Source organism: Proteiniclasticum aestuarii, from assembly GCF_017368455.1.
Lineage (GTDB): Bacteria > Bacillota > Clostridia > Clostridiales > Clostridiaceae > Proteiniclasticum > Proteiniclasticum aestuarii.
In genome coordinates, this window is record NZ_JAFNJU010000003.1 from 1 (window position 1) to 57671 (window position 57671).

56 protein-coding genes, 4 tRNA genes, 1 rRNA gene, 1 pseudogene and 2 other annotated features (1 of these 64 running past the window's edge) are annotated in these 57671 nt (G+C 45.5%); of the genes and pseudogenes, 47 read left to right on the top strand and 15 right to left on the bottom strand.

The window, feature by feature from the left end:
- Positions 1 to 474, bottom strand: a 474-nt coding sequence (locus J3A84_RS04415) for a helix-turn-helix domain-containing protein (protein WP_207598810.1), incomplete at its 3' end; no start/stop codon positions are given.
- Between the two features lie 324 nt (positions 475 to 798).
- On the opposite strand from J3A84_RS04415, the gene rrf reads away from it, so the two are divergent.
- The 3 genes from rrf to J3A84_RS04430 all read left to right on the top strand — a co-directional run bounded on the left by rrf (position 799) and on the right by J3A84_RS04430 (position 1075).
- Positions 799 to 916, top strand: a 5S ribosomal RNA gene (rrf, locus tag J3A84_RS04420).
- Positions 917 to 919: 3 nt separating this feature from the next.
- A tRNA-Ile gene (locus tag J3A84_RS04425) sits at positions 920 to 996 on the top strand.
- Positions 997 to 999: 3 nt separating this feature from the next.
- Positions 1000 to 1075, top strand: a tRNA-Ala gene (locus tag J3A84_RS04430).
- A 98-nt stretch (positions 1076 to 1173) separates the two neighbouring features.
- Here the strand turns inward: J3A84_RS04430 and J3A84_RS04435 are convergent.
- Entirely contained in the window at positions 1174 to 1581 is a 408-nt protein-coding gene (locus J3A84_RS04435) for a secondary thiamine-phosphate synthase enzyme YjbQ (RefSeq protein WP_207598811.1), read from the bottom strand.
- Positions 1582 to 1766: 185 nt separating this feature from the next.
- On the opposite strand from J3A84_RS04435, the gene J3A84_RS04440 reads away from it, so the two are divergent.
- The 10 genes and pseudogenes from J3A84_RS04440 to J3A84_RS04485 all read left to right on the top strand — a co-directional run bounded on the left by J3A84_RS04440 (position 1767) and on the right by J3A84_RS04485 (position 12708).
- Entirely contained in the window at positions 1767 to 2285 is a 519-nt protein-coding gene (locus J3A84_RS04440) for an HD-GYP domain-containing protein (protein WP_207598812.1), read from the top strand.
- A gap of 36 nt (positions 2286 to 2321) precedes the next feature.
- Positions 2322 to 5066, top strand: a complete 2745-nt coding sequence (locus tag J3A84_RS04445; protein ID WP_207598813.1) for a UPF0182 family membrane protein — start codon at positions 2322 to 2324, stop codon at positions 5064 to 5066.
- A gap of 17 nt (positions 5067 to 5083) precedes the next feature.
- A complete protein-coding gene (locus J3A84_RS04450; protein WP_207598814.1) occupies positions 5084 to 6469 on the top strand; it encodes an FAD-dependent oxidoreductase in 1386 nt (461 codons plus the stop codon).
- A gap of 13 nt (positions 6470 to 6482) precedes the next feature.
- Positions 6483 to 6710, top strand: coding sequence for a DUF1667 domain-containing protein (locus J3A84_RS04455; RefSeq protein ID WP_207598815.1), 228 nt, complete (start codon positions 6483 to 6485; stop codon positions 6708 to 6710).
- Between the two features lie 32 nt (positions 6711 to 6742).
- Positions 6743 to 6940: a binding site (T-box leader), on the top strand.
- A gap of 51 nt (positions 6941 to 6991) precedes the next feature.
- Complete coding sequence (gene serS / locus J3A84_RS04460; protein WP_207598816.1) at positions 6992 to 8269, top strand: serine--tRNA ligase; 1278 nt, start codon at positions 6992 to 6994, stop codon at positions 8267 to 8269.
- 117 nt (positions 8270 to 8386) lie between these two features.
- A tRNA-Ser gene (locus J3A84_RS04465) sits at positions 8387 to 8477 on the top strand.
- Between the two features lie 264 nt (positions 8478 to 8741).
- Positions 8742 to 8846: pseudogene (locus tag J3A84_RS15500) on the top strand (hypothetical protein); the annotation flags it as partial.
- Positions 8847 to 8919: 73 nt separating this feature from the next.
- Positions 8920 to 10362 carry a LytS/YhcK type 5TM receptor domain-containing protein gene (locus J3A84_RS15395; RefSeq protein WP_207598817.1) on the top strand — a complete coding sequence of 481 codons (1443 nt, stop codon included), beginning with the start codon at positions 8920 to 8922 and terminating at the stop codon, positions 10360 to 10362.
- A gap of 24 nt (positions 10363 to 10386) precedes the next feature.
- Positions 10387 to 11109 (top strand): LytR/AlgR family response regulator transcription factor, encoded by a 723-nt coding sequence (locus J3A84_RS04480; protein ID WP_207598818.1) that lies wholly within the window; start codon positions 10387 to 10389, stop codon positions 11107 to 11109.
- A gap of 174 nt (positions 11110 to 11283) precedes the next feature.
- Positions 11284 to 12708, top strand: coding sequence for a carbon starvation CstA family protein (locus J3A84_RS04485; protein ID WP_207598819.1), 1425 nt, complete (start codon positions 11284 to 11286; stop codon positions 12706 to 12708).
- 90 nt (positions 12709 to 12798) lie between these two features.
- On the opposite strand, the gene adhE is transcribed toward J3A84_RS04485, so the two are convergent.
- Positions 12799 to 15465, bottom strand: a complete 2667-nt coding sequence (adhE, locus tag J3A84_RS04490) for a bifunctional acetaldehyde-CoA/alcohol dehydrogenase (RefSeq protein WP_281069614.1) — start codon at positions 15463 to 15465, stop codon at positions 12799 to 12801.
- 467 nt (positions 15466 to 15932) lie between these two features.
- On the opposite strand from adhE, the gene thiM (J3A84_RS04495) reads away from it, so the two are divergent.
- The 6 genes from thiM (J3A84_RS04495) (at position 15933) to J3A84_RS04520 (ending at position 20126) form a co-directional block, all read left to right on the top strand.
- Entirely contained in the window at positions 15933 to 16772 is an 840-nt protein-coding gene (gene thiM / locus J3A84_RS04495) for a hydroxyethylthiazole kinase (protein WP_207598821.1), read from the top strand.
- Positions 16773 to 16781: 9 nt separating this feature from the next.
- On the top strand, positions 16782 to 17600 hold the full coding sequence (gene thiM / locus J3A84_RS04500; RefSeq protein ID WP_207598822.1) for a hydroxyethylthiazole kinase: 819 nt from the start codon (positions 16782 to 16784) through the stop codon (positions 17598 to 17600).
- 134 nt (positions 17601 to 17734) lie between these two features.
- A tRNA-Thr gene (locus J3A84_RS04505) sits at positions 17735 to 17810 on the top strand.
- Positions 17811 to 18054: 244 nt separating this feature from the next.
- Positions 18055 to 18336, top strand: a complete 282-nt coding sequence (locus J3A84_RS04510; protein WP_207598823.1) for a hypothetical protein — start codon at positions 18055 to 18057, stop codon at positions 18334 to 18336.
- Positions 18337 to 18685: 349 nt separating this feature from the next.
- A complete protein-coding gene (locus tag J3A84_RS04515; protein WP_242693994.1) occupies positions 18686 to 19252 on the top strand; it encodes a sigma-70 family RNA polymerase sigma factor in 567 nt (188 codons plus the stop codon).
- A complete protein-coding gene (locus J3A84_RS04520) occupies positions 19245 to 20126 on the top strand; it encodes a hypothetical protein (protein WP_207598824.1) in 882 nt (293 codons plus the stop codon). The genes J3A84_RS04515 and J3A84_RS04520 overlap by 8 nt, the downstream gene beginning before the upstream one ends.
- 115 nt (positions 20127 to 20241) lie before the next feature.
- Here J3A84_RS04520 and J3A84_RS04525 read toward each other — a convergent pair whose 3' ends face one another.
- Positions 20242 to 21132 carry a LysR family transcriptional regulator gene (locus tag J3A84_RS04525; protein WP_207598825.1) on the bottom strand — a complete coding sequence of 297 codons (891 nt, stop codon included), beginning with the start codon at positions 21130 to 21132 and terminating at the stop codon, positions 20242 to 20244.
- 121 nt (positions 21133 to 21253) lie between these two features.
- On the opposite strand from J3A84_RS04525, the gene J3A84_RS04530 reads away from it, so the two are divergent.
- The 17 genes from J3A84_RS04530 (at position 21254) to J3A84_RS04610 (ending at position 38205) form a co-directional block, all read left to right on the top strand.
- Entirely contained in the window at positions 21254 to 22705 is a 1452-nt protein-coding gene (locus J3A84_RS04530) for an SLC13 family permease (protein ID WP_242693995.1), read from the top strand.
- A gap of 31 nt (positions 22706 to 22736) precedes the next feature.
- The gene (apgM, locus tag J3A84_RS04535; RefSeq protein WP_242694001.1) at positions 22737 to 23972 is read left to right on the top strand and encodes a 2,3-bisphosphoglycerate-independent phosphoglycerate mutase; all 1236 of its coding nucleotides are present in this window, start codon (positions 22737 to 22739) and stop codon (positions 23970 to 23972) included.
- A 362-nt stretch (positions 23973 to 24334) separates the two neighbouring features.
- A complete protein-coding gene (locus J3A84_RS04540) occupies positions 24335 to 24973 on the top strand; it encodes a GntR family transcriptional regulator (RefSeq protein ID WP_207598827.1) in 639 nt (212 codons plus the stop codon).
- Between the two features lie 230 nt (positions 24974 to 25203).
- Entirely contained in the window at positions 25204 to 25860 is a 657-nt protein-coding gene (locus J3A84_RS04545) for an FCD domain-containing protein (RefSeq protein WP_207598828.1), read from the top strand.
- A gap of 17 nt (positions 25861 to 25877) precedes the next feature.
- Positions 25878 to 26708 carry a sugar phosphate isomerase/epimerase family protein gene (locus tag J3A84_RS04550; RefSeq protein WP_207598829.1) on the top strand — a complete coding sequence of 277 codons (831 nt, stop codon included), beginning with the start codon at positions 25878 to 25880 and terminating at the stop codon, positions 26706 to 26708.
- A gap of 26 nt (positions 26709 to 26734) precedes the next feature.
- Positions 26735 to 27562, top strand: coding sequence for a transketolase (locus tag J3A84_RS04555; protein ID WP_207598830.1), 828 nt, complete (start codon positions 26735 to 26737; stop codon positions 27560 to 27562).
- The gene (locus tag J3A84_RS04560) at positions 27562 to 28503 is read left to right on the top strand and encodes a transketolase family protein (protein ID WP_207598831.1); all 942 of its coding nucleotides are present in this window, start codon (positions 27562 to 27564) and stop codon (positions 28501 to 28503) included. Before J3A84_RS04555 ends, J3A84_RS04560 begins: the two co-directional genes overlap by 1 nt.
- Before the next feature lie 48 nt (positions 28504 to 28551).
- The gene (locus J3A84_RS04565; protein ID WP_207598832.1) at positions 28552 to 29448 is read left to right on the top strand and encodes a sugar phosphate isomerase/epimerase family protein; all 897 of its coding nucleotides are present in this window, start codon (positions 28552 to 28554) and stop codon (positions 29446 to 29448) included.
- Between the two features lie 18 nt (positions 29449 to 29466).
- Positions 29467 to 30426: a D-2-hydroxyacid dehydrogenase gene (locus tag J3A84_RS04570; RefSeq protein ID WP_207598833.1), complete on the top strand. Its 960-nt coding sequence runs from the start codon at positions 29467 to 29469 to the stop codon at positions 30424 to 30426.
- Positions 30427 to 30449: 23 nt separating this feature from the next.
- A complete protein-coding gene (locus tag J3A84_RS04575) occupies positions 30450 to 31601 on the top strand; it encodes a glycerate kinase family protein (protein ID WP_242694003.1) in 1152 nt (383 codons plus the stop codon).
- Between the two features lie 23 nt (positions 31602 to 31624).
- Entirely contained in the window at positions 31625 to 32071 is a 447-nt protein-coding gene (locus tag J3A84_RS04580; protein ID WP_207598834.1) for a tripartite tricarboxylate transporter TctB family protein, read from the top strand.
- Positions 32072 to 32083: 12 nt separating this feature from the next.
- On the top strand, positions 32084 to 33625 hold the full coding sequence (locus tag J3A84_RS04585; RefSeq protein WP_207598835.1) for a tripartite tricarboxylate transporter permease: 1542 nt from the start codon (positions 32084 to 32086) through the stop codon (positions 33623 to 33625).
- Between the two features lie 33 nt (positions 33626 to 33658).
- Positions 33659 to 34642 (top strand): Bug family tripartite tricarboxylate transporter substrate binding protein, encoded by a 984-nt coding sequence (locus J3A84_RS04590; protein ID WP_207598836.1) that lies wholly within the window; start codon positions 33659 to 33661, stop codon positions 34640 to 34642.
- 90 nt (positions 34643 to 34732) lie between these two features.
- On the top strand, positions 34733 to 35734 hold the full coding sequence (locus tag J3A84_RS04595; protein ID WP_207598837.1) for a 4-hydroxythreonine-4-phosphate dehydrogenase PdxA: 1002 nt from the start codon (positions 34733 to 34735) through the stop codon (positions 35732 to 35734).
- Between the two features lie 125 nt (positions 35735 to 35859).
- The gene (locus J3A84_RS04600; RefSeq protein ID WP_207598838.1) at positions 35860 to 36774 is read left to right on the top strand and encodes a sugar phosphate isomerase/epimerase family protein; all 915 of its coding nucleotides are present in this window, start codon (positions 35860 to 35862) and stop codon (positions 36772 to 36774) included.
- 15 nt (positions 36775 to 36789) lie between these two features.
- Positions 36790 to 37446 carry an aspartate/glutamate racemase family protein gene (locus J3A84_RS04605; RefSeq protein WP_207598839.1) on the top strand — a complete coding sequence of 219 codons (657 nt, stop codon included), beginning with the start codon at positions 36790 to 36792 and terminating at the stop codon, positions 37444 to 37446.
- Positions 37447 to 37518: 72 nt separating this feature from the next.
- Positions 37519 to 38205 (top strand): transaldolase family protein, encoded by a 687-nt coding sequence (locus J3A84_RS04610; RefSeq protein ID WP_207598840.1) that lies wholly within the window; start codon positions 37519 to 37521, stop codon positions 38203 to 38205.
- A gap of 130 nt (positions 38206 to 38335) precedes the next feature.
- Here J3A84_RS04610 and J3A84_RS04615 read toward each other — a convergent pair whose 3' ends face one another.
- Positions 38336 to 39202: an aldo/keto reductase gene (locus tag J3A84_RS04615; protein WP_207598841.1), complete on the bottom strand. Its 867-nt coding sequence runs from the start codon at positions 39200 to 39202 to the stop codon at positions 38336 to 38338.
- Between the two features lie 417 nt (positions 39203 to 39619).
- On the opposite strand from J3A84_RS04615, the gene J3A84_RS04620 reads away from it, so the two are divergent.
- Positions 39620 to 41056, top strand: a complete 1437-nt coding sequence (locus tag J3A84_RS04620; protein ID WP_207598842.1) for a DEAD/DEAH box helicase — start codon at positions 39620 to 39622, stop codon at positions 41054 to 41056.
- Between the two features lie 168 nt (positions 41057 to 41224).
- Entirely contained in the window at positions 41225 to 41707 is a 483-nt protein-coding gene (locus J3A84_RS04625) for a hypothetical protein (RefSeq protein WP_207598843.1), read from the top strand.
- 73 nt (positions 41708 to 41780) lie between these two features.
- Here J3A84_RS04625 and ade read toward each other — a convergent pair whose 3' ends face one another.
- The 7 genes from ade to J3A84_RS04660 form a co-directional block, all read right to left on the bottom strand.
- A complete protein-coding gene (gene ade / locus J3A84_RS04630) occupies positions 41781 to 43514 on the bottom strand; it encodes an adenine deaminase (RefSeq protein ID WP_207598844.1) in 1734 nt (577 codons plus the stop codon).
- A gap of 247 nt (positions 43515 to 43761) precedes the next feature.
- Positions 43762 to 45762, bottom strand: a complete 2001-nt coding sequence (locus J3A84_RS04635; protein ID WP_242694005.1) for a S9 family peptidase — start codon at positions 45760 to 45762, stop codon at positions 43762 to 43764.
- A 189-nt stretch (positions 45763 to 45951) separates the two neighbouring features.
- On the bottom strand, positions 45952 to 46560 hold the full coding sequence (locus J3A84_RS04640) for a superoxide dismutase (RefSeq protein ID WP_207598845.1): 609 nt from the start codon (positions 46558 to 46560) through the stop codon (positions 45952 to 45954).
- A 279-nt stretch (positions 46561 to 46839) separates the two neighbouring features.
- Entirely contained in the window at positions 46840 to 47637 is a 798-nt protein-coding gene (locus J3A84_RS04645) for a putative ABC transporter permease (protein WP_207598846.1), read from the bottom strand.
- 73 nt (positions 47638 to 47710) lie between these two features.
- Positions 47711 to 48322 (bottom strand): ATP-binding cassette domain-containing protein, encoded by a 612-nt coding sequence (locus J3A84_RS04650; RefSeq protein ID WP_207598847.1) that lies wholly within the window; start codon positions 48320 to 48322, stop codon positions 47711 to 47713.
- Entirely contained in the window at positions 48322 to 48963 is a 642-nt protein-coding gene (locus tag J3A84_RS04655) for an amino acid ABC transporter permease (protein ID WP_207598848.1), read from the bottom strand. The genes J3A84_RS04650 and J3A84_RS04655 overlap by 1 nt, the downstream gene beginning before the upstream one ends.
- A complete protein-coding gene (locus J3A84_RS04660; RefSeq protein WP_207598849.1) occupies positions 48956 to 49741 on the bottom strand; it encodes an amino acid ABC transporter substrate-binding protein in 786 nt (261 codons plus the stop codon). The genes J3A84_RS04655 and J3A84_RS04660 overlap by 8 nt, the downstream gene beginning before the upstream one ends.
- Positions 49742 to 49807: 66 nt before the next feature.
- Positions 49808 to 50052 (bottom strand) — a binding site (T-box leader).
- 371 nt (positions 50053 to 50423) lie between these two features.
- On the opposite strand from J3A84_RS04660, the gene J3A84_RS04665 reads away from it, so the two are divergent.
- Positions 50424 to 51341 carry a ribokinase gene (locus J3A84_RS04665; protein WP_207598850.1) on the top strand — a complete coding sequence of 306 codons (918 nt, stop codon included), beginning with the start codon at positions 50424 to 50426 and terminating at the stop codon, positions 51339 to 51341.
- Positions 51342 to 51512: 171 nt separating this feature from the next.
- On the opposite strand, the gene J3A84_RS04670 is transcribed toward J3A84_RS04665, so the two are convergent.
- The 3 genes from J3A84_RS04670 to J3A84_RS04680 form a co-directional block, all read right to left on the bottom strand.
- A complete protein-coding gene (locus J3A84_RS04670; RefSeq protein ID WP_207598851.1) occupies positions 51513 to 51983 on the bottom strand; it encodes an NUDIX domain-containing protein in 471 nt (156 codons plus the stop codon).
- Positions 51984 to 52185: 202 nt separating this feature from the next.
- Positions 52186 to 53346, bottom strand: a complete 1161-nt coding sequence (locus tag J3A84_RS15450; RefSeq protein ID WP_207598852.1) for a tyrosine-type recombinase/integrase — start codon at positions 53344 to 53346, stop codon at positions 52186 to 52188.
- Positions 53347 to 53357: 11 nt separating this feature from the next.
- Positions 53358 to 53999 (bottom strand): LexA family protein, encoded by a 642-nt coding sequence (locus J3A84_RS04680; RefSeq protein ID WP_207598853.1) that lies wholly within the window; start codon positions 53997 to 53999, stop codon positions 53358 to 53360.
- 160 nt (positions 54000 to 54159) lie between these two features.
- Here J3A84_RS04680 and J3A84_RS04685 point away from each other — a divergent pair, with 160 nt between their 5' ends.
- The 8 genes from J3A84_RS04685 to J3A84_RS04720 form a co-directional block, all read left to right on the top strand.
- Entirely contained in the window at positions 54160 to 54360 is a 201-nt protein-coding gene (locus J3A84_RS04685; protein ID WP_207598854.1) for an XRE family transcriptional regulator, read from the top strand.
- 83 nt (positions 54361 to 54443) lie between these two features.
- Complete coding sequence (locus J3A84_RS04690) at positions 54444 to 54638, top strand: hypothetical protein (protein ID WP_207598855.1); 195 nt, start codon at positions 54444 to 54446, stop codon at positions 54636 to 54638.
- Positions 54639 to 54649: 11 nt separating this feature from the next.
- Positions 54650 to 54937: a hypothetical protein gene (locus J3A84_RS04695; protein ID WP_207598856.1), complete on the top strand. Its 288-nt coding sequence runs from the start codon at positions 54650 to 54652 to the stop codon at positions 54935 to 54937.
- Entirely contained in the window at positions 54915 to 55679 is a 765-nt protein-coding gene (locus J3A84_RS04700) for a BRO-N domain-containing protein (protein ID WP_207598857.1), read from the top strand. The genes J3A84_RS04695 and J3A84_RS04700 overlap by 23 nt, the downstream gene beginning before the upstream one ends.
- Before the next feature lie 101 nt (positions 55680 to 55780).
- Entirely contained in the window at positions 55781 to 55933 is a 153-nt protein-coding gene (locus J3A84_RS04705) for a hypothetical protein (protein ID WP_207598858.1), read from the top strand.
- A gap of 132 nt (positions 55934 to 56065) precedes the next feature.
- Positions 56066 to 56428: a hypothetical protein gene (locus J3A84_RS04710; protein ID WP_207598859.1), complete on the top strand. Its 363-nt coding sequence runs from the start codon at positions 56066 to 56068 to the stop codon at positions 56426 to 56428.
- An 80-nt stretch (positions 56429 to 56508) separates the two neighbouring features.
- The gene (locus J3A84_RS04715; RefSeq protein WP_207598860.1) at positions 56509 to 56754 is read left to right on the top strand and encodes a hypothetical protein; all 246 of its coding nucleotides are present in this window, start codon (positions 56509 to 56511) and stop codon (positions 56752 to 56754) included.
- A 2-nt stretch (positions 56755 to 56756) separates the two neighbouring features.
- A protein-coding gene (locus tag J3A84_RS04720) for an AAA family ATPase (protein WP_207598861.1) crosses the window boundary here: on the top strand, positions 56757 to 57671 show its 5' portion. Its footprint extends 1029 nt past the window's final position; only the first 915 of its 1944 coding nucleotides appear in the window; it begins with the start codon at positions 56757 to 56759; its stop codon lies beyond the right edge, outside the window.

The following is a 57671-nucleotide window of genomic DNA, read 5'->3' on the forward strand; positions in this document are numbered from 1 at the left end:
ATTGATGCCTTGCCTAGAGGAGACGAGCGTCTCCTTGTATCGTTTCTGGGCCGTCAGGGCCCGGTAATAGTATCTATCTGCCGGGCAGCGTCTCTTGTCCTTGCAACCATTGCAGACATAGGGTGCCCTCATGAGTTTCTTGCACTGGAACAGAACGAATTCAGGACAATGCCTGCTACAGTCGCAGTTTCTGCAAAGCTTCCTGCAGTTCTTCTTCTCGCAGATATTCTGTTTTCTACAAGTCTTTGCGGACTGGCAGTTATTCGGTATGTCATTAAAGATTACTGCTTTAAGGAATACTCTGCTTCTTCTGATTTCCTTGGATATGGTTCCAGGGTCCCGATGCAGGGCATAACCTATCTCCTTGAGCGATAGGCCCTGATTAAGTCCTACCTCGATTTCCTCCCGATCCTCTATCACCATGTGCTTATGTTTGCTTCCGGTTCTTGTGTTAAGTCTGATTTTATCAGACATTTAAGATATCCTCCTGATGTCCTGGGGTCGGATATCCTGTTCATCATAATGGCTTGTTTATTCTCTTTGCAACACTAAGTTCTGTTTCTCTCTTTTTTTCTTTTCTAAACGGAACTTACTATTACAATTAACACTCTGAAATAAAAGCCGAATTCAGCCAAATAAAGATGAAAATCTGTTGACAGTTATGGGTGCAGGACTTATAATAATTATTGTTCTGAAAATATATTCATGCATTTTTGGAAAACAATACGTGAAAACAATATTCTTGTTATGCGCGTTTTGTATAGTAAATTAACGATGTATATCGTAATTTACAAATTATCTGGTGTCTATATCTTTTAGGGCTACACCCGTTCCCATTCCGAACACGACGGTTAAGCCTAAAAGAGCCCATGATACTGCAGGGGAGGCCCTGTGGGAAAGTAGGTCGTCGCCAGTTATTGGATCTTTAGCTCAGTTGGTTAGAGCAACCGGCTCATAACCGGTCGGCCCGGGGTTCGAGTCCCTGAAGGTCCACCATATGGGGGTATAGCTCAGTTGGGAGAGCACCTGCCTTGCACGCAGGGGGCCAAGAGTTCGAGTCTCTTTATCTCCACCATAAGAAAAGTCCGGATCCTACTTTGCGGTAGGATCCGGACTTTTAACTTTGTCCAGAGAAAAACCGAAGGGATTTCCTTCGGTTTCATAATTATAATGCTATTCTCCCATCAGATGAACCGTGACGCTTCGATCACGTGGCCCATCGAATTCGCAGAAGAAAATGCCCTGCCAGATGCCGATGTCGATAAGACCATCACTTACAATGAGGCTCAGTGTATTTCCGAGGTTGATGGATTTCAGGTGCGCCTGTGAATTTCCTTCCATGTGCTTGAATTTGGGATCATCCGGAAAGGCTTTATCGAGGGCGTAAATCATATCTTCAATGACATCAGAATCTGCATTTTCATTGATGCAGAGCGCTCCGGTAGTATGCGGTGAGAAAACGGTCAGAATCCCTTCTTTGATACCGGATTCCCTGACAATCTTTCTGACTTCATCGGTAATTTCATAAAAATCCTGTGATTTGTGCGTCTTCACCTGCAGCTGGTTCTTGTGTATCTTCATTTAATCATCCCCCATGTCTTTTCTTCATTATACCGTAACAGGAGAAAATTTGTGGTTCAATTCTTCATATGTTCCATTAATATTCTCTAAACAAAGCAATTTATGCCCTATTTTAGATTATAATTATAGTATAGTAAGTAAGCATTGTAATCCTTTAATCTATGATGAAGGAAGAGTATGAGGTCATGATGGTCAAACGTATCAGACAATTTCTACAGAATATCCGTTATGGATATCAGGAGGTGGACCGAAAGTTCATCACAGGGTATCTGAATGAACAGGAGATCCATCTGTTTGAGAAGCTTCAGAAATCTGAGCAGATTCATGCGATTCTGGTGGCAAAAGGCGTCCGGCAGGAGATGGATTCCAGTGAAGACAGAAGCTTCATCAAAGCGGTGCTGCTTCATGACATCGGGAAAATCCAGAGGCCACTCAATATAGCGGAGAAAAGTCTTGCAGTGATCATCGATAAACTGTTTCAGAAAAGCTCTCCCTTTGAGAAGCGCAGTTTCATGAAGTCCTACAGACTCCATGGGCGAAGGGGAGAAGATCTGCTGCGTAAAAACCATGTATTCACCGAAGAACCCGTTTTCTATGAGGTGGTAGGCACCCATCATGAGAATGAAGATCAGATCGCTGAAAGGGAGAACGGGAGACTGGAGTTCTATCACAACCTGCTGAAGAAGCATGATGAGCGCTATTGATTCAGACAGCAATAAACAATCTGGAGGGAATATCCTATGAAAATCGACATCAATCCGAATTTTAAATTCAATATCAAATGGAATAAATTCTTTGGGGGCAAGAAGAATATTTATGTGATCCTTGGAGTCCTCTTGGGTCTTCTGATCCTGCTTTTCAATTCAACGCATATCATTGCCAATCTGCAATGGTTTGATGAGGTGGGCTATACTAGGACGTATCTGACCCGAGCACTGGCCATAGCAGGCTTGACACTTCCGATATTTCTTGTACTTTACGTCATTTCCATTCTTTACTATAAAAGCATAGCAAAAAAATATGACCTGATTTCCTATCCCAGGAAAACAGATACAGAGATCAGAAAGAGAAACCGTTATGTCTACGCCATTTCAGGGATCTTTTTCCTCATCGTATCTTATGGACTGGCTTCGGATTACTGGTATGTGATCCTCCAGTATTTTAATAGTGTGGACTTCAACCAGGTGGACCCCATCTTCAGCAAGGATATCTCTTTCTATGTATTCAGGCTGCCCATGTATCAGTTCCTGGTTTCCATGGCCATTTCTGTGGTGGTGCTTCTGGTTCTGCTCACGGTGCTGATTTATCTGTTCATTGCGGCAAAGAGTTCCTTCAACAGACTGAACTTCAGAAATGCAAGAGGAATTCTTCATGTGATCAAAAGCGGATTCATCCAGTTTGCAGGAAGAGCGCTGGCCATGCTGATTTCTCTGTTCATGGTCCTTCTGGCGCTGAAGTACTATATGGACTCCTACCTTGTGATGTTCAATGAATCCGGCGTTGTCTACGGTCCGGGATATACGGATATCAGGATCAATGTGCCTTTTCTCCGCATCATAGCGCTATTGTCGGCAGTTTCTGCTGTTGTTGTGGCATATGGAATCCTCAAGAAGAAAGTCAATCTCATAGCGTATCCTGTGGTTGGGATTTTCGCGCTGAGCCTCATAAGAGTTGTGGCCGTTTTCGCAGTGGAAGCTCTTGTGGTCAACCCCAATCAGCTGGAAACGGAAAGGCCCTATATTAACAACAACATCACCATGACGAGGCAGGCCTTCGGCATCAATGATGTGGAAATCAGGCAGTTTGAAGCGGATAAGGATATCACCGCTTCAGAAATCAATGCGAACAGAGATGTGGTGGACAGCATCAAGATCAATTCCTATCGTCACACATTGGATTTCATCAAGCAGGCTCAGGTCATCAGAGGATATTATGACTTCAATGATGTGGATGTGGACAGATATGTCATCAACGGAGAGAAGAAGCAGGTATTTCTTTCTGCCAGAGAAATAGACAGAAATCTCATCTCTCCCAGCACCTGGCAGAATATGCATCTGTTCTATACCCATGGTTATGGAGTGGTTATGTCGGATTCCAGTACGGCAACCTCACAGGGGCAGCCGGACTTCCTGATGAAGGATATCCCTACTACGAACAGAACGGATATCCCTCTGGAAAATCCGAGAATCTATTTCGGAGAACTGGTTTCAGATTACGTCATCGTCGGAACGGAATACGATGAATTTGACTATCCCAAAGGCGGAGAAAATGAGACCTACCGCTATAGCGGAGATGCGGGAATCAGACTCAGTTTCTTCAACAGGCTTCTCTATGCCATTGAAGAGAAAGAGCCTAAGATTCTCATTTCCTCACTGATCGATGAAAATTCAAGTATCATCAGAAAGAGAAATATCAGAGAAAGGGTCATCACCATTGCACCGTTTCTGACCTACGATTCAGATCCCTATCTGGTCGTGGCGGACAGCAAAGTGTACTGGATGATTGATGCCTATACCATATCGGACCAATACCCCAATGCAAGAACCTTCAACGGAATCAACTATGTTCGAAATTCCGTGAAAGTCACAGTGGATGCCTATACTGGTGATGTGGATTTCTATCTGGCTGATCCCAACGATCCCATCGCCATCAGCTACAACCGGATCTTCGGTGGTCTTTTCAAGGATCTTGAGGAAATGCCGGAGATGCTGAAGGAACATATCAAGTATCCGGAAGATCTTTTTGAAATGCAGACAACGGTTCTTGAACAGTATCATGTGACTGATGCGGGAATTTTCTATAACGGAGAAGATGTATGGGAAAAATCGAAAGTCACCACCACAAACGATCAGGAAAAAGTGGCTCAGGAACCGTACTCTCTCTTCACCTCCTTTGGGGATGAAGAAGGACTGGAACTGGTATTTACAGAATACTACACCATCAAGGGGAAAGAGAACATGGTGGCCATCGTCAATGTGAGAATGGAAGGGGACCATTACGGGCAGCTGGTGGAATACAAGTTCCCGCCACAGAAGACCGTTTCAAGTCCCTATCTTTTCAGAAACAAGCTGAACCAGGATCCGGAGATTTCCAAGGAACTTTCTCTGCTTGACAGTGGAGGGTCCGCGGTGGAGTTCGGGGATATGGTCATTGCCCCCATCGAGAACAGTCTTCTGTATGTGGTGCCCATCTATCTGGTGGCGGAAGGAGAAAACTCCATTCCTGAAATCAAGAGATATGTGCTGTCCAATGATGATAAAATCGTCATAGGAGACACCTTCATGAGCACCCTGGGACAGCTCTTCGACTTCACCGTAGGTGAGGAGCAGGAAGGTCCTGGAGGCGTTGTGGAAGAGAGACTGGCTAGAGAAGCCAATGATCTTTTCGACCAGGCTACTGCAGCACAGAGGGCTGGAGACTGGGCGGAATACGGAAGACTCATGGATGAACTGAAACGGGTTCTGGAGTCCATGTTCGATCAGTAGCAGAAGGAGGAAAAGCTATGGATTATGATGTGATCATTCTTGGAGGAGGCCTCATCGGCTGCTCCATGGCCTATGAGTTATGCAAGTACAATCTCAACATCGGGGTCATTGAGAAGAACTTTGATATTGCGGAAGATGTGGCACTGTTCAATTCTTCTCTGATACTGGATGGGAAGGATATTGAAGATGAACGGGTCTTTGAACTGATCCGGAGAAGCAATCAGAACCTGGACAGATTATCCGAAGAGCTGGATGTCTTCTATGAGAAAGTGCCATCCTTCACAGTATATCCCAGTGATCAGGAAGCGGAAAGAATCTATAAAAGAGCATTGGAAAGAAAAATCGAAGGGGTTTCCCTGCTGAAATCAGAAGAAGCCAATAAGATGAACCACAACATCAAGCCCCATGAAGGCTATGTGATCTATTCCATGAACACCGGAGTCATCTCCCCCTATGATTACGCCACAGCCATGGCTGAAATCGCCTATGATAATGGTGTAAGCTTCCGAGTGGAAGAAGAGGTCCTTGATATTCAGGACCTGCCCCGTGGCGGAATCAAGGTCACCACCAACAAGAACCGCTACACAGCAAGGGTTGTGGTGAGGACCACCTTCGGAGACAAATACACCATCAAGAAAGATTCTGAGGTGGTGGGAGAAGAAGGGATTGTGGAGAACATGCTGGTGGAGAAGGATTTCATGAATGAAGTGAAACACATCATCAAGGAATACAAGGACAATGGAGAAGTCATCACCCTTGTGCCCACCTCGACCAACAAGCTGCTGGCGACGCTTCAGACAGGCTCATCCAAGGAGTTTTCCCAGATGAAGAAGGAAGTGGAAAGTGTCATCGGACCCTTCCCTCCGGAAAGAGTGGATATCATCAATGAAAGCAGGTACTGGGCGGAGCCCATCCTGATTGATGAGGAATATGCAAAGGACGGGTACATCCACATTCAGGCAAAGAACTATGCGGTGGACAATGTGTTCTCCGCACTGACCACCGATGCGGTGGAGCTGGTTCTGAAGCAGTTCAAGGCTACGTCAAACAATGATTTCAAGGTGAAGAGGAGAGAATATTACCGCTTCAGGGAAATGAGTGATGAAGAAAGAAATGAGATCATCAGGATTGATCCGAAGTACGGGAAAATGGTCTGCCTCTGCTCCAATGTGACGGAAGGTGAAATCGTGGATTCCATAAGACGCCCCATGGGTGCAAGAACCGTGGAAGGCGTAAGAAGAAGAACAGGGACCATCTTCGGTAGATGTCAGGGTTCCTACTGCCTGACGAAGGTCATCGGCATTCTGGCCAGAGAGCTGCATAAGAGTCCCCTGGAGATCATGAACGACAAGAAGGACTCTCAGATCATCTTTGCAAGAATCAAGGAATTCGATAGCATTTAAAGGAGTAAAGGAAATGAAAAGCGAATATTATACCAGTGTCATAAGAATCAAGGGCTCCGAGAGTCACGCCATGGTTCCGGTGAAGAGCGACCAGCCCATAGACCGCAGTCACTTTATTGAGATCTCAAAGGTTTTATCCAGAATCTATGTGGGGGTGCCCTTGGACAGAGGAGACATCATCTGCAGCAATATCCTGAATACTGGTGTGAATATCATCGTGACGAAGACCATTGAGAGTTGACCTTTCTGGGACTTAAGGCTATAATAAATTGAAATAAACCGTTGACGAGACTAGTACTAGGATGAGAATCAGAAAGAGAGCAGATGGTCGGTGTGAATCTGCAGTTCGAATTTTAGGAATCCACCTCTGAGGGACTGTAAACGCAGTACGGAGAAGACCGTTATCTTTGTGAAGGATGGACCTTTTGTCCATCGAATTAGGGTGGCACCACGAGTTCTATCGTCCCTTCAGGATGATAGGACTCTTTTTTATAGTTATTTTTACGAGAAGGAGTGAAGGAAATGTTAGACATCAAAAGAATAAGAGAGAACACGGAAGAAATCAAAGCCCTCATGAGCGACAGAGGCGAAAGCATCGATCTATCCGATTTTGATAAAGTGGTTGCTCTGGATGAAGAGAGAAGACTGACCCTGGTGGAGGTTGAAACAGCCAAAGCAAGAAAGAATCAGGTATCCGCTGAGATTCCCAAGAAGAAGAAAGCCGGGGAAGATGTGTCGGAGATCATGGCTGAGATGAAGACCCTGGGGGAAACCATCAAGGAGCTGGATGGTAAGGTCAGAGATCTGGATGAAAAGATCGAGTACATCATGATGAGGCTGCCCAATATACCCAATGAGAATGTACCGGCGGGAAACACCGATGAAGACAATGTGGAAATCAGAAAATGGGGAGAGCCAAGAAAGTTTGCATTCGACCCCAAAGCCCACTGGGACATCGGTTCCGATCTGGACATCCTGGATTTTGAACGTGCCGGAAAAGTCACGGGTTCAAGATTCACTTTCCTCAAGGGATATGGTTCAAGGATCGAAAGAGCCATCATCAACTATTTCCTGGATACCCATACGGACCATGGTTATGAAGAAGTAATGCCACCTTTCATGGTCAATCGTCAGTCCATGACCGGAACAGGCCAGCTGCCTAAATTTGAAGAGGATGCATTCAAGCTGACGGAAGACGATTATTTCCTCATTCCCACAGCGGAAGTGCCTGTGACCAACATGTACAGAAATGAGACCTTCCAGGTGGAGGATCTTCCTATCAAGCATGTGGCTTACTCCGCCTGCTTCAGAGCAGAGGCGGGTTCAGCAGGAAGAGATACAAGAGGACTCATCAGGCAGCATCAGTTCAACAAAGTGGAGCTTGTGAAGTTCACAAGGCCAGAAGAATCCTATGCGGAGCTGGATAAGCTTGTGGAAGATGCGGAAAGAGTGCTTCAGGGACTGAAACTTCCCTACAGAGTCGTCAGGATCTGCAAAGGGGACTTAGGCTTCACAGCTGCCCTGAAGTTCGATATCGAAGTCTGGATGCCAAGCTACAACCGCTATGTGGAGATCTCCAGCTGTTCCAATTTCGAGGATTTCCAGTCCAGAAGAATCAACATCAAGTACAAGGAAAGCCAGAAGGACAAACCGAAGTTCGTGCATACGCTCAATGGTTCAGGTGTGGCCATCGGAAGAACCGTGGCAGCCATTCTTGAAAACTTCCAGAATGAAGATGGAACCGTAACGATTCCGGAAGCGCTGAGACCTTATCTCAAGGGTGAAGCACTGATCAGATAGGCTGAAAAGGCAGAAGAAGGAGGTTGTGTTTTTCAGGACGCAACTTCCATTTTCTTCTAGAAACTCATTGACATGCATTTTTTATGTTGATATAATACATATTGTCGCTATACTCATGGAGAGATGGTCGAGTTGGTTTAAGGCACCGGTCTTGAAAACCGGCGTACCTTTACGGGTACCGAGGGTTCGAATCCCTCTCTCTCCGCCATCAGTATAGCGGCTTTTTTATTCAGGAACATTCTGATCTGAAATGATGAAGAAGTTTTTCACAAGGAAAAGCGGCTTCTTTTTTTATGTCGTTTTTTATGGATGTTAAATTATCCAACAGATTGATTTTGTGCCCCGAAACCAACTATAATGAGATGAAAATGTGTTAAAGGCAGGTATTGCAATGGATATCGAAATCATACGAAGTGTTATTCTCAATATAGGACTTCTGGTCATCATCGCCGTGATGCTGTCCCGTTTCAGGATGATCAGGCGGTTCATCACGGGTGAAAGGAAATCCTTCGGCGAGCAGATTTTTCTGATTCTCCTCTTCGGCATCATCGGAATCATCTCCACCCTGACCGGATATGAGGTCCATGGGGCCATAGCCAATACGAGAGTGATCAGCGTCATCGCCGGGGGAATCATCGGGAGGTCCCGTGGTGGGCATCGGTGCGGCGGTCATTGCAGGTCTGCACCGATACTTCATCGATGTCAATGGCATCACGGCTCTTGCCTGCGCCATTTCGACCATGGTGGAGGGAGGGCTCTCCGCTCTGGCCTATACCCGCATCAAGGAAAACAAATACAAGGAATCGGAAGTGTTTCTGCTCACCTTCGTGGCTGAAATACTGCAGATGGTCATCATTCTTCTGATTGCAAGGCCCTTCAGCGAAGCCTTCAGCCTTGTCAGCGCCATCGCTTTTCCCATGATTATGTTCAACAGCATCGGCATGGTGTTCTTCATCCAGATCTTCAAGAATATCTTCATCGAGCAGGCCTATGAGATCGGAAAGAATACCACCATGACCTTTGAAATCACGAGAAAATGTCTGCCTGTTTTAAGCAGGGGTTCCTATGAGAAGGAAAGCCTGGATAGGATCAGTGAAATCATCCTTTCCCATTCAGGGTATCCTGGCGTCGCCTTCACAAACAGCCAGGAAGTGATCAGCGCCTCCGGTAAGGTATCCAGAAAGGATCATCATGAAATCATGAGTATAGCTGCAGTCATCATGGAGCGGAAAGCCGTGGTGTCCACGGATGAAGCGAACCATGAGCATCTGAACCCGTCGATGGTGAAAAACAGAGTGGCCATCGGAGCACCGATCTACAGAAATGATGAGATCATCGGTACGCTGATCCTTTTCACCAACAAGTACCAGTTCACCTATCAGTCCGTCAGCGAGTTTGTGGAGGGACTTACGCAGTTCTTTTCGGTTCAGTTCGGACTGGCGGAAATGGTGAAGCAGAAAGAGATTCTAAGAAAAGTCGAATATCGTGCGCTGCAGTCACAGATCAATCCGCACTTCATCTTCAACTCCCTGAACACCATCAGCGCCTTCTGCAGGGAAAAGCCCGACAAGGCAAGAGAGCTGCTCATTGCCCTTGCCAGATATTTCAGAAACTCCATCAAAACCAAGGACAGCTGCGTGAGCATCTATGAGGAAATGGAATATGTGGAAGCCTACATGCAGCTGGAAAAGGCCAGATTCGATGAAAGACTGGATCTCCATATGCATGTGGAGGAGGATCTCAACTGTCAGCTGCCCTGCCTGATTCTTCAGCCCATCGTGGAGAATGCCATCATCCACGGCGCCATGAAGCGAAAAGAAGGAAAAGTCAGTGTGGATGTGGCTTCCCAGGGGGAAGATGTGATCATCACAGTGAAGGATAACGGACATGGCATTTCATCTGAAATCGTGGACAGTCTCAATGATGAGAATCCTTCCAGCAGATACATCGGACTGAGTAATGTGAACAGACGGCTGAAATATATGTTCGGAGCGGGGCACGGACTGAAGATCAGCACAGGCGGAGACGGCACGACCATAGTTATCAGGGCACCGAAATCAGAGAGGCTACTGGACCAGGCTGCCGGAGAATAACACATCATGACGGAGGTACAGAACATGAGAATTGCAATCATCGATGATGAAAAACCGGCCAGAGGAGAACTGGAATATCTGCTCCGAATGGTGGAGAAGGATGCGGAGTTCACCCAGATCAGCAGTGGGGAAGATGCGCTGGAGCGTTTTTCAAAAGAACAGTTCGATCTTCTATTCATTGACATCAATCTGGGTGACATCAGCGGGACAACCCTCGCATCCACTCTGCGCAGACTGATGCCGGAGGCGGAGATCGTATTTGCCACCGCCTACAACACCTATGCGGAAAAAGCCTTCGAGGTGGAGGCGCTGTATTATCTTCTGAAACCCTACTCTGAAGACAAAGTGAAGCAGATGATGGAAAGGTATCATGAGAAGAAAAGAGCCGAGCTTCCGGAACCGAGACAGACTGGTATTGCAAAGATCCCGTTGACGGTTGAAAAGAAGACCATCATGGTCTGTCTGAAAGACGTGGTGTATATCGAGTCTCAGAACCGCGTCTGCGTCATTCATACAAAGAATGAGATCTACACGGATCACAACACCTTGAACTATTATGAGGAAAGACTCCAGAGCAAAGGCTTTTTCAGGATCCAGAAAAGCTACATCGTGAATCTGGACTACATCACCGAAATTTCTCCCTGGTTCAACGGCACATACTCCGTTAGGCTCAAGGGCTTCAAAGATGTGGTTCTTCCCGTGAGCAGAAAGACCATCCGGCAGTTGAGAGAACTTATCTGCATTTGAAGCGGAGAATAAAGCATTTCACCCTGTATTCGTGATAACCTTTACACGAAGCGGGGTTTCTTTTTCGCTTCTGTGATACCATGAATCTGAAATTATTAATAATTTAACAGAGAGTTCAAGTCCTGATATTTTCTGTTGTGTGTGAATCATTATTTATGAAAAGGGGATGTATCAATGGTATCATTTTTAATCTGTCTTGCAGTCCTCATCGGAGGATACTTCATCTACGGCAAGTACACGGAGAAGAACTTCGGACCCGACGAGAGAGTCACGCCTGCTGTTTCCATGGCAGACGGTTCTGACTATGTCGTCATGCCTGTCTGGAGAGTTTTTCTTATTCAGCTTCTGAACATTGCAGGATTGGGTCCGATTTTCGGAGCCCTTGCAGGAGCGCTCTGGGGACCATCCGTATTTCTATGGATCACCTTCGGTACGATCTTCGCTGGTGCGGTCCATGATTATCTGTCAGGCATGATCTCCATGCGTCATGGCGGAAAGACCATCGGTGAAATCGTGGGCATCTATCTGGGACCTACCATGAAGCAGATCATGAGAGTATTCTCCGTGGTACTTCTGGTTCTGGTTGGTGTCGCCTTCTCCACAGGACCTGCGGCGCTTCTTGCCATGCTGACACCGGATACGCTGACCAAGTCCTTCTGGCTGGTTGTGATCATCGTTTATTACTTCATTGCCACCTTTGTTCCGGTGGATAAGATCATCGGTAAAGTCTATCCCATCTTCGGACTGAGCCTGATCTTCATGGCTCTTGGCGTTGCAGGCGGAATCATCCTGCAGGGATATACCATTCCTGAGATCACTCTTTCCAACCTGCATCCCAAGAACACGCCGATCTGGCCGATGATGTTCGTTTCTGTGGCCTGCGGAGCCATTTCAGGATTTCATGCCACCCAGTCTCCCATCATGGCCAGATGCATGAATTCCGAAAAAGACGGAAGAAAGATCTTCTACGGAGCCATGGTTGCGGAAGGCGTCATCGCCCTGATCTGGGCAGCCGCCGGTGTTGCATTCTATGAATCCACAGGAGGACTTCTGGCAGCAATGACTGAGCTTGGTGGTCAGGGACCCGTAGTCTATGACATCACCTCCAAGCTTCTTGGACCCGTGGGATCCGTCTTTGCTATGATTGGTGTCATCGCCTGTCCGATCTCGTCAGGAGACACCGCATTCAGAAGCGCAAGACTGGTTGTGGCGGACTGGTTCAACGTGGACCAGAAGGATGCGAAGAAGAGACTGTTTCTTACACTGCCTATTCTCGGAGTAGGTGCAGTGCTCACTCAGATGGACGTACAGATGATCTGGAGATATTTCTCCTGGAGCAATCAGACCCTGGCTATGATGGCTTTGTGGGCTGGAGCGGTCTATCTGTTCAGAAACAAGAAGAATTCCTGGACAGCTTCCATTCCGGCGACCTTCATGTCTGGTGTAAGTATGACTTACATTCTCATGGCACCGGAAGGATTCAAGCTGAGCATGACCATCGCTTATCCAGTAGGAATCCTCTTCGCTCTTCTCTGTTTCGGTTTGTTCGCACGAATCACTTTCATCAAGGAGAAGCAGGAAGGCAAGATGGCTGCCTGATTCCATCATTACATAGACAGTAAATAGACATTCAGAAACCCGAAGGATGAATTTTCAGGAATTCATTCTCCGGGTTTTCTTCATTTCTTCTTATTTTCCGTAGTAGGCGTTGAGATACATTTCCTTGATTTCACGGATCAGAGGATATCTTGGGTTTGCCCCTGTGCACTGGTCGTCGAAGGCCTGAGAGGACATGTCATCCAGAGAGCTCAGGAATTTCTTTTCGGATACGCCCAGTTCCTGTATGGTGGATGGGATATCCAGTTTCTTCTTCAGTTCATCCAGGGCATCAATGAGAAGCTCGATTTTTTCTTCGTCGGTATTTCCGCCAAGTCCGAGATAGTCCGCGATTCTTGCATATCGGAAGGTGATGTTCGGGTACTTGTACTGGGGGAATGCCGCCATCTTCACTGGGCTTTCCTCCGCATTGAAACGGACCACTTCATCAATGAGCATGGCATTGGCAAGCCCGTGGGATACATGATGGAAGGCACCAAGCTTATGGGCCATGGAGTGGCAGACACCCAGGAAAGCATTGGCGAAGGCCATACCTGCCATGGTGGATGCATGCGCCATCTTCTCTCTGGCTTTTTCATTGGTTTCTCCTTCCGTGTAGCAGAGCGGAAGGTACTTGAAGATGAGACGGATGGCTTCCAGAGCCAGACCGTTGGTGTATTCCGAAGCCAGAACAGAAACATAGGCTTCCATGGCGTGGACCAGAGCATCGAATCCTGATGCTGCGGTGAGGCCTTTGGGAATCTTCATCATCAGTTCCGTGTCGATGATGGCCATATCCGGTGTCAGCTCATAGTCTGCCAGGGGATATTTGACGCCGGTCTTCTCGTCGGTGATGACGGCGAAAGGTGTCACTTCAGAACCTGTTCCTGACGTGGTGGGCACAGCGATGAAGGTGGCTTTCTCTCCAAGCTTCGGGAAGGGATAGATTCTCTTTCTGATATCCATGAAGCGCATGGCCAGGTCTTCGAAACGGACTTCCGGATGCTCGTACAGGGTCCACATGATTTTCGCCGCATCCATGGGGGAGCCGCCACCCAGAGCGATGATCACATCAGGGTTGTAGCTCTGCATCTCCTCCGCTCCTTTCTTCGCTGTGGCCAGAGTCGGATCCGGTTCCACATCGGTGAAGATGCGAAAGTCGATGTCCTGCTCTTCCAGTACACGGATCATCTGATTGCAGTAGCCCAGATCATAGAGCACTTTATCGGTGACGATGTAGGCTTTCTTTTTCTTCAGGTCTTTCAGCTCTTTCAGAGCGATTTCAAGTGCACCGTATTTGAAGTAGATCTTTTCTGGAACCCTGAACCAAAGCATGTTCTCTCTCCTCTCTGCTACCGTCTTGATGTTCAGAAGGTGCTTCACACCCACATTCTCACTGACTGAGTTTCCGCCCCAGCTTCCGCAGCCCAGGGTAAGAGAAGGTGCCAGTCTGAAATTGTAGATGTCTCCGATGGCGCCTTGGGAAGAAGGCATGTTGATGATGGTTCGTCCTGTCTTCATGCGGTTTCCGAAAGCTTCCATACGATCTTTGGAGCGGAGCTGGTCGGTATAGAGAACGGACGTATGTCCGAAGCCGCCAAGCTTCACCAGTGCATCGGCTTTCTCCAGGGCGTCCGGAAAATCAGAAGCTATGTACATGCCGAGAATGGGCGATAGCTTCTCGTGGGCGAAGGGCTCTTCCTCTGTGATGCTTTCCACTTCTCCGATGAGCACCTTGCTGTTTTCTGGAATCTCTAGGCCTGCAAGGGAAGCGATGGTGAAAGCGCTCTGACCTACGATGTCCGCGTTGATGGTTCCGTTTTTCAGAATGATCTTTCGAATAGTCTCGGTTTCCTCCTGAGACAGAAGGTAGGCTCCTCTTTCCGAGAGCTCTTTCTTCACGGCTTCATAAACCTCATCCACCACGATGATGGACTGCTCTGAAGCGCAGATGACACCATTGTCAAAGGTCTTGGAAAGAAGAATGGAGCTCACGGCCATCTTGATATGGGCGGTCTCATCGATGATGGCCGGCGTATTTCCCGCTCCGACACCAATGGCTGGTTTCCCGGAGGAGTAGGCGGCTTTCACCATACCGGGGCCACCGGTGGCAAGGATGATGTCGGAAGAGGACATGACCTTCTGGGTCATCTCCAGGGATGGCTTATCGATCCATCGGATGATGCCTTCTGGTGCACCTGCCTTCACAGCGGCATCCAGTATGACTTTCGCTGCGGCGATGGTGGATTTCTTTGCTCGGGGATGTGGAGAAAAGATGATGGCATTTCTTGTCTTTAAGGCGAGAAGCGCTTTGAAGATGGTGGTGGAGGTGGGGTTTGTGGTTGGAATCACCGCCGCCACTACACCGATGGGCTCGGCGATCTTGACCAGACCAAAGGAATCATCTCTTTCTATGACACCGCAGGTCTTATCGTTTCTGTACTGATTGTAGATGTATTCAGAGGCGAAGTGGTTCTTGATGACCTTGTCTTCTACAATGCCCATGCCTGTTTCTTCAACAGCCATTCTGGCTAGGGGAATTCTATGGTTGTTTGCAGCCAGTGCTGCCTGTCTGAAGATTTCATCCACCTGCTGCTGGGAGAAAGCGGCGAATTTCTGCTGCTGCGCTCTGAGGTCCTCCATGGAAATTTCCAGTTCCTCTACTGTGGTGATCGGATTCATTTTCAACACATCCTTTGTTAATTTATTGACAATAAAAGCATAGCATCGGAAAAATGAAGAGTCAATGGAATCTCTCAAAATATTGTTATAAAAATAACATAATTATGATAAATGCAGAATAAAACGGTTTCAAATTTTAAAAATCAATAAATTGAATGAAAAATACAGTGAACTTGAAATCGTGAAATCTTCTTTGCATCTAGAAAAATGGAGAAAATCTACCTGAAAAATCATAAATAATGTTAATTAAATAACAATATAGAGTCAAATGACAGTTTCAAAATAATAGCCGTGTATGCTGATAATCTGATAACTTCATGATGCGATGAGGAACATGGATGGAGTGATGATGGAGCTTCTTCCGTGGGCGTGGGATACGGGATTTCGCCTGTATGGAGCTAAATATAGAGAGAAACCGGTGAAAAGAGTCTGAACAGAGTATTATTTTTTCGTGATGCTCTTGTCTTCATGGGATGACCTCTATATACTTTCCTATCGTGCAAAGAATTGTACGGTAAAAAATGCATATCTGGAGGAATTTAAACATGAAGCATATAGATCAGATCATTACACTGATGGACAAAGCCAAAAAGGAGAATCCGCTGGTGGATTTTCTTATCAACTATGTCACCGCCAATGAACTCACCAGCATCACATCCTATTTCGGAGGAACACCTGTGATGACCGATGACCCCATTGATGCGGCTGAAGTGGTGGAGTTTGCCAAGGTCGATGCCCTGGTGTTCAACATCGGAACCGTGACCAACAAGCAGGTGAACGCCATGATTGAAGCAGGAAAGAAGGCTACGGAACTGGGAGTACCCATCATTCTTGATCCGGTGGCTGCAGGAGCGACACCTTTCAGGTCCGCTTCCATCAGAAGAATGCTGGAGGAGCTGAAGATTTCGGTCATCAAGGGAAACCTGGCAGAAGTCAAGGCATGCCTTGGGGTGGAAACCACATCCAAGGGCGTGGATTCCAATGAGGATGAATCGGAAGCGGAGAAGTATGTGGTGGCTCTGGCAAGAAAGTACAACTGCGTAGTAGCCATGACGGGGATTGAAGATGTGATCAGTGATGGAAATCGTGTAGCACGCATCAGAAACGGATCGGAAAACCTGCCTAAGGTCATCGGTACCGGATGCACCATCGGCGCTCTGGTGGGCACCTTCAGCGGTGTCACAGAGGATTATTTCTACAGTGCCATGACAGGCGTCATCATCATGGGTATTGCAGGAGAAATTGCCGATACCATGAGAGAAAAGGGAGACGGATATTACACCTACAAGCATCATCTGCTGGATACCCTTTCCATTCTGACCAATGAACAGGTAAGAGAAAGAGCGGATATCGTGGATGTGGCCTATGAGGAACTGGCTGTTTAGGAGGATGAAATGAAACTGAAGGAAGAGATGAGAAAACTCTATGGATTGAAGTTTGAGGAAAGGTATCCTCTGGTCTGTTTTCTGACCAATTATGTCACGGTTCTGGACCTGGTGGATATGTGCATCCATTCCGGAGGGTCACCCGTGCTGACGGATGAGATCTCGGAAGCCCATGAAATGGTGGAGTATTCAGGCTCTGATGCTGTGGTGATGAATTTCGGCACCATTAACCGCGAATATCTGGATATCATGACCCTGACGGGGATTACCGCCAACAGGGCAGGTGTTCCGGTGATTCTGGACCCGGCTGCCATCACGGCCTCTTCCTTCAGAAAATATGCCATCAGTCATCTGCTGGAAAATGTGAAGGTTTCGATACTGAAGGGGAACCTGGGTGAAATCAAGTTTATTCTGGGGTATGACACGAAGAACAAGGGAATCGACTCCTTTGAAGATGAAAAAGACGGAGAGAAGTACTGCATCGAACTGGCAAAGAAGCTGAATACCGTGGTGGTCATGACAGGAAAGACGGATATCATCACGGACGGAGAAAGAGTGGCCAGGGTTTCCAACGGGAATGCAAGACTCAAGAAAATCTGCGGAGCCGGTTCTTCGGTGGCCTCTATCATGGCGACTTACTCCGGGCTCACGAAGGACTACTTCCTGAGTGCCACCTTAGGTGCTGCGGTCATGGGTGTGGCTTCGGAAATTGCGGAAGAGAGAATGAAGGAGGAAGACGGCATCAGGACATTCAAATCCTATGTTCATGATGCGGTTTCCATGCTGAGTCTGGATGAGCTCATGAAAAGGGTGCATGTGGAAGGTTAATCATGAAATGCGGTCATAAACAGGAGAGAAGAGGTTTATGGCCGCAGTTTCCTCTGATTTTTTTCCGATTTGGAATCTCAGGCCGTTGCAAAATTCTTCAGAATACACTAAGATATATGAGTACGAGTTAATACGCTACTATGGCTCAGTCGGTAGAGCAGCTGATTCGTAATCAGCAGGTCGGCGGTTCGATTCCGCCTAGTAGCTCCAATAAGTATAAGCAATGATTTGATGATTCAAGTCATTGCTTTTTTTAATTAAGAATAAAGTAAATCAGCTGATTTTTAATACATACTAGTAATATCATTTGAAAGAAGATTCACACCAGAAATTCAGGTGAATTCATATAATGACTATCAATATATCCTTAATTGAATATATTGATAGTTTCCCAGAAGCAGGATATGTGGTAAAATTTCTTTAAATTCAGATAATTTAAAAGGGGGAAATAATATTGAAATCAAAAGAATTAGCTTTATCCATCATTCTAAATGCCTTTTTAGGGTACTTATGGATAGTATTCATTGACCACATTGTTAGCGTGGCAAATTCAATGGAGAACACTTTCATTGTTGGTGGACTGCTCATTTTAATTGGAACGGCTTTGTTTTGGGAAATTGTAAACAGGGTAACTCCTTTTAACGAGTACAAAATTACTCATCCAGTTAAATTAGCAGGAGTTATTTCCTTCGGGTTAGTGGTCTTTGTAAATTTTTTCGTCTTGAATCTAATCTAAATAACCACGGAAGTTTTCAACAAGTTGAACAAACTGATTTTCAACAAACGAATATCAGTATTTGCTCAACTTGTTTTTCATATGCTTAGTTTTCCTATTTGAAGCAACGAAACCAGTAGAAGTAGTTACCAAGTATTTAGTAGTCACGTCTAGAAAAATTTCCATTCAATATTCCATACGCCTATAAGAGTAATTAAGGCGTTGTACGTGGAATATGCATTTTTTTGACATAAACGTACTTACTCATCATAAGATATTTTCAGTTAAGTCAGAAATAGTGTCAGAAATATCTTCATTTAAGCTAATATATATAGTAAAGAAAGAATTTTGCAAAGTAGGTGTATTCCAGTTGTCGGATCGCGAATTGATGAAGCTTCTTGAAAAGAATCCCGATGCAGGCATCGATGAGATGATGACTTTGTACATGGGCATGGTCTACAATATTGTGAAGAACAGAATATCCGCTTTCTCCACAAAGGAGGATGTGGAGGAATGTGTGATTGATGTATTTCATGAGATCTACAGGCAGAGAAAAGCAATTGATCTTGGAAAAGGTTCCATTAAAGGATATATTGCGGTGATTGCAAAGCGAAAAGCCATTGGTCTGTATAGAAGCAGAAATGAAAAGGAGAGTTCCTCGGTGTCATTCGAAGAAACGTACATCAGTCCTATGGAATGCGGTCATTCGGGAATTGAGGATGCTCTGATCGAGAAAGAACATACAGCGGAAATCCTAAGCCTGATAAAGACCTTAGGAGAACCGGACAGTGAGATTCTCATACGAAAGTACTATTTCAGACAGAGCACCAGATCCATAGCCCATGAAATGGGCATCAGAGAAAATACTGTAGACAAGAAAGTGTCCAGAGGACGGAATAAGTTGAGAAAACTGCTGGGAGGGAATGATAATGGATGAAAGAATAAGCAGTGTCCTGGATGAGCTGGATGAAAAAGAGACATCGGATCTTCTGAGTGGAGAAATGGAGTTTCCTATAGACGAGTTCACAAGAAGAAGAATCGCTTCTTCTGTGAAAAAGAGAACCAGTGGAGAAAGAAAAGCCCTGAGAAACTTCAAGGGGATTGGGGGAGTGGCAGCTTCGTTTATGGTGATGGCATTTCTGGCTCTCTTTTCTTTCGGTGAGAAGGACCTTGTTGATACAATGAGAAAAGTCATGGAATACATTCCCGGTTATGGTGTGACAAGTTCTGTAGAAGGCCTTGGAGAAGACATACCAAAGCAGGTGCTGGATCTGGTGGAGAACCTGAGAACAGGACATAGTCTCACAAAGGAGAAGTATTCCATCGGTGAGAAGGGATATAAGGTGAACTATATCGGAGAGATTGACCTTAGCAGGAACTATGAGTCCATGAACCAGATCATGGAAGAGAAAGAAGAGTGGCTCTTCATTGTGGAAGACAAGGGGGAATCACACTACAGTATTCTCATCGGAAAAGACCGGGGCAGATACACTGTCTTGATGTCTGGAGGAGCCGCAGAAATGTTCTATCATAGCTTGTCTCTTGCTGATCCGGATCGATCTGGTGAAATTGACCTCCTTTTCTATGGAGGCGACCAGTACCTGATCAATGAAAGAGCTATGGTCTATCAGATTCCAGCCACTAGAATGGATTATGAAAGGAATCCGGATATATTCGACAGACCGCTTGATGAGAAGATCTGTCTGGAGCTGATTCAGCTAAACTATGAAGAATCGCTGAAGAGTAAGCCGCCGTATCAGTTTGGATCCATCGGGCTTATGGAGCAGCATCATGAAATGAATGTGAATTGACAGGGCTGTTTTGAAATAGCTGAATATCCATCTGCATTAAGCAAAGAGATTCAGTGTGTTTATATTATATAAAAGCCGTTTCGAAACTATCTTACATAGTTTGAAACGGCATTCTCTATTTCTGAAACTGATCATTTCGAATCATTTCAAGAAATGCTTTCCCTGCAGGTGTAATGTGTTTCTTTCGATGATAGACAATATGAATCTCCCGATCTAAATTCAGGTTCTGGATTTCGAGAGTTCGGACTAGACCTGCCATCCTTTCCACCTCAACAGATTTTTCGGACATGATTGAGATACCAACATTATGACAGATTGCCTGTTTTATGGCCTCCTGATTGTTGATGATGATCATATTTGGGAAATCCAAAGGATGAAGTTTATCATCCAGAAATCTGCTTAAGGAGGAATGGGTGTCCTTCATGATAAAGGGATATTTCTTAAGCTCACTGACGTGACAGGATTTTTGAGCTGCTAAAGGATGTTCATAAGGTACAACAAGGACCATATGATCTAAACAGAATGGTTCAGTTACGTATTGAGATGAATCTAAATGAACATAGTGTGAAAGAAAACCAAATTCGATCTCATGTTTCTGCAGCTTCTCAAACAGTTTCTTCGAAGATGATATGGTCATATTCAGTTTGATATTGGGATAGGAATTTTGATATATACTGAGCATTCTTGGCATCAGGTATACACCAATGAAATTAGTCGCACCAAAAAATAAGGTTCCGTTCTTTAAATCGTCCAACTGTTTCAGAAGTTCCTTGGAATTATCTGCAAGTTTGACCATTTCTTCAGCAAATTGCATGAAGTACTCACCCTGTAAGGTTAATGAAATATTATTTCTGGATCTATTGAATAAGGGAACTTGAAGTTCATTTTCCAGACTCTCGATCTGTTTGCTTATAGCAGGCTGACTTAAATAGAGCAATTCAGCAGTTTCAGAAAAACTTCTGCACTCTGCTAGAGTAAGGAATGATTTCAGTTTTTGAATATCCATGGAACACCTCCAGTCTTTGTATAACAAATCGTTATACAAAGTGTAATTAAATAGAATTGTGTTATAACGTTATCATATCTACAATGAAATCACAAGAATATTATTGAAAGGATGTGTAGTTTTGGAGAAAAAAAATACTGTAAAGAAAAATGGAGACAGAATGAAAGGGATCATAGGTGCAGTGCTCGCTGTGGCTGTGCTGATGTTTTTTGTTCTCGCTCCAACAATGGAAGGTATCACTGTAGAAGGTCAAAGAGCGATGGGGATATTTCTGTTTGCCTTGATCATGTGGGTCGCACGACCGATTCCAATTTATCAGACGTCTATCATTGCCATACTCATACTGCCACTTCTGAATGTGGTAGAAGATCAGGAAGTGGCATTTGGTACGTTGGGATTTGATATTATATGGCTGATGGTGGCTGCATTTGTACTATCTTCTGCTATTAACCATACCAATCTTGGTAAACGTTTAGCGCTCACACTGGTAACAAAGTTAGGTACAACGCCTAAAGGAACATTAGCCGCTTTTATGCTGGCGAACTTCCTGGTGGCTTTTCTAGTCCCTTCCACTACAGCAAGAGCAGCGCTTTTTGTTCCGCTTGTACTGGTATTGCTGGAGGTCTATAAGCAGATACCAGGAGAGAGCAAGCTGGGTAAACTTATGACGTTACAAGGAGTCCAGAATAACGCATTTGCGACTTCAATGGTCATGACCGCCACTTCAGCTCAAGTGCTGGCAATAGGTTTCATCAACCAGATGACTGGAGCAAGAATGGGGTATATGGAATGGCTGATGGGCTCTATTCCTCAAGCCATATTCAGTGCGATTGTAATGTTCTTCATCGGATATAAAATCTATAAAGTGAAAAATTCACTGGATGGTCTCACAGAGTCAAAAGAAATTCTGAAGAGGCAGCTGAAAGAACTTGGACCTATATCAGATAAGGAAAAAAGAGCTGCACTCATATTTGCTTTTACCATACTTTCATGGGCAACAGGCAATTATCAGGAATCCTGGTTTGGATTCGAAATCAGTACTGAACAGACAGCCGTCATCAGTATGCTCCTATGTCTACTTCCAGGTATTGGTGTTCTGGAATGGAAACAGGCGGATATCAAGTGGGACCTGATGGTCTTCTCAGCAGGTGCCTATGCCGTAGGAAATGCGTTTAATGATACGGGTGGAGCAGGATGGATGATTGGTGGCCTGGTGGAAAAGTTCGGGCTGGAGAGTATGAATCACAGTCTGGTAGCGCTCATACTGATTTTTACTACAGTGTTTAGTCATATGGTTTTCACCAGTAAAACTGTAAGAACAACGATTCTTATTCCAACGATCATAACATTGGCTCAGACAATAGGCATGGATCCAGTACCAATAGCGATGGCCTGTTCTTTTGGCATTGCTTATACGATAACGCTAGTTCCACACTCAAAAGTAAATGCTCTGTATTTCGGAACCGGATACTTCACAGTGACCGATCAGCTTAAGCTAGGATTGCTGGCTTGTGCGGTAGGTTCAGTAGGGATATCACTTACATATTTTACTTGGCTGCAGTTTCTGTATTGATTAAAGATAGGTGATGCCAGGAGGAGATAACATGAAAAGAAAAATAATACTAGCTGTTGCAGATGGAATTGGAGATCGTCCATGTGAAGAGCTTAATGGAATGACACCATTAGAGTTTGCTCATACTCCTAATATGGATAGATATGCAAAAGATGGAGCCACGGGCTTAGTTGATATTCTCAGTCCAGGCGTACCTGTTGGAACCGATTTGGGTCATATGATTCTATTTGGATTCCAGCCTGATGATTATCCAGGAAGAGGACCAATTGAAGCAGCAGGAGCAGGAATATGGCTGATGGCTGGTGATGTAGCGCTACGGTGCAATTTTGCAACAGTCGATGAGGACTTGAATGTTGTGGATAGGAGAGCAGGGAGAATCAGAAAGGATACTTCACAGCTGGCTGAAGCGATCAATGGGCAGGAGATAGAGGGTGTTCAGATCTTATTTAAAGAAGCCACTGAACATAGATGCGTACTTGTACTTCGTGGCCATGGATTAAGTTCAAACATCAGTGATTCGGACCCTAAAATAATCGATGGGATAACACCATCTCTTCTATCAGAAGCTATGGATGAGTCTGATGCGGCAGTAAAGACCGCAAGGGTTCTGAACAAGTTCATTCTTCAAGCACATAACATATTAAAAGACCATCCGATAAACAAAAAGCGAATAGCAGAAGGTTTACTGCCAGCGAACTTTCTATTGCTTAGAGGTGCAGGGCAAATGCCTGAACTGACTCCCATTTCAGAAAAATATGGATTTAAGGGAGCTTGCGTAGCTGCTGAAGGGACGGTTCTAGGTGTTGCGCGAATTGCAGGTTATGATACCTATACGCACGAGAACTTAACAGGAAACCTGGATACTGATATTGAAATGAAAGCCAGATTAATCAAGGAAGCCCTTAAATACAACGAGTTTGTTGCAGTCAATGTAAAAGCTCCTGATCTGATGGGGCATGATAATAAACCGAAAGAAAAAGCGAAAGCAATTGAAATGTTTGATCACCTTTTTGATTATTTTCTTCCTGAAGATATGGAGAATACCATTCTTGCTGTTCTTGGAGATCATTCTACACCTTGTGAGCGAGGCGAACACAGTGGTGATCCGGTGCCTCTGTTACTTTATGGAAGCGGGATAAGAAAGGACAGATCGAATAGATATGGAGAATTGGAATGCAGCCATGGAGGCAATGGACGAATAAAGGGGACAGAGCTGATACAGACCCTATTTGACTATATGGAAAAAACGAAAAAACAGGGTAATTGATGTAGAGGTAAAGTTACTTGAGTAAAGACTGTAGTAATCAAAGCAATAATAAATGAGCTCAGAGAGCCAGTGCTTGCACTGGTTCTCTGAGCTATAATGGTGTTTCTTCAATAGGATGAAATTTCCATTGCCTGTGAATTATTCTGTCTGACTTCTTTTCATCCATGAAGATATTACTTATATGATGAGGTTATAGAGATTATCGACAGATTGTTCTTATCATTTACACGAACATTGGTTATAATGTAAGCAGTGAAGAGCGTAACGAATGTAATCTGAGCTGAGTAGTATAATATAAGGTGCTTCAGCGAGGGAGATTCAGGTCATAAAGTCGGAGACGACAGACTGACGAGGAGGAAAAAATGAAGTTTTCAGGATTGAAGGAATATGTATATCATGAACTGAAGAAGAAGCTGATCAGCAATGTGATCAGTCCAGGTGAAAGAATATATGAAGAAGTCATCGCAGAGGAGCTGGAGGTCAGCAGGACACCTGTGAGAGAAGCCATCAATCAGCTGGTGGCGGAAGGATTTGTAGAGAACAGGCCCAGAAAAGGGGTCTTTGCCGCGGTGATTTCAAAAAATGAACTGGCCAAGATGCTGGATGTGAGAATTGCTCTTGAAAGCCTTGCCATCAGGCTCGCCTGTGAAAAGATCAGTGAAGAGCAGATCGAGGAACTGGAAGAGATCATGAAGAATCTGGAGAAAATGCTGAGAAAGAAAGATTTCATCCAGGCCAGTCAGTGGGACAGTAAGATTCATCGGTATATTGCAGAGGTAGCGGACAATAAGAAGCTTTCCTCCTATATTAATGATATTCAGGACGTTTTCGCCTATACAAGAGGGTACAACATCAAATGGACAGACAAGAAGGTGGAGCGGTCTATAGAAGAACACCGAAAGATTGTGGAAGCCATAGCCAACAAAGATGAAGAGCGGGCCATCGGAATCGTCAGAAAAGACATTGAATCTATGAGAGAATATCTGAGCGAAGTAGAATAGAAAATCCATCAGGATGCACATGAGTGGCATCCTTTTTTTATGGGTCAAAAATTGAACATAAATATCAGAATTCTTGATTCAATAACTGAAATCGAATAATTTCTGAGAAATTTCATTGAAAAGGTTTGCGGAATTGAAAGATTCATGTATAATAGCAGTAGATTATAAAGTATACATTATACATTATAATTTATAAGTTGATTAAAATGGGTAGACGGGAAGTGCATGAAGTGAAAATATCAGGGTTGAAGGAATTTGTCTACCATGAGCTGAAGAAGAAGCTCATGAGTAGCAGTATCAGACAGGGTGAGCGGATCTGGGAAGAGGAGATCGCAAAGGAATTCGGCGTCAGCAGAACACCTGTGAGAGAAGCAATCAACAGGCTGATTGCGGAAGGGTTTGTGGAAAACAGGCCAAGAAAAGGAATATTCGCAGCGGAAATATCGAAAGAGGAGCTGCTGAAGATGCTGGATATCCGAATCGTTCTGGAAGAGCTGTCTGTTAGGATGTGCTGCTTTCTGATCAGTGATGAGGAAGTGGAAGAGCTGAAAAGCATCTATCAGGAGTTCAGTCTGAAGCTTAGAGGCGGAGATTACGGAAAGGCCAGTGAGCTGGACAGTAAACTTCATAAGTTCATTGCTCAGGTATCCGATAACCAGAAGCTCATAGAATATATAGATGATATTCAGGATTTCTTCGCCTACACACGTACAGGCGTTGTGCACTGGACAGAGAAGAAAGTGGAAAGATCTCTGAAAGATCATTATGAACTGGTTGAAGCCATCTCCAGAAGAGATGAGGCGAAAGCCATGAAGTTCATACTTCAGGATATTGAAGCCATGAGAAAACTGCTCAGTTCCTATGAAGAACTGGCTGAAATAATTTAGGGATAGGAGAGAAAAGCATGAGGTTATGTTATCAGGTGGCGACACCGGATGTGAAGATAGACGATTCCGTGACAGCGTATCAGGGACCTCTGGAGAAAAGCTTCAAGGATCTGTCGGCGCTGGGATATGACGGGGTAGAGCTTATGACGCTGAACCCGAAGGAGCTTGACTGGGAAGAGGTAAAGAGTCTTCTTGAGAAGTATCATCTCAAAGCCGCTCTGGTCTGCACGGGGGAGATCTTCGGCCAGCTGAAGCTCAGCTATACGGATCCGGATGCGGAAATCAGGAAAGAAGCCATCAGGCGCACAAAAGAAATCATCGATTTTGCAGGTTTTCTGGGTTCAGACATCAACATCGGAAGAATCAGAGGACAGTACAATAAGGTCTTATCCAGAAAGGAAACCTGGGACCTGGCGGTGGCCGCGTTCAAAGAGATCAGCATCTATGCACAGGAGAAAAAGGTCAGAATCGCACTGGAGACTGTGACGATCATGCAGACCAATTTCATCAATACACTGGAAGAAGGACTTCAGATGGTGAAGGATGTGGATGAGGAAAACTTCAGACTCATGATGGATATCTTCCATCTGAATCTGGAAGAGAAAGACATCTACGATGCCATAAGAGCCTACAAGGACTATAACATCCATGTGCATCTGGCGGATAACAACAGACGCTATCCAGGACACTGTGGTCTGGATTTTGAAAAAATCATCAGGACATTCAGAGAATGCGGGTATGACGGAACCTACTCCACGGAGATCTTTCAGATTCCCGATCAGGAAGTGGCAGCCAGAGAGTCCATACGGCACCTGAGACCCATACTGAATGCCGTATATCAGAAATAGAAGGAACAAAGGAGGAAAGAAAGGAAATGACGGAAGAAAAAGTACTGGAACTGAAAGAACGGACCCTGAAGTTCAGAAATGATCTTGTGGATATTCTGCATCATATACAGACGGGACACCCAGGTGGTTCCCTATCTGCAGCGGAAATCATCACAACACTATACTTTGACAAGCTGAATATCGATCCGGAAAATCCGAAGGCGGAGGGGAGAGACCGGTTCATCCTGTCGAAAGGACACGCCTGCCCCATGCTCTACATCAACATGGCGGAAAGAGGGTTCTTCCCCAAGGAGGATCTCATGACGCTGAGGCAGACCGACAGTCATCTGCAGGGACATCCCTGTGCGCATAAGACGCCTGGCGTTGAGCTTTCAGCAGGTCCTCTTGGACTTGGACTTGGTGCAGGTCTTGGCATGGCCCTTGGTGAAAGAATGAAGAAAAGTGATGCCTATACCTATGTGCTCCTGGGAGACGGAGAGGTTCAGGAGGGTGGAATATGGGAAGCGGCCATGGCAGCTTCCAAATACAAGACCAATCGCCTCATCGCGATTCTGGATAACAATGGTGTCCAGCTGGATGGTACCTTGGAAGAGATTATGACCATCGGAGACATCGGTTCGAAATTCGAATCCTTCGGCTGGAATGTGATCCGCTGTGACGGACATGACATCGCCTCCTTCTCCAATGCGGTGGATGAAGCAAAGATGTCGGAAGAAAGACCCAGCATCATCATCGCAGAAACCGTAAAAGGAAAAGGCGTCTCCTTTATGGAAGGAAAGAACATCTGGCATGGCAAGCCCATCGGACCAGAGGAATACAAGAAAGCGAAAATGGAACTGGGAGGGCAGAATTAATGGGAAAGATGATCGCAATACGTGATGCTTATGGTGAAGCCCTGCAGGACCTTGGCAGAAGAAATGAGAAGATCGTGGTACTGGAAGCGGATGTAGGGGGGTCCACCAAGAGCATTCTTTTCGGAAAGGAATTTCCTGATAGATACTTCAATGTGGGCATCAGCGAATTCAATATGGTTTCCATGTCCACAGGATTTGCAACCCAGGGGTTCACTCCTTTTGTGAATACATTTGCAGTATTCATGACCACCCGCGGGATCGATCCCATCCAGACACTCATCGCCTATGATTCCATGAACGTGAAGCTGTGTGGAACCTATGCAGGACTATCTGACTCCTATGATGGTGCAAGTCATCAGGCCATCACCGACATGGCCTTCATACGATCCATACCGAACATGACCATCGTCTCTGTCAGTGATGCTGTGGAAACGAAGAAAGCGGTGGAAGCCATTTCCGAGTTTGACGGTCCAGTGTATCTGAGACTGAGTAGAGCAGCAGCGCCTGTATATTTTGATGAGTCCTATGATTTCAGGATCGGTCAGGGTGTAGAGGTGAGAGATGGAGAAGATGTGACACTCATCGCCACAGGAACCATACTGCACAATACTCTGAAAGCGGCAGAGCTTCTAAAAGAAGAAGGCATCAGCGCAAAGGTGCTGAATATTCATACGGTGAAACCCATCGATGAGAAGATCCTCATCGATGCAGCGGAACAGACCGGTGCAGTGGTGACCGTGGAGGAACACAGCATCTATGGAGGTCTCGGCAGTGCCGTTGCGGAAGTGCTATCTGCAAAATGTCCAACACCCATGGAGTTTGTCGGGGCAACAGAGTTTGCGGAGTCCGGTGATTATGACGAGCTTCTTGAAAAATACGGATTCAGTCCCGAAGCCATCCGGGATAAGGCCAAGGAAGCCATAGCAAAGAAAAAAATATAGTTTAAAATGTGAAAAAAGTTACGGGAAGAAAGAAAGCGAGGACAAGATATGAGAGAATCTATACATAAATATTTCCAGATCGGAACCATCCAGTTCATGAGCTATGCAGGTCTGGATGTGCTGGAAAGCATAAAGACCATAGCGAAGGATGATTTCTTCGATGCTGTGGAAATCGGACAGATCAAAGACGATGCAGTAAGAGAAGAGGTAAAGAAAGTTCTAAGACAGTCCCATCTCAAGGTATGCTACGGAGCACAGCCAAGAATCCTTGGACCCAAGCTGAATCCCAATGCCATCGAGGAAGAGGAAAGAAAGAAAGCGGAAGCTACGCTCATGGAAGCGCTGGATGAAGCAAAGGAACTTGGTGCTACAGCCATAGCTTTCCTTTCAGGAAAATGGGAGAAGGAAACGAAGGATGAAGCCTATGCACAGCTTCTGAAAACCACAAGAGCAGTGTGCGACTATGCAAAGACACTGGATATGAATGTGAACCTGGAAGTATTTGATTTCGACATGGACAAAGCGGCCCTCATCGGACCAGCTCCCTATGCGGCGAAGTTTGCCCAGGATATGAGAACAACCCATGGCAACTTCGGACTGATGGTGGATCTTTCCCACTTCCCCACCACCTATGAAACGTCAAAGTTCGTCATTCAGACACTGAGACCTTACATCAGTCATTTCCATATCGGAAATGCCGTGGTGAAGGAAGGCGCTGAGGCTTATGGAGACCAGCACCCAAGATTCGGATTCCCGGACAGTGCAAACGATGTGGAAGAACTGGTTGATTTCCTGACCGTACTGAAGGAAGAAGGCTTCTTCAATGCGAAGAACCCCTATGTGCTATCCTTTGAAGTCAAGCCCTGGAAAGACGAAGATCCTGCCATCATCATGGCGAACACCAAGCGCGTACTGAGACGTGCCTGGGCACTGGTTGAAGAGTAGAAATAGGAGGAAATTGAATTGAAGATTGTAGTATTAGACGGATATACAGAAAATCCGGGAGACCTGTCCTGGGACGAACTGGCTAAGTTCGGTGAGCTTACCGTATATGACAGAACAAAAGCGGAAGATGTGGTGGCAAGAATCGGGGATGCGGAAGTGGTCTACACAAACAAGACCCCCATCACCAGAGAGACCCTTGATGCCTGCCCCAATGTGAAATTCATCAGCGTACTGGCCACAGGGTACAATGTGATCGATGTGGATGCTGCCAGAGAAAGAGGCATTCCTGTGACGAATATTCCAACTTATGGAACAGATGCTGTTTCACAGTTTGCCATCGCGCTGCTCCTTGAGATGTGCCACCACGTAGGGGAACATTCAGAAGCCGTGAAAAACGGTGAATGGACCAACAATGAAGACTGGACCTTCTGGAAGCATCCGCTCATAGAACTTGCAGGCAAGACCATGGGCATCATCGGATTCGGCAGAATCGGACAGGGTACCGGCAGAATCGCCCAGGCACTGGGCATGAAGGTTGTGGCCTACGATGCGTATAAAAGACCAGAGCTTGTAACAGATACCTGCAGATATGTGGAGCTTGATGAGCTTTTCAGCGAATCTGATTTCATCTCTCTGCACTGTCCACTATTCAAGGAAACAGAAGGAATCATCAATAAAGACAACATCGCAAAAATGAAAGATGGGGTCAAGATCATCAACACCAGCAGAGGACCTCTGATTGTGGAAGAAGATCTTAAAGATGCGCTGAACAGCGGCAAGGTAAGCGGAGCTGGTGTGGATGTGGTTTCAACAGAACCGATCAAGGCTGATAATCCCCTCCTTCAGGCGAAGAACATCTACATCACTCCACATATCGCATGGGCACCAAAGGAATCCAGACAGAGACTCATGGACATCGCCGTGGACAATCTGAGAGCATATGCTGAAGGTTCACCGATCAATGTGGTCAATCTCTAAAAATACACCGGAAAACCTGAAGGATGAAGGAGAGTGATGATAAGATGAAAATTGTGGTGGCAGTGGATTCCTTCAAAGGAAGCCTGACTTCTCTGGAAGCCGGGGAAGCCATAAAAGAAGGAATCCTCAAAGCGGGAGCTCATGAAGTCATCGTCAAGCCTCTGGCAGACGGAGGAGAAGGAACCACGGAAGCATTCGTGACGGGATATGGAGGAGAGTTCATCAGGATTCCTGTCCAGGGTCCTTTAGGGAAAGAAGTGCATGCTGCATACGGGTACCTCAGGAAGGAGAAGATGGCCATCATGGAGATGGCATCCTCCTCGGGCATCACCCTGATCAGAGAAGAGGAAAAGAATCCGATGAAGACCAGTACATTCGGTTTTGGAGAAATGATCATCGATGCCTTGGAAAAAGGATGCAGAAGGTTTCTTCTGGGCATCGGCGGAAGCGCCACCAATGACGGTGGCATCGGGATGCTCACGGCTCTTGGATTCGCCTTTCTGGACCAGGACGGAGAACGGGTTTCTCCCGATGGAGAAGGTCTTGCGAGAATCAGAAGCGTAAGCACGGAACATGTCCATCCACTGCTTTCAAAGGCATCCTTCCAGGTGGCCTGTGATGTGAACAATCCACTCCTGGGACCCAATGGAGCGACATCCATATACGGACCTCAGAAAGGTGTCACAGAGCACACGAAGCCTCTTCTGGAAGAGGGGATGAGAAACTATGCGGATGTGACAGCACAAACCATCGGCAAGGACTTCAGGAATCATCCGGGGGCAGGAGCTGCCGGAGGGCTCGGATTCGCGCTTCTTGGCTATCTTCAAGCGGAACTCAAGGAAGGCATCACCCTGGTCCTGGAAGCCATAGGCCTTAATGAAGACCTTCAGGATGCAGATCTTGTCTTCACAGGTGAAGGCAGAATCGATGCCCAGAGCGCCATGGGAAAAGCGCCTGGTGGGGTAGCGCAGCTTGCGGGAAAATACGGAGTCAAGGTCATCGCCTTGGGAGGAAGCGTATCCCGGGATGTGGATACCTTAAACAGTATGGGCATCCATGCCTGCTTCTCCATCCTCAATGAAATCGTTTCCCTGGAGGAGGCGATGGATAAGGAAGTGGCAAGGAAGAACCTGATCCAGACAGCGCAGCAGATCATGAGACTATTGGATCAATAAATCAGAAGTTCGGGGGAAAACAGATGTTAAAATCAAATACCAAAAAAATCATACCGTTACTTTTCATAGCCTTAGGTGCACTCTTTGCACTGGTTGGTTTCTTCCAGCTCGGATTCTGGGTCGATGGTCCAGGTCCAGGGTTCTTTCCATCCATCATGGCCATTGTCATGATCCTTGCAGGCATCGCATCTTTTGTTCTTTCCTTGAAAGAAGAAGGAGAGGCGAAATACTTCAAAGATGAATTCATGGTGATTCTTGGAGGGGTCGGACTTTTCGCAGGAACCTTCATCATCGGACTTGTTCCGACAATCATTGTGTATCTACTCATCTGGCTGAGAGTGTTTGAGAAAATCAGCTGGAAAATGACAGCCGTCATCATGGGCATCGCACTTTTCATTACCATCGGCGTATTCGGCATGTGGCTCGGGATTCAGTTTCCTCTGGGACTGCTGGAATATGTCGTAGGATAGGGGGGAAAATAAGTGGAAAATATCGAATTACTTCTTAATGGATTTCTTGTGGCACTTTCCCCTTTGAACATCGGTGCAGCACTTCTGGGTGCAGTACTGGGACTCATTGTCGGAGCCATGCCTGGAATCGGATCTCTTGCCGGGGTGGCACTGCTTCTGCCTCTGACCTATAAGTTCAATCCGACGACAGCCATCATCATGTTGGGTGCACTGTACTATTCCAATATGTACGGAGGAAGCTTCAGTGCCATCCTTCTGAATATACCCGGAGATTCTCCGGCAGTCATGACGGCTCTTGACGGATATCCCATGGCCAAGAAAAAGAAGCGGCCGGGACAGGCCCTCTTCACAGCCAACATGGCCTCCTTCATCGGAGGAACCATCGGCATGATCATCCTGACCTTCGCGGGTCCTGCCCTTGCGGATCTCGGTCTGAAATTCGGACCATCTGAGATGACGGCCATTCTACTCATCGCCATGACCTCCATCAGCTGGCTGGTGGGAGAGAACCCCATAAAGGGAATTCTCATCACCATGCTGGGGATCCTCATTGCCAGCATCGGTATGGATACCCTTTCCGGAGCACCGAGATATGACTTCAACAATATGTATCTCCTCGGTGGAATACCATTTACACCATTTGTCATCGGTACCGTCGGATTCTCCCAGGTCATCAGTCTGGTCAATGAAAGACATAAGATGCCGGACAAGAATCTGGATACCAAGCTTTCCATAAAAGGAAGCTGGCTCACGAAGCATGATTTCAGAAGACTACTGCCGCCTGCACTGCGCTCCGGCTTTTTAGGAACCTTTGTGGGGGTCCTGCCGGGAGCGGGTGCTACCACCGGATCCTTCATGGGCTATGCCATGCAGAAGAAGTTCAAGAACGAAGAACCTCTAGGAACAGGTGCCATAGAAGGCATCGCGGCCTGCGAAGCGGCGAACAACGCAGCGGCGGCTGGAGCCTTTGCGCCACTGCTGGCACTGGGCATACCTGGTTCCGGTACTGGAGCAGTTCTACTTGGCGGCCTCATGATGTGGGGATTAAGTCCAGGACCACTGCTGTTTCAGAATGAACCGGAATTCGCATGGGGACTGATCTCATCGCTCTTCCTGTCGAACTTCATCACACTGGGTATTGCAATTCTCATCATTCCGTTTCTGACGAAGATCATCGCCGTACCGACCAAATACATGATTCCCATCATCACAGTTGTGTGTGTTGTGGGATCCTACAGTACCACTTATTCCATGTATGGTGTCTTCGTCATGCTGGTCTCAGGAATATTCAGTTACTTCCTGCAGAAGAACAGTTACCCTGTAGCACCGATGCTTCTGTCCTTTGTCCTTGCACCGCTGCTGGAATCGAATATGAGAAAAGCGTTCATCATCTCAGGAGGAAGCCTGAATATCTTCTTCACACGACCCATTACGCTCTTCCTGATGATCATATTCCTTTCACTGATCATCGTACCCATCGTGAGAAGCATCTTCAAAAAGTCTGAAGCGCACAAGGGAAAAGAGGATCAGACAGATAAAAAAGATATAATTTAACATTATATAAATCAAAATTTTAGGGGGAAAACAATGAAAAAGAAACTAATCGCATTACTTACTGGGGCACTTGTATTATCTACTGTACTTGCTGGGTGTGGAGCAAAAGAGGATGCAGGCACATACTCACCTGCATCAAATGTGACATGGATTGTTACAAGCAGCCCAGGTGGCGGAAGTGACATCTTTACAAGAATGATCAGTGACATCATGACAACGGAGAAAATCACGGAGTCCACATTCGTTGTAACCAACAAGACAGATGGTGGTGGAGAAATCGGTCGTAATGAAGTTGCGAACCTGAAGGGCGATAAAGCCAATAATACTCTGCTTACCTTCAACAGTGGTGACCTGATGCCAATGGTTCAGAACACCAAGAACCGTGCAGAAAACTTCAAGATCATAGGCATCATGGCTGTGGACAAACAGCTGATCTTCAAAGGCGAACATACTAAGTATGAGACTTTTGCTGATGCAATCGAGGCTGCAAAGAATGGAGAAAGCGTTGTAATCGGCGGTTCCAAGGGAGACGACATCGCAACCTATGAAGCCATGGTGGAAGAAATCGGCGTATCACAGGACAACATGAAGTTCATCACCCATGATTCCACAGGTGATGCCATCACAGCAGCTCTTGGTGGACACGTGGAGTTCGTACTGTCAAAGCCTGCAGCCGCAACACAGTATGTGGAAGCCGGATCTCTGATTCCAGTACTGGCTCTTGCCAATGAAAGATACACAGGCAACCTGGAATCCGCACCTACACTCAGCGAAATCGGCGACTATGAGAATGTCGAGATTCCTGTATGGCGTGGCGTGGCAGCACCTGCTGAAATGAGTGATGCTGCAGTCGCTTACTGGACTGAAGCTCTTGAAAAGGTATCCGGAACTGACATGTGGGCAAACGACTACATCGACAAGAACAAACTTGTACCGGATTTCAAGAACAGCGCTGATGCGACAACTTATGTAATGCAGTATCAGAAAGACTTTATGGCTGCCAACGGCATCAAGTAAATTTAAGAAGATCAGAGAATGAGATAGGTGAATGAAGATTTACCTATCTTTACTCTGAAACAGCGGATGACAAAAGAATGGAGGAAGATCATGAAGAAGAAACCAATCATAGGACTTATAGTAGGAGATGCTGCAGGAGTGGGGCCGGAAATCATCGCGAAACTCGCAGCGAGAGATTTCTACAGTGAATACTGCAGACCGGTTGTGCTAGGTGATGCCAGAGTGCTGAAAAAAGGTGCTGAAGCATCTGATGTCGAAGTGGAGATGGAGATCATAGAGCGCATCGAGGAAGCCACATGGGAAAAGGGCATTCCGGTTCTGGATCAGAAAAATCTCGATCCAGCAGCAGTGAACTACGGAGAGCTCAGCAAAGAAAGCGGAAAGGCGGTTCTGGATCTTCTGAAGCTGGCTGCAGACCTGTATAAGGAAGATAGAATTCACGGATTCTGTTTTGCACCCCTGAATAAAGCTGCCATGATTGCTGCAGGCTGTGAATATGAGAGTGAACATCATTATCTTGCCCATCTTTTTGAACATACCGCACCCTTCGGAGAAATCAACTACGTATCCAATCTGTATACCACTAGAACCACAAGTCACATCCCCATCAAGGATGTGAGTGCGCATCTTACGGAAAACACCATCACCAGAGCCATCACCCTGGCAAACACAACACTGAAGGCGGCTGGGATCGAAAATCCGAGACTGGGTGTTGCGGCGCTGAATCCTCATGGAGGAGAGCATGGCAAGTGTGGAAGAGAAGAGATCGATGTGATCATGCCAACCATCGAGAAGGTGAAAGAAGCAGGCGTCAACGCCAGCGGTCCTTACCCTTCTGATATTCTCTTCATCAAAGCATTCAATGGAGATTTCGATGGTGTCGTGACCATGTATCATGACCAGGGTCAGATTGCTCTGAAACTGAAAGGCTTCGATCAGGGCATCACCATAGCGGGCGGTCTTCCAGCACCTATAGCCACCTGTGCCCACGGCACAGCCTTTGACATAGCCGGCAAAGGAATCGTGAAGACTTCCGCATTTGAAAATGCGGTGATCATGACGTCAAAGATGGCTGCAAACCTGATGAAATAAATCAGCACAGTGATATGAGGTGGAGCTTTTCCACTTCATTCATTTTCAAGTGCATTTCATGAGATTCGATGAATCGGAGCATATTAGGAAGAGAAAGCTAATAATGGAGGGAAATGAGGGTTCTGATGATGAAATCAATGAGAAGATATATGAAGGTGGGCATTATTCTGCACATGGCCTTCAACGGACTGGCAGGCGGAGAAGGTCCTATTCTGGAAAGTCTCAGGAAAGTGGTGAAGGATGATTACTTCGATGTGGTGGAGATCACCCACATCAAAGATCCGAAAGTAAGGCAGGAAGCAAAGGAAATGATCGCCTGCGGACATATGGAAGTGATCTACGGTGGACAGCCACTGCTGCTTCTGAACGGTCTGAATGTGAATCATCTGGATGAGAAAGAAAGAAGAAAAGCGGTGGATATTCTGAAGAAGGGCATCGATGAAGCCTATGAAATCGGAGCGAAAGGTTTTTCCTATCTGGCAGGTCAGTATGAAGAGGAAACCATGGAGGATTCCTTTCAGGCGCTTCTTGCATCCAGCAGGGAAATCCTGACTTATGCCAAGGAAAAAGGGGACATGCCCATTACACTGGAAGTGTTTGATTACGATATAGACAAGAAGTCTCTCATCGGACCTGCCGATCGGGCAAAGCGCCTGGCGGAGACGCTTACGAAGGAGTATGACAACTTCGGTCTTCTGATCGACCTCAGTCATATACCGATGCTGCATGAAACGCTGGATGAAAACATCGATCCTATCAGAGAGTATGTGCTTCATGCCCATATGGGAAACACGGTCATCAGCGATGAAAATCTTCCTGGATATGGGGATACCCACCCAAGATTCGGATTTCCTGGGGGAGAGAATGATGTGGAGGAACTGGCAGAGTATCTCAGAAAACTGATGGAAATCGGATATCTTCATCCTGAGAACCGGAATATCGTCAGTTTTGAAGTGAAGCCCTTCGGGAAGGAAGACAGTGAGATGGTCATAGCCAACGCGAAGCGGACACTGAACAGTGCCTGGGAACTGATCGACTGAAAGGAGAAGAAGCGCATGAAGAGTATTGCATTGATCCACACAGTGAAAAGTGTGGCAAACAGCTTTGATGACAAAGTGAGGGCGGTTCTGGAGGAAGAGGTGAAAATCTATAATCTTCTGGATGATTATCTTGCCATTCATCCCAATGAGGTGGGTGAATTCACAGCCACAAACAAAACAAGGCTGTTTCATGATCTGAAGAATGCGGAGCTTACAGGAGCAGACCTCATTGTGGTCACCTGCTCTACACTGACCCCCATTGTGGAGCAGATCAGGCCCTTCCTCTCTGTGCCTGTCATCGCCATCGATGATGCCATGGGCAGAAAGGCTGTGACCACAGGAGAAAGAATCCTGATTCTTGCCACAGCGGAAAGCACCATCAGCCCGACGCTGGAGAAGCTGAAAAAGGAAGCGCGAAGCATCGGAAAGGATATCCGTTTTGAGACCAGAGTCCATGGAGAGGCGTTCAAGGCGCTGAAAGAGAATGACATGGAAAAGCATGATGCACTCCTTCTTTCTTTGGCGGAATCCATCACAGAGGTGGACTGTATCGTTCTCGCCCAGGCTTCCATGGCGCATCTGGAAAAAAAGATCGAAGAGATCACAGGGATCCGGGTGCTCTCCAGTCCGGATCTGTGCCTGGAGGAAATCAGATCCCATATTCTTGGATGATGTCCATCGGATAACCTGAACAGAACTGAATGAGAAAATAGACAAAAGAATAAATCGGCAGGAGGAAACCACTTGAAATACTTTTTAGACAGTGCAAAGCTCGACGAAATCAAATTCGCCTATCATACTTTCGGCATTGACGGTGTGACCACGAACCCGAAGCATGTCATGAACAGCGGAAAATCCTTTTACGCTTTTCTTCGTGACATATCCGATTGGGTGAAAGAGGAAGGACTGGATGGCAAGGAAGTTTTTCCGATCTCTGTGGAGATTGATCCGAATCTCACAGACCCCGGAAAAATGATTGAAATGGGTAAGGAAGTCTCAGCGCTCTGCAGTAACTTTGTGATCAAGATTCCCTGTACAGAAGAAGGCATTGAAGCCGCAAGGAAACTGGAGAAGATGAACATCAGGACGAATCTCACGCTGGTGTTCTCCACTGCCCAGGCGATCATTGCAGGGAAAAACCACTCCATGTATGTGTCCCCGTTCATAGGTTGGAAGGAATCCAACGGAGAAGACTGCAGAAAATACATCGAAGACATCTGTACCATCTATGAGCAGTACGGATTCAAAGGAAAAACGGAAATCATCTGTGCGGCCATAAGAACTCCCAAGCAGATGGTGGACTGTGCTCTGGCGGGGGCGGATATCGTGACGGCTGGAATAGAGGTCTACAAGGACAGTTTCCGCCACCCCTTCACAAACCAGGGACTGGGCATATTCTGTGATGCCTGGAACAACACCGTATGTGACTGATTGATATAAAAGATAAGAAAGCAGCCCTGTCAGGGACCAGTTTTACTGGTTCTGGCAGGGCTACTTTTATGATTGCAGGATTCAGCTGTAGAATTTGCATGGGCGGAGCGCTCTTCGCTTTGCTATTAGGTTAGATCTTCGCATCCAGTGCCTGAGGCGGACGTTCCTTCTGGTTATCTCTGGGCGCGAAATCAGGATGAGACCAGCTTTTCAGAAAATCCATCTCCTCCTTGGACAGTGAAAAATCATACACATGCAGATTCTCTGACATGCGATAGGGATGAATGGTCTTTGTCAGAGGAAGTGCGCCCAGCTCAAGGATGAAGCGCAGGAGAATCTGAGCAGGGGATTTGTCATGACGGGCCATGATGCTGCGGAAGGTTTCCTCTCTCGTCAAAGCGGAAAGGGGTGCCAGAGGGGAATAGGCTTCCAGAAGAATGCCATGTTTTCTGCAGTACTCCATATCTTCCGTGAGCAGAACCCCTGGATGGATGAGGATCTGATTGACCATGGGAGGGATTTTCGCGTTCTCCACCAGATTCTCCAGATGATTCACGGAGAAATTGCTGACACCGATGGCTTTCAGCTTTCCTTCCTCATAAAGCTCCTCGAAAGCTTTCCAGGTCTCCAGGTTATCTCTCTGCCAGTCCTCCTGATGTCCGGCGACTACAGGCCAGTGGATCAGGTACAGGTCCAGGTAATCCGTATGAAGGTCTGCAAGGGTCGCCTCCACCTCTTTCCTGACGTTCTCGTAACCATGGGCGCTGTTGCGAAGTTTGCTTGTGAGGAAGATGTCTTCTCTGGAAACCCCACTCTCCAGAATACCCTGTCCAACCAGTTTTTCATTGGCATAGACTCTTGCGCAGTCGATGTGTTTGAAGCCCAGTTCCAGGGCGAATTTCACTCCATTCACGCATTCTTCGGGCTTCACATTCTTCCATGTGCCGTAACCGATGCTGGGGATCTGCACGCCGTTGGCTAATGTATAGTTATCCATAAAAATCTCCTTTTATTCATATTATAACATTCAATTCAGGGAGCAAGAAGTGGTTTGCATATAATAATTATAGTTATATTAAGATTAAATCCTATGTACATCACTAAATGTGGAAGCCAACCCTGATCTCACGGAAGTGGACAAAATGAAATGAAGGACAGGATTTCAGATAAGAGAGGAAAAAGGGGCCAGGCGATGCATGCTCTGGCCCTTTTCTGAAAAGCACTACATGGAGAAATTGCGGATTTCATTTGCAACTGAATGGTTCTTAGCATATAATAAGTAGAAACATTGCGTCCCATTGGATTGGAAAAGTGAAGGTTGTTCTCACGTGAGGTGAGATATTTTTTTGCGGAAAATACGGACTGCGAAAAAAGAGAAGAAGAGAATCACAACCGTGGAAAACAAGGAGAAGAAATGAGCAGAAAATTTACAAGTCTCAATATAGACAGCGAAATCCTCAAGGCCATTGAGAGTCTGGGTTTCAAGGAACTGACAGAAATACAGGAGAAAGTGGGTCCTGTGGCCCTGGCCGGAGAAAATATCCTGGGCTCTTCCTCCACCGGAAGCGGAAAGACCATCGCCTTTCTCATGCCCATTCTGGAGAGAACCTCCTGGGAGGAAAGTAATGCCAATACACTGATTCTGGCACCTTCCAGAGAACTGGCCCTGCAGATCAAAAACGAGTACGATACGCTGGGAAGATACAAGAAGCTTTCCTGTGTAGCCGTATTCGGAAAGCAGCCGTTCCAGGAGCAGATCTCCGCCATGAAAAGCAGACATCAGGCCATCAGTGGAACCCCGGGAAGGGTTCTGGATCATATCAAGAGAGGGACCATTGATGTGTCCTCCATTAAGCACCTCATCATTGACGAAGTGGATGAGCTTCTGGATCGAGGGTTCACCGATGAAGTCATGGAGATCGTGCGGCATCTGAAGAATGTGAAGCAGACCATGATGTTCTCCGCCACCATCACAGAGAGCGTGAGAGAACTGGCCTCAGAGATCACATCGGATTTCAGGATCATCGAGGCAGCCAGGGATGAAGAGCTCAACATCGAAGCCCTTCATTATGAGCTGGATGTGAAGGACAAGTGGAAAGCACTTCTTTCCGTTATTTACGGAAGAAAGCCCCAGGGCATGATCATCTTCGTCAATACGAAGGATGAATGCGACAGACTTCAGAAGAGACTGGAAGGGGCCAATATCGATGCACTGAAGATCCATGGCGGAATGATGCAGGAAGACAGGCTGAAGGCCATGGAAAGATTCAAAAACAAGGAGATTCCCTATATGGTGGCCACGGATGTGGCTTCCAGAGGAATAGATGTATCGGATCTGGATATTTCCTTAAGCTATGATTTTCCGGTGGAAAAGGAAAGCTATGTCCATCGCAAGGGCAGAACAGGCAGAAACTTCAAAAAAGGTCTGGCCATCTACTTCATCACGGAGTACGATCTGAGAAAGGTGTCCGAAGTGGAGCAGTATATCGGATCCTCCCTGGGGGAGATCAGTCATATGGACTATGAGACCTACAGAAACGGGAAAGACGGATTCAGAGAGTTCCAGAAGAACCTCAGAAGAAACAGACCCAGAAAGAAGGTCACCCATACGGACATCACCAAGCTCTATATCAATGGCGGAAAGAAAAAGAAAATCAGACCGCTTGATATCGTGGGCACGCTGAATGCCATCGAAGGTATCGAGCCGGATGACATCGGGATCATCAAAGTGCTGGAGCAGGGTTCCTACATCGACATCATGAACGGAAAAGGAGAAATCGCCAGGAAGGGCCTCTCGGAAAGAAAGATCAAAGGGAAGAGTCTCAGAGTGGAAAAAGCCAGAAAAGAATAAGTATGAGGTGTATGGTTTTTCCATACACCTTTATTATATGTTATCCATCCAGAAAACATCTCCAATAGTTTAACATATTGTTTGCTTTACGTTATTAAAGGAAACACGGAAGTATGGTATACTAAGTATAAGAATTTTTAGAATATTATAATACCTGGGGTGAAAAGGATGGAAGTCAAAGATAACGAAAGAAGAGAATTGTTAGAGGAAAAAAGGAAAATCGATATTGCTTCATTACGGCGTCTGCTCAAGAATCATAATGAGTTTTTCAATTTCGTCAATCTCCATGACGGATGGTATCGTTGGGTTACCGGGAAATATTCCGTCACCAGCATAGACAGTATGGGTGAGACACTCATCCGCTATCTGTGTGAGTTCTGCAACGCCTATGACCTGCTCAGTCAGGGTTATATGAGTGCAGATCGCGTCCTGGTGCTGGATTACAAGGGGGTTCACGTTCTCTTTCGAAAACTGGATGGAAAAGAGGAATTTTCCGCTGTTTCCATGATTGATGAAAAGCATAACTTCAAGGTGGTCAGCTGGGAGAAGCTCTACAAGTTTATGGAAAACGAGCTGAAAATACTGCTGGCGGAAGAAAACAGCCTGCCTGAGAATGAACCTACTAAAGACAAGAACTATATCAGAGAATAAAAAGTTCAATAAAAATCCTGGAAGAGCAGATCCGCTTTTCCAGGATTTTCAATTTGCCATAGTTCAGATTCTTCTAGGGGAGGATTTCATCGACTCCGATGAACCGGCCTTCCGACATATGGTAAAGCCCCTGATCGGTGATTTTCAGCTCGGGGATCACCGGCAAGGTCAGAAAGGAGAGGGTAAGGAAGGGATTGAACCGGATATCCTGAAAAATCAGTCTGGATGCAGCATGGAGTTTTTTCAGATCTGCACTGATTGCTTCCAGAGGCGCACTGGACATGAGCCCTGCGATTTCAAGCTTCAGCTCAGCCAGGATTTTTCCGTCCTCCGCGATGACGATGCCACCGCCGATTTCCTCGATTCTCTTCACAGCCAGAATCAGATCTTCGTCGTTCATTCCCAGCGCCACCAGGTTATGGGAGTCATGGGCGATGGTCGTTGCCACAGCGCCCTTCTGCATATGGAAGCCCTTGACGATGCCCTTTCCGAAGCTGCCGTTTCTGCCATGTCTTTCCATGACAAAGAGCTTTGCCAGATCTTCTGAAGCATCTGGTCTGAAATTCCGGTTTTTTTCATAGTTCATGGTCAGATGACTGGTCAGAAGACTGTTGGGCTGAATCTCGATGAGATTCAGCATGCCGGTGGCGGTTCGGATGGCAAGATGCTCTTCTGTGAAATCAGGAAGCTTTATGGTGTTTTCCGGTTCCAGAACATCGCTGTCCGGATAGTCATACACCAGGGTCTCCTTGTCCCAGATAAGATTCCCGTTTTTGTAGACTGAGCGGATGGTGAAGGCTTCCAGATTGTCCAGAATCACAAGATCGGCCTCATAGCCAGGGGCCACAGCACCTTTTCGGCTGAGTCCGTAACATTCAGCAGGATTCAGCGTGGCCATTCTGACAGCATCGACGGGGTCCAGCTGATTTTCCATGGCTTTTCTCACCATAGCGTCTATACTGCCGTGATCATAAAGATCATCCACATAGATGTCATCTGTACAGAAGGTGAATCTTCTGTGATTGTTCTTGTTCACCAGAGGGATTAGGGCGTCGAAATTCTTGGCCACGGAACCTTCCCGGATGTGGATGTAGAAGCCTTTCTTCAGTCTGTCGCTGGCTTCTTCCAGGGTGGTGCATTCATGGTCCGTTCTGATTCCTGCGGTGCGGTAGATATTGTTGTCCATGAAAGACAGGCCGGAGCCATGTCCATCGATGGTTTTTCGATGATTCTGTGCATCCAGCAGTTTCTCCATCATATCATCGGAGGTTTCTCTCACAGAGGGCAGATCCATGACCTCAGCAAGGCCGGATACCCGGGCATGATCATAAAATGGAGCAAGATCTCTAGAGGAAAGCACTGCACCGGATGTCTCATGTCTTGTGGCGGGCACACAGGAGGGCAGCATCATCTGAAAATCCACCGGAAGATTTTCCGAGGCGTTCAGCATATAGGTGAGTCCTTCCGTGCCCAGAACATTCCCGATTTCATGGGGGTCCATGATGACAGTGGTGATGCCATGCTTTGTGGCTGCCTTTGAAAATTCCTTTGGTGTGGCCAGGGTGGATTCTATATGGATATGGGCGTCGATGAGACCAGGAACGATATAGGCGCCCTGAAGATCCACTTCTACGGTTCCAGCATAGGCAGGACCCAGTCCCACGATCATGCCGTCTTTCACTGCAACGGATTCACTGAGAATTTCTCCGCTGAACACATCCAGAACTCTGCCGTTTTTCAGGATCAGATCACAGGGGGTTTTTCCGCTGGCCCCATCAATCAGGGATCGGAGCTTTTCTTTATTCAAACAATTCATCTCCTCTTTGATATTTATTAGTACTATAGTGTAATAATATTAACGTGTCAATGAACGACAGTGAAGATTGTGCAAATTTTATGGAATCCCTGTCTCATTATGAAAGTCAGCTGACTTGTCCGTCCTAAAGTAGGGTGCAGTTTCCTGCAAGAGGACTGGAAAAATGATCCTGGAAAAGAAAATGAACTGGCTGATACAGCCAGTTCAGATCTATAGGAGTGTTTGAAGCTTGCGATTGCTACTGGTTCAGTTCCTTGTACTTCCTGAACCATTCATCCATTTCAGTGAGTCTTCTCACACGATGCTTTGGTTTTCCTGAACGGGAGAGTTCATGGTTTTCTCCTCTGAACATGCAGAGTCTGGAATCCACGCCATGGAACTTCAGGGCGGTGAACATCTGGAGCCCTTCTGTGATCCAGCATCTGTAATCCTCTTCCGAGTGGATGAACAGCGTAGGTGTCTTGACTTTGTCTGCATACTTCAGTGGAGACTGATCCCACATTTTCTCGTTGTTCTCCCATGGAGTTGCAGCGGTCTGATCATCGGCAAAATAGTAGCCGATGTCCGTGGTGTTGAACATGGAGATCCAGTTGGAGATGCTTCTCTGGGAAGCGGCTGCCTTAAACCGGTCTGTATGACCGATGATCCAGTTGGTCATGAAGCCGCCATAGGAACCGCCTGTGACGAAGAGAAGATCTTCGTCTATGTCCTTGTAGGTCTTCAGTGCCAGATCCGTGAAGTTCATGAGATCTTCGTAGTCGATGTCTCCGTACTTTCCTCTGATGTCCGAGAAATCATTTCCTTTTCCATCGCTTCCTCTTGGGTTGCAGAAGATCACAAAGTAACCGCTGCTGGCGAAGTACTGCAGTTCATGATAGAACACGCTTCCATAGACTGTCTTCGGGCCACCATGGATTTCAAGAAGTGCAGGATATTTCTTTCCTTCCTCGTAATCCGCGGGTTTCAGCACAAACCCGTCGATGGTTCTGCCGTCTTCCAGGGTATAGGAGAGGGGCTCAGGAATGGAAAGTTTCAGTTCGTCTCGGATCCAGTCGTTGAAGCCTGTGAGCTGGACAGACTTTCCGTTTTCCACTTTATGGATTTCCTGAAGAGACGTATTCTTCATACCGATGAAGAGAATGTTTCCGTCTTTGACACTGATGGAATCTACGGAACCTTCTTCCGTCATCACTTCTTTGATTTCCCCATCAGCGCCGATTTTCATGATATGGGAATCGGTGCCCTGGGTTGTGGTGAAGTAGAGCTCTTCCTGATCGATGACTCTTGATTTTCCGCCACCGTATCTGGAATCGCTTCCTACGGAACTGTACAGGGAGATATCCAGGTCTTCTGTAATGAGCTTCAGTTCTCCATTTTCAAGATTGTAGGTGTAGAACTTGCTGTTTTCATTGATTCCGAGGGTTTTCATGTCGGAAGCGGTGAGGATCAGCATGTTCTCAGACAGGAACTCCGCATAGGACATGGATAGCCCTTTGGTCTCCAGCTTGATCACTGCAGCACCGTCAAAAATAGACAGTTCGTTGTAGAGCTCCTCCTTGTCCATGAAGGTGCTGGAGAGGATCACTGCCTGGTCCTTCTTCTCATTGAGCTTGATGCTTTCGATGTTTGTGTATTCACCGGTGAGATACTTGATGAATTGTCCTTTCTCATCGAAAAGAGACAGGCGGTTTCTTTTCCTGGAGGTGAATCCGTTGCCGTTGGACCAGTAGGGAATCTCATCCAGAACTTCATAGTCCTTCTCTTCCTTCAGTCTTTTCAGCTCATCGCTGAGCTCTTTTTCATCCAGAGTGAGCTGGTCTTTGCTGTTGTTGTCATAATAGGCGGAAGCAAGAAGCAGGCCGTTATAAAGGACTTCATAGGCACTGACTTTCTTGTTGAAGCGAATGTACTTGTCCGCTTCTCCACCATGAATGTTGATTTTATAAACCTGAGTGAATTCTTTCAGTGATTCGCTTTCCTCTTTGTCCTTATCCTCTCGAATGGTTGTGAACAGAATATTTTCCGCATCAAGCCATTTGAAGCTGGATTCCTTGTTGAACGCCGTCAGCTTTCTGGTCTCGCCACTTTTCACATCCAGAAGATGCAGATTGGACAGATACTTGTTGCCCTCCATGTCCACTTCGTGGAGCACAAAGGCGGCATGATTTCCATCCGGTGCGTGTTCGATGCCGGACAGGAACTTGTAATTCTTGAAATCGTCAATGGCAATATTTCTCATGTGGGACCTCCGTAAAGATATTGATAGAATTAATATACCGTAAAATTGACTGACAGTTTTGAATTATAGCCAATTTCTGTATGACAATAAGGTATTCTGTATTATTTCGGACAAAAAAACTCCGCTGGGGGAACAGCGGAGTTTCAGGCCAGTTGAAATATATATTAATTTGGGGTTTTCACAAACTGATTATTTTGCTTCCTTGTATAACTTTGCAACTTCGTCCCAGTTCACCACGTTGAACCAGTTTTCAATGTATTCAGGTCTTCTGTTCTGATACTTCAGATAGTATGCATGTTCCCATACATCGAGCCCTAAGATGGGTTCGTATCCTTCTGATACCGGATTGTCCTGGTTCGGTGTGGACATTACATCAAGCTTACCGTCCTTCACTACGAGCCATGCCCAGCCGGATCCGAATCTTGTTGCTGCGGCATCGGAGAAAACAGTCTTGAATTCTTCGAAGCTTCCGAACTTCTCATTGATGGCATCCAGCAGGTCGCCTTCTGGTTTCTGTCCTTCGGCTTTCTTCATGACGGTCCAGAACAGGGAGTGATTCATGTGTCCTCCACCATTGTTTCTGACAGCGGTCCTGATGTCTTCAGGAACTGCCTTCAGATCTGAAAGCAGATCCTTCAAGCTCTTTTCCTGGAGTTCAGGATACTTTTCCAGAGCACCGTTCAGCTTGGTCACATATCCGTTGTGATGCTTGGAATAATGAATCTCCATGGTCTGTGCGTCCACGTAGGGTTCTAATGCGTTATAATCATAAGGTAGTTTTGGTAATTCATGTTTCATTATTTAATTCCTCCAAATTCTGTTTTTTTCAAATCATTTTTCGCTTCTGTCATTCAGAAGGTTCAATGAACTTATGTGTCTACTATAACGCAATTGATAGTCAAATTCAATAGCATACAATTAAATTTACTGGCCATATGTATTTTGTTAATAGTACGTTTACAAAGTTCACTGGAATGATTTCTTTGGAGCATTGAATAGGAGAATTCTATAGGGAATATATTCTAAAGAAAGTGTAAAACAGGAAGCCCTGATCAGGAGCTTCCTGTTTTTGAACTATTATGAATCACGCATCTTACTGATTGTATCATCAATCTTTTTTTTACCCGTCAGATAGGTGTTTTTCAGTTTATTGAAGATTTCTCTGTTCTTCAGCGGCATGATGTCAGGAAAGGCATTGAAGAGTCTTTGATTCTGATACCGGCCCTTCTGAAACAGAAGTCTGACTTTTTCCGTATAAATAGCCGTATCTTCCAGCCTGTTCTGCAGCATCTGCTTCAGTTCTTCCAGTCTGATCTCACCTTCTTTCACGAGACGGTCGAATTCCTCCTTGACCATGGCAATCCGCTTATTAAGCAGGAGCAGATGTCTCACGGTGAAGACCAGGTCGGACAGAACAGCCAGAAAAATAATCAGAGACAGGTAGCTTAGCAGAATCATAGGCTGCTGATAGAGATAGGATTCAATGGCCGGATGGACAACGTTCACAACCAGAACGGAGAGGGATGCGAAGACAAGGGCTCCAGTGAGATAGACTCGTCCATGAACATTGAACGGTCTTCTCGAATAATCCCACCATCTGGCATGGAAGAATGTCTCCAGAAGTACCGAGGTGACATATTCCACCGTGGTGGTGAGAACCATGCTGGACAGGAAGAGGGGCAAGAGTCCTGTGTTCTTTCCGTAAAACACCTGAATTACGAGAATCGCTCCGAAACCGTAGACCGGACAGAGCGGGCCATTGAGAAACCCCCGATTGACCAGTTTCCTGCCGGTGATGGAACAAAGTGTCGATTCATAGACCCATCCAGCCACACTGTAAATTATGAAATAAAGAAACCAGTACATGAGACCCATGGTAATCCTCCATCTTCCTTGCTGCGTAAGCCATATATTACTATTATACAGAAAATGGATGAGTTTTTGACAGCTATCCCAGAATTACTTTTTTATCTGCAACTCTTTCAATGAGGTCCTCATCATGGGATACCACAATGACAGCCTGTTCCTTCTTGATCTTACGGATGATGTCGATGAGAAGGGTTTTATTTTCCCCATCCAGGCTGCTGGTAGGTTCATCGAAGCACAGCACCAGAGGATTCAGAAGAAGGGCTCTGATGATGGCGATTCTCTGCTTCTGACCACCGGATAGCTCCGAAGGATAGGCGGATTTCTTGTCTGACAGCCCAAACTCTCTGAGATAGGATTCTGCTTTCTTCACGGCTTCCTTCTCCTCATAGAGCTTATGGTATTTCACGGCGATGAGAAGATTGTCCATGACATTCAGGTGCTGAAACAGCGAGGAGGACTGAAAGACGAGCCCGATACGGATTCTGTTCTTTTCATCCACCTTTGTCTCATTAAGATAGAAGTGGCCTTCGTCCTGCTTCTCCAGCTGCACGATGCATTTCAGCAGGGTGGATTTCCCTACTCCGGAAGGACCCACTATGGCAAGCACTTCATTTTTCTCTACCTGAAAGTTCATGTTTTCAAGGACTTTCAGGTCTCCATAGGATTTGGATATGTTCTCTGCTTTAAACACTAGATGGTCACCTTCCTCATGTTTTTCTCGATTTTCTTCAGCACTTTTTCAATGATGATGCTCAGCGTGAAATAGATGAGCCCCACTATGATGAAAGGCGTAGCTGACACATAGAGGTTCGCCAGGGTTCTGGATACTTTGATCAGCTCACTGAGACCCAGGGCATAGATCAGCGCCGTATCTTTCAGGAGAACCAGTACTTCATTGGATAGAGAAGGAAAGCTGTTTCGCACGGAAAGCGGCAGAAGGATCCGGTAGAATGTGTAGGACTTCGAGAATCCCAGCACAAAGGCCACGTCCTTCTGATCCTGAGGGACACTTTGTATCCCTCCTCTCAGAATTTCAGCGATGTAGCCTGTATAGTTGAAAGTGAAACCGATGAGCGCTGCCGTCATCCGATCCAGGGTGATGCCGAAATAGGGCAGCCCGAAGAAGATGAAGATCAGCTGAAGCAGCAGAGGGGTTCCACGCACGATGGATATATAAAAGGAGATGAGGGGCCTCATGCGTCTGAACCCGTAAAGATAGGTTACCAGTACGCCAAGCAGGGATGAGGTCAGGAGCGTGATGATGAAATAGAACAGCGTCTGCCCAAGACCCTGCAGGAGCATGGGATAGCTTGACTGGAGCATATTAATCATTGATATACACCTTTTTTATTTCATCAAAGGTTCCGTCGCTTCTGATCTCTTCCAGAGTCTCGTTTACCTTCTCAAGAAGAGTGGTGTCGGATTTACGGAATCCGATGCCGTATTCTTCCTGACCGAAGTTATCCTCCAGAATGCGATATTCCTCGATGTTCTTGGATAGAAGCACATATCTTGCGAAAACCTCATCCAGCACGATGGCGTCACTTCTGCCGGCTTCCAGGTCCATGAAGAGGTCCAGGTTGGAATCGAAAGTAATGAGTTCCCCGTTCTTCAGGTTTTCCACAACCCCTTCTTCACCGGACACCGCATCGTAGGCGCTGGATTCCTTTTGCACGGAAACCACTTTACCCGTCAGGTCTTCCTTGGACATGATATCGGAGGAAGCCATGGTGATGATGATCTGTGTGTTATCCATGTACGGATCTGAAAAATTCACTTTCTCTTTTCTTGCATCGGTGATGGTATAGCCATTGAAGATCAGGTCGATGTTTCCGCTGTTTAATTCACTTTCCTTCAGTGACCAGTCGATGGGCTGGAATTTCGGTGTGATGCCGATTCTGTCAAAGATTTCCTTGGCCAGGTCCACGTCGAATCCCACCAGTTCTCCCTGCTGATTTCTGAAACCCATGGGTACAAAGGTATCATCAAGCCCTACGACGATCTCACCCTTTTCCATCAGAGCCTCAAAAGTGTCCTCATTTTTTTCTGCTGGGCTGCTGCAGCCTGCAAGTAGTACCAGTCCCATTAGTAGTGTGATGATCTTTTTCATTTTCTTTTCCTCCTTTTTTTATTTAACTGCATGAAATTCAAATAAAAAAGTCCTTAGTCTAAATAGACTAAGGACGATATCATTCGTGGTTCCACCTTATTTCATCAGCTCCTCACGGAAACTGACCTCTTCGAGTACAATCATACTCTAGTCTTGATAACGGATGACAAGGATTCCCGGTACTCACTACTCTTTTCATTTTGCAAGTACAGCTCAAAGATGTGTTCCCCCATGCTCCACTGTTTTTTCACACCAACCAAAAACTCTCTGGAAGTTTTGCATAAGATACTATTTCTTTTCAACGCAATTAAATTATTGAACCTATCTTACATCAGGAAAAAAATAAATGCAATGTTTTCCATGAATTTTGCGAAAAAATCATTGGCAAGGTTTACAAAATCGGTCTGTTTGCCGGATAGAGACAGATGTTTTATGAAATCGGAAAATTTCAGAATGTAAATGCCGGAAGAGGAGCTTTCGGTAAACCGTGAAATTTCTGTGAATATAGTAGACTGATATCATTGATGATGCTGGCGGAAATTCCTCATAACTAGTCATTGCAGTAGTTTCAGACGGTTTATTGGATCATTGCACTTTGTCGTTTTCGTATTCGAGCAATTGACAGAAATTTCTGTTGATGATAATGTTTACACAGAAATAATAAAATTCAAGGAGGGATATCATGGCTAAGATTTTACTTGTAGGTAGTGTAATGATGGATCTGATTCTTCGCTGCGAGAGAGCACCCAAACCCAGCGAGAGTGTACTGGGACACGGATATAGCAATGCTCCCGGCGGTAAGGGAAGCAATGCTGCAGTTGCGGCAAGAAGAGCGGGTGCAGAGGTTTCTGCCTATGCCACCATCGGAAAAGACCCCAATGGAGAGTATCTTCTGAACAAATGGACCGAGGCTGGAATCGATACGAAACACGTCATCGAGAAGGAAGGGGAAAACAGCGGATTTGTTGCCATCACATTGGAAGACAACGGCCAGAACCGCCTCATCATCTTCCCGGGTGCAAATATGAAGACACCACCAGATCAGCTGGATGAAGCATTCAAAGATCCATTTGATGCGGTTCTTCTTCAGTTTGAAATTCCTTTTGAAACAAACAAGAGAGCCATCGAGATTGCCAATGAAAAAGGCATCATCACCGTTCTTGATGCAGGTCCTGCCCAGAAGTACGATCTGGAAGGTCTGCCTCCTGTCACCATCCTGTCTCCAAATGAAACCGAAACAGAGGCCCTCGTAGGAATCTATCCGAAGGATCAGGACAGCGCAAGGGAAGCTGCCAAGAAGCTTCAGGAGAGAAACGGTGCCAAGTATGTGGTGCTGAAGATGGGAGAAAGAGGATCCTATCTCTATGGAGAGGGATATGACGAAATGGTTCCCCCATTCAAGATCAAAGCCGTTGATCCTACCGCAGCAGGAGACGCATTCACGGGCGTTCTTGCCAATGCCTTCGTGGACACCGGAGATCTTAGAGAAGCTGCCAGAATCGCCAATGCAGCTGGCGCACTCACATGTCTGAAACTGGGCGCTCAGCCATCCCTTCCAACCAAGGAGGAGATCGATGCATTTCTTGCAGAGCAGAAATAGGGTGTAATAGGAAGAAGCGGCTCACCGAAGAGGGTAACCATCCGGTGAGCTTTTTTTAGATATGAAAGCAGTTTCTCTGCACTTTAAAAACCATCTCGAAGAGAGATGGTTTTTAAGTGAGCGGAAAGTTTTGGAAGCAGAGCGCTTCATGTAAAGGGGATTGAATCTGAATTATCGGAGGTTCCTGCTGCGAAGGAACTGATAGGTCTCTTCCACCGCCCAGACCTGGTGCGGTAAAAACAGTTTCTCTCTGATCTCAGAAAGGCTCAGCCATGCCAGATGATGATCCGGTTCAGTCGGTTCAGACAGTACTTCACCGATTTCCATATAGTAGAAATAGCCGATTCCGTGAAAATCCATCTGCATTCTGTGCACATAGTGATAATAATCACCTCTGCAGATGAGCTCTTTCGGAACAACCCCAAGGCCTGCTTCTTCCAGAGATTCTCTGATGATGCAATCAGCATGACTTTCAGAATCCTCAATACCACCGCCAAGGAGGAAGTACCCTTTCTCTCCATTATGCAGATGGGTCATGGCCACAGGGACCCTGCCATCGGCTGAAAATCCGATGCCATAGGCACCTGTGCGCTCCTGATAGATCACATCAGGTTTTTTATGGCCAAATGTTTTTTCCAGCATGAACGAATCTCTCCTCTTACATCAGGTTGTATCATAGTCATAGTGACAATTTAAAGAATAAAAAAGACATATCTTCTCATGGTTGAGAGATATGTCTTTTATGGCGGAGAACGAGGGATACTTTACCTATGTTCATCTAAGCATTGATATCAAGCATCTAGAAGAACATGGTACACCTGAAAGTCCACCAGTAAGCATTTCATCATAGAAATTTATCTATGTTTTTCACATCTCTAATTTTAATATCTGGCATAACGTGAGTGTATATATTCATTGTAGTTTCGAACTTCCTATGACCGAGAAGTTTTTGAACAGTCTTAATCGGAGTGCCTGCTTCAAAATGTCTAGTTGCATATGTGTGTCTAAGTCCTCTTACTGTAACTGAGGTTACTCCACATTCTTCACACAACTTTGATAAATGTCTTGCTGGAGTCTTATTGAAAATATAAGACTCTTCTTTGTTTCTTGGATTCGGAAAAATCAAGCTATCCTTTCTTGCATGTTCCCATGACTCCATAGCATCAGTCAGCTTTGGGGGCAGAGGAATAACTCTCTTAGATGCTGTAGTCTTTGTGTCTTTCTCTACATCCTCATATGTTCCATCTTCCAATTTCACTCTTGATAGAGATCTCTTTATTTGGACATGCTTCTGTCCCTTGATCGTTTTAAAATCATTCCATCTCAAGGGTAATGCTTCGCCAAGCCTGAGCCCTGTGGCCATTACGAAATACAGTAGCCTGTGTATAGGGTTTTCCATGTCTAAAGCTTCAATGAGTTTCTTCTGTTCTTTCGATGTCAGAACAGCTGTAACATCCTCCTCATCAACTTCTTCTTTTTTCATCTTGATTACTTGCGCTGGGTTATAGGTAATGACACGATCTTCAAACGCAAGTTTAAATGCACCATTGATTATGATATGTATCAATTTTAGCGTGCTGTCACTCTCATTTAATTCGCCATACCATTCTCTTATCTGTGTACTTTGTATAGTCTTCATGGACTGGTACAGAAAAGGACAAATATTCTTTGAGGTCTCCGTCTCAGTAATATGCGTATTGTAGATACTTTCATATCGCTGCAACGTTTTTGAGGTCACAATAGGTTTTTTGAGAACATATAAGAATTTCCTTATGTAAATGTCTAGAGCTGTCTGATCTGCTCTAGGATTGTATTCTGGATTCTCTTCCAGGTACAACCGCATCTTTTCTTTCGCTGTATTTCTGTCCCTAGAAGAAAACTCCTTCATTACAGCTGTTCCTGTTTCAGGATTCCTCCCAATCTTAATTCGTGCTGTGTAGAGTTTCTTTGATTCATTATAAAAGATTGTGCCATCACCATTTGCTCGAGTTCTCTTTTTGGCCACGATCTCACCTCCTAGAAGTATGTAGTGGACTGCACGACTCTTCCGATGATGTGAATCTCATCTTCTTTGATGTTATAGACCTTCGTAGTATAGGCCGGATTGTTACTCTCCGGTATAAGTGCGATATTCCCATCTCCCAGTGTCACTCTCTTTACAGTGGCCTCATACCCGTTTATTCCCACTACAGCTATCTGTCCTGTCTGTATGATTTCAGTCTTCTCCACCAGCACTATATCGCCTGCTCGAAAAAGCTTATCCATGGAGTCTCCAACGACCCTTAAAGCGAAATACACGTTCTCCGGATTGAACCTCTTTTTATCAAACAGCAGGTACTCTTCTATGTTGTCTTGTGCCAATACTGGCTGACCGGCTCTTACAGATCCAACAAGAGGCACCTTCAAGGTCATATCAACTTCCTGGACATCGTCTACAGTATATGGCAGATCCATGGGTTCTTTCAGCATAGATATCAATACTGCAAGATCAGTGTTTAAGGCTTTCGCAAGTTTTTGCAATGTAGGTAAGCTCGGTTTATTTCTACCATTTTCTATGTGGCTTATAGTGGCATTAGATACTCCAGACTTAATTGCCAGCATATTCAGACTTAATCCCCTATCTTCTCTAAGCTTCTTAATATAATCACCTATGTTCATCCTTATTCCCCCTTGATACAGAGAATTATACATCAATACCATTAACTATTGTTAGTGTTTAGAATTATTTTTGAACAAAAGTATTGACATATGTTAATGGCTACCTTATTATCGAATTATGGCATTAACAAATGTTAAATAATGATGAAGGAGGAACACCATGACGATAAATAAAAATGAACTTTTTAAGGCTATGGAAGTTTACAATTACAGCCAGGCATCACTTGCAAGAAAAATGAAAATTGACCCCGTCACTTTGTACTATGTCCTGAATGATAAGCGCAAGGCCGGTAATAAATTTATTAACGGACTAAAGCTCGCTTTTCCGGATGAAGTAGTTAAAAACATTGTGTTAATTTAGGGGCTATTTTTTATGCCTTTCCATTAACAAATGTTAATGGATTGTAAGGATACAAAATATACACATGTGAAAGGAGTGTTAACATGGAAACTATTTCCGTACGTGAGTTCTCTCAAATGACAAGGATCAAAGAGTGCCAGGTCAGGGACTTAACCTTTGCAAAAACCTTCCCTTGTGTCCGGATTGGTGCAAGAGTCCACATCTTTAAAGACAAAGCGCTCAAGTGGCTAGAAATGCATGAGGGCAAAACAGTAAACATCAAAAGAAATCCATTTTAAGGAGGAAGCCTATGAAAGAAGTCATCGTATTTAAGTGTGATTACTGCAGAAAGAAGTACGTAAGTAAGTACCGTGCAAAAGACCACGAAAAAGAGTGCTGGAGGAATCCAGAAGTTAAAGCGTGCAACACCTGTTTTTGGAATAACTACGAGGGTGGTGGCAGGAAATGTGAGTGGTTACCCGAATACCATCAGTTTCCGGATACTTATCCACAGCATCCAGTAATGCACTGTGAATCATGGTCCCCATCTTATGCATACCAGGAGGAAAAAGAATATGAACCAATTACAGATTTTTAAGAATGATGCCTTTGAAGTAAGAGCAACTTTAGAAGATGGAACGGTGCTATTTGATGCCGAGACCGTGGCAAGGTGCTTAGGCTTCACAGAAAAAAAGAATGATGTCGAGTATGTAATGTGGAGAAGGGTAAACAGCCACTTGAAAAACGTTTCGGCAGATGTGTCGAAAGGCGACATGATTCCGGAACCCATGGTGTATAAGCTAGCTTTCAAAGCTTCCAACGAAACCGCTGAAAAGTTCCAGGACTGGCTGGCGATTGAAGTTATCCCGCAGATCAGAAAGACCGGGTCCTACATGCCAGATGCATCCGCTTTATCTCCTGAACTTAAGCTTATGAATGCTATCGTCCAGCAGATGAACCAGGATGCTCTAAGCAGATTAAGGCTTGAAGGTGAAATGAAAGAAACTAAGGCGGAAATCCTGGAGATAAGAGAGGTTGTGGAAATTAAACCTTTTGAGAACTGGAGAGATGATACCAATAAGATAATCAATAAAATCTGCAGAAAAACCGGAGATTACCAGGATACCAGAAAGAAGATCTATGAAGCACTGGACAGAAGAGCCGGCACGAAGGTTAATCAGAGACTAGACAACATGAGGGCGAGGGCAATCTTGGCAGGAACGAGCAGAAGTAAAGCTGACAGCTTAGGGATCCTGGATGTAATCGCAGAAGACAAGAAGTTGATTGAAATCTACACCGCCATCGTTAAAGAGATGGCGATCAAGAAAGGGGTTAGCTGAATGAAAACACTAAAATATGCTTTGTTTTTACTTAGCATAGGGCTTTTCTCAAGCTTTATGGCAATATTGGTCTATTTTTTACGATTGCTGGGGGTAAGGTGATGAGATTGATCAAAGAATTTTTCGAAGCTGAAGATATGACGAATGCCGAGTTCATGAAAATCGTGCTTCTTTATACTATTTCAGCACCGGTTATTGTTGCCGGAACATGGTTATTATACGCTGCACTGTATGCTTTGACAGGTGTGAGATGATTACGCTCAAATGCATACAGTCAGGGTATAAGCAAACAGGAATCTTTGTAGCAAAGACGGATGATCACTATATTTTGGAGATCAATGGAATAACTCAGATGTTTAAAATCGACGAATGGGAGGAGGTAAGAAATGATTGATGTAAAAGAAGTTGAATTTGACGAACTTGATTGCAGCTACAATAACGAAGCTGTGTGTCCATATTGTAGCTATGAAAATGTGATCATTCTTGATGGTGAAGACGACAGTGATGAGAACGAAACAGAATGTGCCAATTGTGAAAAGATCTTTATGTACAGAGTTAGAGTCTCAGTAGAATTCGATAGTCAGCCAATAGAAAATTACTATCTCAAAGAGCGTCAAAGACTTCAGAGTCGGATTGAACGCTATGAAATTGATGATGAACCATACAAATGGCAAAAAGAAATGGCACTGCAATCAAAACGGGAGTTAGCACAACTTGATAAATGGATGGAGAGGCTTATTGAAAATTAAAAACCACCTCGCGAACGGCAATTCGCAAAGGTGGCCTACAAAAACATTACAAGGTGATTATATCACGAAAGGACGGAAAAATGAATTTAACAGCACAGCAAGCAAGAGAAATCGTAGCACAGTCGCATATCTATAGGCTCATCGGAGAAAAAGCTTCAGAGGGAGAGATGTCTATGACACTCGCATACATGACACCTGGGATGTTCAGGACCTTATCAAGAAACGGATTCCGGGTATTCACTGAGGATGAAACTGCTGAATTTACTCAGTTTGACGAAGATCTGATGAATACATGTGACTTCTTCGTAGTCAGTTGGGAGGGTTAGTAATGAGAAATATCATCATCAAGAGACTCGAACTCAGAAACTTCAAGGGCATCCGGACTTTGGATATTGACTTCAACCAGGTTACGAACATCCGGGGCGAGAATGCTACGGGAAAGACGACCATCTTTGATGCTTTCACCTGGTTGCTCTTTGACAAGGACAGCAAGGACCGGACAGCTTTTGACATCAAAACACTGGATGAAAATAACGAACCGCTGCATGGACTGGATCATAGTGTCACAGGTGTACTGGACATTGATGGAAAAGTCTGGACCCTGAAGAAAACCTATAAGGAAAAGTGGACGAAGCGAAGAGGAGACGTCAATAAAGAACTCACCGGCCACGAAACTATCCACGAGATCAATGATGTTCCAGTTTCAAAGACTGAGTACACCAACAAGATCAATGACTTTCTGGATGCTGATCTCTTCAAGCTGATTACTAATCCGCTCTTTTTCTCCAACTTGGACTGGAAGAAGCGTAGAGGCATCTTGCTTGAGATTCTAGGAGACCTCACTGCTGAACAGATTATGTCATACAATCCAGCTTTGGAAGGGCTCAGAGAGCATCTGGAGAGAGTTGAGGACATTGATTCGCTGACCAAGCAAATTAAGGTATCTAAAGCCAAGCTCAATACAGAAATCAAGTCCATCCCCACCAGGATAGATGAAGCTTCGAGATCCATCCGGGACGAAGACTTCGAAGAGATTGAAGCTCTAAAGGCTAAAGCTGAAAAGGAACTCGAAGAAATTCAGGAAGCCATCAGAGGAAACTCTGGCAGCGATGCTGCAAAGCTCAAGATCAAGGATGAAATCTATGAGATCAAGAACAAGATGCGAGACTTCGAATTTAACTACAAACAAGGTGTGGGTTTAGAAAGGATTGTTCTTGTTAAATCACTCAACAATAAACAGGAA

Coding starts and splice junctions, on each gene's coding strand:
- J3A84_RS04435 (WP_207598811.1), bottom strand. CDS start 1,581: ATGAAGATACACAAGAACCAGCTGCAGGTGAAGACGCACAAATCACAG.
- J3A84_RS04440 (WP_207598812.1), top strand. CDS start 1,767: ATGATGGTCAAACGTATCAGACAATTTCTACAGAATATCCGTTATGGA.
- J3A84_RS04445 (WP_207598813.1), top strand. CDS start 2,322: ATGAAAATCGACATCAATCCGAATTTTAAATTCAATATCAAATGGAAT.
- J3A84_RS04450 (WP_207598814.1), top strand. CDS start 5,084: ATGGATTATGATGTGATCATTCTTGGAGGAGGCCTCATCGGCTGCTCC.
- J3A84_RS04455 (WP_207598815.1), top strand. CDS start 6,483: ATGAAAAGCGAATATTATACCAGTGTCATAAGAATCAAGGGCTCCGAG.
- serS (WP_207598816.1), top strand. CDS start 6,992: ATGTTAGACATCAAAAGAATAAGAGAGAACACGGAAGAAATCAAAGCC.
- J3A84_RS04480 (WP_207598818.1), top strand. CDS start 10,387: ATGAGAATTGCAATCATCGATGATGAAAAACCGGCCAGAGGAGAACTG.
- J3A84_RS04485 (WP_207598819.1), top strand. CDS start 11,284: ATGGTATCATTTTTAATCTGTCTTGCAGTCCTCATCGGAGGATACTTC.
- thiM (WP_207598821.1), top strand. CDS start 15,933: ATGAAGCATATAGATCAGATCATTACACTGATGGACAAAGCCAAAAAG.
- thiM (WP_207598822.1), top strand. CDS start 16,782: ATGAAACTGAAGGAAGAGATGAGAAAACTCTATGGATTGAAGTTTGAG.
- J3A84_RS04520 (WP_207598824.1), top strand. CDS start 19,245: ATGGATGAAAGAATAAGCAGTGTCCTGGATGAGCTGGATGAAAAAGAG.
- J3A84_RS04525 (WP_207598825.1), bottom strand. CDS start 21,132: ATGGATATTCAAAAACTGAAATCATTCCTTACTCTAGCAGAGTGCAGA.
- apgM (WP_242694001.1), top strand. CDS start 22,737: ATGAAAAGAAAAATAATACTAGCTGTTGCAGATGGAATTGGAGATCGT.
- J3A84_RS04540 (WP_207598827.1), top strand. CDS start 24,335: ATGAAGTTTTCAGGATTGAAGGAATATGTATATCATGAACTGAAGAAG.
- J3A84_RS04550 (WP_207598829.1), top strand. CDS start 25,878: ATGAGGTTATGTTATCAGGTGGCGACACCGGATGTGAAGATAGACGAT.
- J3A84_RS04555 (WP_207598830.1), top strand. CDS start 26,735: ATGACGGAAGAAAAAGTACTGGAACTGAAAGAACGGACCCTGAAGTTC.
- J3A84_RS04560 (WP_207598831.1), top strand. CDS start 27,562: ATGGGAAAGATGATCGCAATACGTGATGCTTATGGTGAAGCCCTGCAG.
- J3A84_RS04565 (WP_207598832.1), top strand. CDS start 28,552: ATGAGAGAATCTATACATAAATATTTCCAGATCGGAACCATCCAGTTC.
- J3A84_RS04575 (WP_242694003.1), top strand. CDS start 30,450: ATGAAGGAGAGTGATGATAAGATGAAAATTGTGGTGGCAGTGGATTCC.
- J3A84_RS04580 (WP_207598834.1), top strand. CDS start 31,625: ATGTTAAAATCAAATACCAAAAAAATCATACCGTTACTTTTCATAGCC.
- J3A84_RS04590 (WP_207598836.1), top strand. CDS start 33,659: ATGAAAAAGAAACTAATCGCATTACTTACTGGGGCACTTGTATTATCT.
- J3A84_RS04595 (WP_207598837.1), top strand. CDS start 34,733: ATGAAGAAGAAACCAATCATAGGACTTATAGTAGGAGATGCTGCAGGA.
- J3A84_RS04600 (WP_207598838.1), top strand. CDS start 35,860: ATGATGAAATCAATGAGAAGATATATGAAGGTGGGCATTATTCTGCAC.
- J3A84_RS04605 (WP_207598839.1), top strand. CDS start 36,790: ATGAAGAGTATTGCATTGATCCACACAGTGAAAAGTGTGGCAAACAGC.
- J3A84_RS04615 (WP_207598841.1), bottom strand. CDS start 39,202: ATGGATAACTATACATTAGCCAACGGCGTGCAGATCCCCAGCATCGGT.
- J3A84_RS04620 (WP_207598842.1), top strand. CDS start 39,620: ATGAGCAGAAAATTTACAAGTCTCAATATAGACAGCGAAATCCTCAAG.
- J3A84_RS04625 (WP_207598843.1), top strand. CDS start 41,225: ATGGAAGTCAAAGATAACGAAAGAAGAGAATTGTTAGAGGAAAAAAGG.
- J3A84_RS04635 (WP_242694005.1), bottom strand. CDS start 45,762: ATGAGAAATATTGCCATTGACGATTTCAAGAATTACAAGTTCCTGTCC.
- J3A84_RS04640 (WP_207598845.1), bottom strand. CDS start 46,560: ATGAAACATGAATTACCAAAACTACCTTATGATTATAACGCATTAGAA.
- J3A84_RS04645 (WP_207598846.1), bottom strand. CDS start 47,637: ATGGGTCTCATGTACTGGTTTCTTTATTTCATAATTTACAGTGTGGCT.
- J3A84_RS04655 (WP_207598848.1), bottom strand. CDS start 48,963: ATGATTAATATGCTCCAGTCAAGCTATCCCATGCTCCTGCAGGGTCTT.
- J3A84_RS04660 (WP_207598849.1), bottom strand. CDS start 49,741: ATGAAAAAGATCATCACACTACTAATGGGACTGGTACTACTTGCAGGC.
- J3A84_RS04665 (WP_207598850.1), top strand. CDS start 50,424: ATGGCTAAGATTTTACTTGTAGGTAGTGTAATGATGGATCTGATTCTT.
- J3A84_RS04670 (WP_207598851.1), bottom strand. CDS start 51,983: ATGCTGGAAAAAACATTTGGCCATAAAAAACCTGATGTGATCTATCAG.
- J3A84_RS04680 (WP_207598853.1), bottom strand. CDS start 53,999: ATGAACATAGGTGATTATATTAAGAAGCTTAGAGAAGATAGGGGATTA.
- J3A84_RS04685 (WP_207598854.1), top strand. CDS start 54,160: ATGACGATAAATAAAAATGAACTTTTTAAGGCTATGGAAGTTTACAAT.
- J3A84_RS04690 (WP_207598855.1), top strand. CDS start 54,444: ATGGAAACTATTTCCGTACGTGAGTTCTCTCAAATGACAAGGATCAAA.
- J3A84_RS04695 (WP_207598856.1), top strand. CDS start 54,650: ATGAAAGAAGTCATCGTATTTAAGTGTGATTACTGCAGAAAGAAGTAC.
- J3A84_RS04700 (WP_207598857.1), top strand. CDS start 54,915: ATGAACCAATTACAGATTTTTAAGAATGATGCCTTTGAAGTAAGAGCA.
- J3A84_RS04705 (WP_207598858.1), top strand. CDS start 55,781: ATGAGATTGATCAAAGAATTTTTCGAAGCTGAAGATATGACGAATGCC.
- J3A84_RS04710 (WP_207598859.1), top strand. CDS start 56,066: ATGATTGATGTAAAAGAAGTTGAATTTGACGAACTTGATTGCAGCTAC.
- J3A84_RS04715 (WP_207598860.1), top strand. CDS start 56,509: ATGAATTTAACAGCACAGCAAGCAAGAGAAATCGTAGCACAGTCGCAT.